Here is a 53,154-nt window from a genome sequence, read left to right as displayed (position 1 = left end):
CGACGAGCGCAACTTCGCCGACGGCGACGTGGTGACCCAGACGCAATCGGCCATCGTCCTGGAGAACCTGATCAGCCAGTTTCTCTTCAGCCGCGCCGCCGATGGCAGCAACGACAAGGAAGCCGAAACGGCGAAATAGCGCTGTGGGGGCTTTGCAACGCCCCTCACGAAGGCATTCCAGGGGCGCCGAAAATGCAGGCTGTTCGCAAAAACAACAGCCGGGTGCACAACCCAGGGGAACCCACAACATGACACACCTTCACAGCCCCATCGGGGCGGTCAGCAAAGGCGCCACGCTGGCGCTGACGTTTTCAGTGATCGCGGGCTGCGCCACGGGCCCGGACGCCAACCCGCGCGATCCGCTCGAACCGTTCAACCGTGGCGTCTACCAGTTCAACGATGCCGTGGACACGGCGGTGCTCAAGCCCGTCGCCACCGCCTACCAGAAGGTCACGCCCAGCCCGGTGCGCACCGGCGTGGGCAACTTCTTCGGCAACCTGGGCGACCTCTGGTCCTCGGTGAATGCAGGCCTGCAACTGCGCCCGCGCGAGGCGACCGAAAACCTCATGCGTTTCAGCGTGAACACGGTGTTCGGCCTGGCCGGCTTGCTCGACATCGCCAGTGAAATGGGCATCCCCCGCACGCGCCTGGATTTTGGCCAGACGATGGGTCGCTGGGGCGCGCCGTCGGGCCCTTACCTGGTGCTGCCGCTCCTGGGGCCCTCGTCGGTGCGCGACGGCACGGGCGTGATCGTGGACGTGGTCGGCGACCCCGTGACGGGTGTGGACCATGTGCCCACGCGCAACTCCCTGATGGCGCTGCGCGTGGTCGACACCCGCGCCGGGCTGCTGCGCGCCGGCACCCTGCTGGACGACGCCGCACTGGACAAATACAGCTTCATGCGCGATTTCTACCTCAACCGCCGGCAAAACCAGATCGAAGACCTGATCGACAAGGGCATCGGGCTGGGCGACGGTGAGCAGTGAGGACGGCCACACGGATACGAATCGCAACGATTGAGGGGGAACCGCTTCACAATCCGGGCCCTCGGATGAACTACGCTGCGGTGTCTGCAGCAAGGCCGCCTGGCCTCGAAAGGAACCACATGATGAAACGCCGCTCCTGGCTCGCCGCCCTGTTGATGTCTGCCGCGGCGGGTGTTGTCTCGCTTCCCGCGCTCGCTCAGGACGAGGCGCCGGACGCCATGGTCAAGCGCCTGTCCGCCGAGGTGCTGGCCACCATCAAGGCCGACCCGGCCATCCAGGCGGGTGACGTGAATCGCATCATCGCGCTGGTGGACAGCAAGATCATGCCCAACGTGAATTTCTCGCGCATGACCGCTTCGGTGGTGGGCCGCTACTGGCGCCAGGCCACGCCCGAGCAGCAGAAGCAGCTGCAGGACGAGTTCAAGACCCTGCTGGTGCGCACCTATTCGGGTGCGTTGGGCGAGGTCCGGGACCAGACCCTGAGCTTCCGCCCGATGCGCTCCAAGCCCGAGGACACCGAGGTGGTGGTGCGTTCCGAGGTGCGCGGCAAGGGCGATCCGATCCAGCTCGACTACCGCATGGAGAAGACGCCCACCGGCTGGAAGATCTATGACCTGAACGTGCTGGGCGTCTGGCTGGTCGAAACCTACCGCACCCAGTTTGCCCAGGAAATCGGCAGCAAGGGCATCGACGGCCTGATCGCTTCGCTGGCGCAGCGCAACAAGAGCGGTGCGGCCCCCAAGGCCAGCTGACGCCATGCCTACCACGCTTGAATTGCCCGAGCGGCTGACTTTGGCCGAGGCGGACCAGACCCTGGCGCGCCTCGGCGGTGAGCTGGCCGGCCAGTCGGAGGCCACGGTGGTGGTCAACGCCCGCCCGTTGCAGGTGTTCGACTCCTCGGCGCTGTCGGTGCTGCTGGAGTTGCGCCGCCGCTTGTTGACCCAGGGCAAGGCCTTGCAGGTCAGCGGCTGGCCCCGGCGGCTGGAAGACCTCGCCTCGCTCTACGGCGTGCACGAACTGCTCGCGGCCTGAGGCGCGGCCAAGCGACCCCGCGCCAGCGCGGCGGGAGGGGCGCGCATAAAATACCCGGTTCACCGGCGGGCGCCAGATGTCCTGCCCCGTGGCCGGTGACCCATGGGTCCCGCCCGCGCATGCCAGCCGTCTCCTTCCAGCACGTTTCCAAGACCTACTCGACCCCGCGCGGTGACCTGCACGCGCTGCAATCGGTGTCCTTCGACATCGAACCCGGCGAGTTCTTCGGCCTGCTCGGCCCCAACGGTGCGGGCAAGACCACCCTCATCAGCGTGCTCGCGGGCCTGGCGCGCGCCACCTCGGGTCGCGTGCTGGTGCATGGCGCCGACGTGCAGGCCGACTACGCCACCGCCCGCCGCCAGCTCGGCGTGGTGCCGCAGGAACTGGTGTTCGACCCCTTCTTCAACGTGCGCGAGGCCTTGCGCATCCAGTCCGGCTACTTCGGCATCCAGCGCAACGACGCCTGGATCGACGAACTGCTCGAAGGCCTGGGCCTGGCCGACAAGGCCACGGCCAACATGCGCCAGCTCTCGGGCGGCATGAAGCGCCGCGTGCTGATCGCGCAGGCGCTGGTGCACAAGCCGCCGGTGATCGTGCTCGACGAGCCCACCGCTGGCGTGGACGTGGAGTTGCGCCAGACCCTTTGGCAGTTCGTCTCGGACCTCAACAAGCGCCTGGGCAGCACGGTGCTGCTGACCACGCACTACCTGGAAGAGGCCGAGGCCCTGTGCGGCCGCATCGCCATGCTCAAGCAGGGCAGGGTGGTGGCGCTCGAATCCACCTCCGCGCTGCTGGCGCGTGCGGCCTCCAACGTGCTGCGCTTCAAGACCGACGCGGCCCTGCCGATCGACCTCGCCGTGCAAGCCCGCATCACCGGCCGCGTGGTGCAGCTGCCGGCCAACGACGCGCTGGCGGTCGAGCGCATCCTGGCGCGCCTGCGCGAGGTGGGCGTCTCGCCCGAGGACATCGAGATCCGCAAGGCCGATCTGGAAGACGTGTTCCTGGACCTCACTGGTGCGCAACCGCGCGCCAGCTCGCCCGCGGAGGTCGCAGCATGACCGGCTGGCAAACCCTGTTCTACAAGGAAGTGCTGCGCTTCTGGAAGGTCGGCTTCCAGACCGTGGCCGCGCCCGTCATCACGGCCATCCTGTACCTCATGATCTTTGGCCACGTGCTCGAAGACCGGGTGCAGGTCTACGACTCGGTGAGCTACACCGCCTTCCTGCTGCCCGGCCTGGTGATGATGAGCGTGCTGCAGAACGCCTTTGCCAACAGCTCGTCCTCGCTGATCCAGAGCAAGATCATGGGCAACCTGGTGTTCCTGCTGCTCACGCCGCTGTCGCACCGCGCCTGGTTCGTGGCCTACGTGGGCTCGTCCATCGTGCGCGGCCTGGCCGTGGGCCTGGGCGTGATGCTGGTCACCTGGTGGTTCGCGCAGCCCTCGATGGTGGCGCCGCTGTGGATCCTGGCCTTCGGCTTCATGGGCGCGGCGCTGCTGGGCACGCTGGGGCTGATCGCCGGGCTCTGGGCCGAGAAATTCGACCAGATGGCCGCGTTCCAGAACTTCATCATCATGCCCATGACCTTCCTGTCGGGCGTGTTCTACTCCATCCATTCCCTGCCCGCTTTCTGGCAGCGCGTGAGCCACCTCAACCCGTTCTTCTACATGATCGACGGCTTCCGCTATGGCTTCTTCGGGGTGAGCGACGTGTCGCCCTGGATCAGCCTGGCCCTGGTAGGCAGCGCGCTGGCCGTGGTGAGCGCGATCGCGCTGCACCTGCTCAAGACCGGCTACAAGATCCGGCACTGACGAAACCCCATGACCGCTGAAGAACTGCAATCCCTCATCGCCGCCGGCCTGCCCTGCGAGCATCTCGAAGTCACTGGTGACGGCCGCCATTGGGCGGCGGTGATCGTCTCGCCCGCGTTCGAGGGCCAGCGGCTGATCAAGCGCCACCAGGCCGTCTACGGCACGCTGGGCGGACGCATCCAGACCGACGAGGTGCATGCCCTGTCGATGAAGACCTTCACGCCCGCCGAATGGGCCACACAACCCCGTAACTGACGCGCCCCATGGACAAACTGCGAATCAACGGCGGCCGCACCCTGCAGGGTGAGGTGACCATCTCCGGCGCCAAGAACGCCGCGCTGCCCGAACTGTGCGCCGCGCTGCTCACCTCCGAGCCGGTGACGCTGAACAACCTGCCGCGTCTGCAGGATGTGGTCACCATGCGCAAGCTGCTCGACAACATGGGTGTGCAGACGCAGACCCGGGCCGATCGCAGCGGCATCACGCTGCAGGCGGCCGATCCGATCCAGGCCGAGGCGCCGTACGAGCTGGTCAAGACCATGCGCGCATCGGTGCTGGTGCTCGGGCCGCTGCTGGCGCGCTTCGGCCACGCGCGCGTGTCGCTGCCGGGCGGCTGCGCCATCGGCTCGCGGCCGGTGGACCAGCACATCAAGGGCATGCAGGCCATGGGCGCAGAGATCGTGGTCGAGCACGGCTACATGGTTGCCAGGCTGCCCACGGGCAAGACGCGCCTGCACGGCGCGCGCATCGCCACCGACATGGTGACCGTCACCGGCACCGAAAACTTCCTCATGGCGGCGGCGCTCGCCGAGGGCGAGACGGTGCTGGAGAACGCCGCGCAGGAGCCCGAGATCGGCGACCTGGCCGAGATGCTGATCGCCATGGGCGCGAAGATCGAAGGCCACGGCACCAGCCGCATTCATGTGCAAGGCGTGGACCGTTTGCACGGCTGCACGCACCAGGTCGTGGCCGACCGCATCGAGACCGGCACCTTCCTGTGCGCCGTGGCTGCGGCGGGCGGTGACGTGGTGCTGCGCCACGGCCGCGCCGACCACCTCGACGCCGTGATTGACAAACTGCATGAGGCGGGTGCCCAGATCGATGCCGGCAAGGACGCGCGTGGCGACTTCATCCGCGTGCGCGCCTCCGGCCGTCTGAAGGCGCAGAGCTTCCGCACCACCGAGTACCCGGGCTTCCCGACCGACATGCAGGCCCAGTTCATGACGCTCAACTGCATCGCCGACGGCGCGAGCAAGGTGACCGAGACCATCTTCGAAAACCGATTCATGCACGTCAACGAGCTGGTGCGGCTGGGCGCGCGCATCCAGACGGACGGCAAGGTGGCGATCATCGAGGGCATTCCTCGCCTGTCGGGCGCCACCGTGATGGCCACCGACCTGCGCGCTTCGGCCAGCCTGGTGATCGCCGGCCTCGTGGCCGACGGTGAAACCATCGTCGACCGCATCTACCACCTGGACCGCGGTTACGACCAGATGGAAGCCAAACTGCGCGGCATCGGCGCGGACATCGAACGCATCAAATGATCACTCTCGCCCTCTCCAAAGGCCGCATCTTCGACGAGACCCTGCCGCTGCTCAAGGCCGCGGGCATCGAGGTGCTGGAAGACCCCGAGAAGTCGCGCAAGCTCATCCTGCCGACCAGCAACCCCGAGGTGCGCGTGGTGCTGGTGCGTGCGACCGATGTGCCCACCTATGTGGAATATGGCGGTGCCGACATCGGCGTGACCGGCAAGGACACGCTGATCGAACACGGTGGACAGGGCCTGTACCAGCCGCTGGACCTCCACATCTCGCGCTGCCGCGTGAGCGTGGCGGTGCGCGCCGACTTCGACTACGCCTCGGCCGTGCGCCAGGGCTCGCGCCTGAAGGTCGCCACCAAATACACCGCCATCGCGCGCGAGTTCTTCGCGGGCAAGGGCGTGCACGTGGACCTGATCAAGCTCTACGGCAGCATGGAGCTGGCGCCGCTGACCGGCCTGGCCGACGCCATCGTCGACCTGGTCTCCACCGGCAACACGCTCAAGGCCAACCACCTGGTCGAGGTCGAACGCATCATGGACATCAGCGCTCGCCTGGTGGTCAACCAGGCCTCGCTCAAGCTCAAGCAGGCGGCCATCCGCCCCATCATCGACGCCTTCGCGCAAGCCATCGAAAAGGACCCCGTCTCCTCATGAGCCTCTCCGCCCGCCCAGCCCGCCTGTCCACCACCGCCGCGGATTTCGAGGCGCAGTTCGCGGCCCGCCTGCATTGGTCGGCCGAGACCGACGGGGCGATCGAGCAGCGCGTGGCCGACATCCTGGCCGATGTGCGCGAGCGCGGCGATGCGGCGGTGCTGGAATACACGGCGCGCTTCGACGGCCTGACGGCGGACGGCATGGCCGATCTGGAGTTGACGCAAGCCGACTTCAAGGCCGCGTTCGATGGCCTGCCTGCGGCCCAGCGCGAGGCCCTGCAGGCCGCCACGCGCCGCGTGCGCAGCTACCACGAAGCGCAGAAGAAGGCCGGCGGCGAAAGCTGGAGCTACCGAGACGAAGACGGCACCTTGCTGGGCCAGAAAGTGACGCCGCTGGACCGCGTGGGCATCTACGTGCCCGGCGGCAAGGCGGCCTACCCGTCCAGCCTGATCATGAACGCCGTGCCCGCGCACGTGGCCGGCGTGCAGGAAATCATCATGGTGGTGCCCACGCCGGTGCGCGGCAGTGTGGCCACCGGCGGCAGTGGTTCGGGCACCTCGGCGCGCGGCGAGCGCAACGACCTGGTGCTCGCGGCGGCCTGCGTGGCCGGCGTCACCCGCGCCTTCACCATCGGCGGCGCGCAGGCCGTGGCCGCGCTGGCCTACGGCACCGCCACCGTGCCCAAGGTCGACAAGATCACCGGCCCCGGCAACGCCTACGTGGCCAGCGCCAAGAAGCGCGTGTTCGGCACCGTGGGCATCGACATGATCGCCGGCCCGAGCGAAATCCTGGTGCTGGCCGACGGCAGCACGCCAGCCGAATGGGTGGCGATGGACCTCTTCAGCCAGGCCGAGCACGACGAGTTGGCCCAGAGCATCCTGCTGTGCCCGGACGCTGCCTACATCGACGCGGTGCAGCGCGAGATCGACCGCCTGCTGCCGGGCATGCCGCGCGCGGCCATCATTGCCAAGAGCCTGAACGACCGGGGAGCGCTGATCCACACCCGCGACATGGAAGAGGCCTGCGCAATCAGCAACCGCATCGCGCCCGAGCACCTGGAGGTGTCCAGCAGCGAGCCGCACCGCTGGGAGCCGCTGCTGCGGCACGCGGGTGCCATCTTCCTCGGCGCGTACACCAGCGAAAGCCTGGGCGACTACTGCGCCGGCCCCAACCACGTGCTGCCCACCAGCGGCACCGCGCGTTTTTCCTCGCCTTTGGGCGTGTACGACTTCCAGAAACGCAGCAGCCTGATCGAGGTGAGCCAGGCTGGCGCGCAGAGCTTGGGCGCCATCGCGGCCGAAATGGCCTATGGCGAGGGCCTGCAGGCGCATGCGCGCGCGGCCGAAATGCGGCTCAAGGACGTGCCGCCGATGCGGGGTGCCTCATGAGCCAGAACCCTTTGAACACGATCCGCCAGGACGTGCAGTCCATGCACGCCTACGCCATCCAGGACTCGACCGGCATGGTCAAGCTCGATGCGATGGAGAACCCGTTCGCCCTGCCGCCCGCCCTGCAGGCGGAGCTGGGCGCGCGCCTGGGCGCGGTGGCCATCCACCGATACCCCGGCACCCGCATCGACGAGCTCAAGCAGGCGCTGGCCCGCCATATCGACCTGCCTGCGGGCTGCGGCCTGATGCTGGGCAATGGCTCGGATGAACTGATTTCGCTGCTGGCCATGGGCTGCGACCTGCCGGGCGCCACCATCCTGGCCCCCCTGCCGGGTTTCGTCATGTACGCCATGAGCGCCCAGCTGCAGGGGTTGAAATTCGTCGGCGTGCCGCTCACGGCCGATTTCGAGCTGGACGAGCCGGCCATGCTGGCCGCGATGCGCGAGCACAAGCCGGCCATCACCTACATCGCCTACCCCAACAACCCCACCGCCAATCTCTGGAACGCGGACACCATCCGCCGCCTGATCGCCGAGGCGGCCGGTTTCGGTGGCCTGGTGGTGATGGACGAGGCCTACCAGCCGTTCTCCAGCCACAGCTGGCTGGACGAGATCCGCGCCCAGCCGGCGGCCCATGCGCACGTGCTGCTTATGCGCACCCTCTCCAAGTTCGGCCTGGCCGGCGTGCGCATCGGCTACATGGTGGGTGCGCAGGCGCTGGTGCACGAGATCGACAAACTGCGCCCGCCGTACAACGTGAGTGTGCTCAACGCCGAGTGCGCCCTGTTCGCGCTGGAGCACGCCGAAGTATTCGCCGACCAGGCCTCGCAGATCCGCGAACAGCGCACTTTGCTGATCGACGCGCTGGCGGCCATGCCGGGCGTCACACCCTTCCCGAGCGAGGCCAACATGGTGCTGGTGCGTGTGCCCGATGCACAACGCTGCTTCGATGCGCTCAAGGTCCAGGGAATTCTGGTGAAGAATGTTTCTAGAATGCATCCTTTGCTGACCCATTGTCTGCGCCTGACGGTGGGTACACCGTCGGAAAACGCCCAGCTGATCCGAGCCCTCCAGACCGCCCTATGACCCAGACGCCTCCCGCCCCCGCCGTGTCCGACCGCGTGGCCCAAGTGCAACGCAACACCTCGGAGACGCAGATCGGCGTGCGCATCAACCTCGACGGCACGGGACAGGCCAGCCTGTCCACCGGCATCGGTTTCTTCGATCACATGCTGGACCAGATCGCCCGCCACGGGTTGATCGACCTTGATGTGCAGGCCAAGGGCGACCTGCATATCGACGGCCACCACACGGTGGAAGACGTGGGTATCACGCTGGGCCAGGCCTTTGCGCAGGCCGTGGGCGACAAGAAAGGCATCCGCCGCTACGGTCACGCCTACGTGCCGCTGGACGAGGCCCTGTCGCGCGTCGTGATCGATTTCTCGGGCCGCCCGGGCCTGCACATGCGCGTGCCGTTCAAGAGCGGCATGGTCGGCGGCTTCGACACGCAGCTCGCCTTCGAGTTCTTCCAGGGCTTTGTCAACCACGCCGGCGTGACCCTGCACATCGACAACCTGCACGGCGAAAACGCCCACCACCAGGCCGAAACCGTGTTCAAGGCTTTCGCCCGCGCACTGCGCATGGCCCTGGAGCGCGACCCGCGCATGGGCGACGTGATTCCCTCGACCAAGGGCTCGCTCTGAGTTCTTCACCCCGATGAAACGCAAGACGGTCGCCGTGGTGGACTACGGCAGCGGGAACCTGCGCTCGGTATCGCAGGCGGTGCAACACGTGGCGCGCGCGCAGGACGTGGAGGTGCGCGTCACCGCCCAGGCCCAGGAGGTGCTGGACGCCGACCGCGTGGTGCTGCCTGGCCAGGGCCACATGGGCGATTGCATGCGTGAGCTTGCCGCCTCCGGCCTGCTGGACGCCGTGCTGCACGCCGCCGCCCACAAACCGCTGTTCGGCGTCTGCGTCGGCATGCAGATGTTGCTGGACCGCAGCGAGGAAGGGCCGACCGATGGCCTGGGCCTGATCCCCGGCGAAGTCGTGCGTTTCCAGCTGGAAGGGCGTTTGCAGGCCGATGGCAGCCGCTTCAAGGTGCCCCAGATGGGGTGGAACCCCGTGTTCCACGAACTGGGCCGGGGCCCGGCCCACCCGCTGTGGTCGGGCATCGCGGACGGCGCCTATTTCTATTTCGTGCACAGCTTCTACGCCCGGCCTGCCCAGGCGGTGCACAGTGTGGGTGAAGCGGACTACGGCGGGCGCTTTGCGGCGGCCATTGCCCGCGATAATATTTTTGCCACCCAGTTTCACCCGGAAAAAAGCGCCGATCAGGGGCTGGCGCTCTACCGCAATTTCCTGTCCTGGAATCCCTGAGTCCATCCGCCCTTCACCCACACCATCATGCTGCTGATTCCTGCCATTGATCTGAAAGACGGCCAGTGCGTTCGCCTCAAACAGGGCGACATGGACCAATCCACGGTGTTCGGCGAAGACCCGGCGGCCATCGCCCGCAGCTGGGTCAACAAGGGTGCGCGCCGCGTGCACCTGGTGGACCTCAACGGTGCCTTTGCCGGCAAGCCCAAGAACGAGCAGGCGATCCGCGCCATCCTCAAGGAGGTGGGTTCGGAAGTGGACGTGCAGCTGGGTGGAGGCATCCGCGACCTCGACACCATCGAGCGTTACCTGGACGCCGGCCTGCGCTACGTGATCATCGGCACGGCGGCGGTGAAGAACCCGGGCTTCCTGCAAGACGCCTGCACGGCGTTCGGCGGCCACATCATCGTGGGCCTGGACGCCAAGGACGGCAAGGTCGCCACCGATGGCTGGAGCAAGCTCACCGGCCACGAGGTGGTGGACCTGGGCAAGAAGTTCGAGGACTACGGCGTCGAAGGCATCATCTACACCGACATCGGCCGCGACGGCATGCTCTCGGGCATCAACATCGAGGCCACCGTCAAGCTGGCACAGGCGCTGTCGATTCCCGTGATCGCCTCGGGCGGCCTGTCCAATCTGGAAGACATCCGCGCGCTGTGTGCCGTGGAAGACGAAGGCGTCGAAGGCGTGATCTGTGGCCGCTCGATCTACAGCGGCGACCTTGACTTCGAGGCCGCGCAGCAGCTGGCTGACGACCTGAACGGATAACGCAGCCCATGCTTGCCAAGCGCATCATTCCCTGCCTGGACGTCACCGGCGGCCGCGTCGTCAAGGGCGTCAACTTCGTGGAATTGCGCGATGCGGGCGACCCGGTGGAAATCGCCGCCCGCTACAACGAGCAGGGTGCCGACGAACTCACTTTCCTGGACATCACCGCCACCTCCGATGGCCGGGACCTGATCCTGCACATCATTGAGGCCGTCGCTTCGCAGGTCTTCATTCCGCTCACGGTGGGTGGTGGCGTGCGCACGGTGGAAGACGTCCGCCGCCTGCTCAATGCCGGCGCCGACAAGACCAGCTTCAACTCGGCTGCGATCGCCAACCCGCAGGTGATCCGCGACGCGTCGGACAAGTACGGTGCGCAGTGCATCGTGGTCGCGATCGACGCCAAGCGCCGCCAGGGCGACGACCTGGCCCAGCGCGGCGAAGGCTGGGACGTCTACAGCCACGGTGGGCGCAAGAACACCGGCCTGGACGCCGTGGCCTGGGCCTCTCAAATGGCCGACTTCGGTGCCGGCGAGATCCTGCTCACCAGCATGGACCGCGATGGCACCAAGTCCGGCTTCGATCTGGCGCTGACCCGTGCGGTGGCCGACGCGGTGAGCGTGCCGGTGATCGCTTCGGGGGGCGTGGGCAACCTCGACCACCTGGCCGATGGCGTGCAACAGGGTGGGGCGGACGCCGTGCTGGCCGCCAGCATCTTCCACTACGGCGAGTTCACCGTGGCGCAGGCCAAGGCGCGCATGGCCGAACGCGGCATCCCGGTTCGGCGCTGAGCCTCCTTTTCAGAGGTGGTCGCCGCCTCGCGGGGGGAATTGCCGCTCCAGCCGGTCTTCCAGCTCGCCGACGCTCGCGCTCAGGCCGTTGCCTGTCTGCTCGATCACCTGAGTCAAGGCGACCTGGACCTGGTCCAGTTTCGCGCGCACCTGGTCCGACAGCGCCTGCTCGCGCGACACGCTGGCTTGTGATTCGGTCTGCAGGTACTGCCGCAGCTCGGTAAAGCGCGAAGCTTCGGCCTTGTCGGCCAGCAGGCGCTGGTCGGCCGCCTCGCGGGTGATGCGGCGCACCTCCATCAGGTGCAGCGTCTGGTAGTACACCAGCGCGGCCAGAAACACCACGAGCACCAGGGCCAGCATGCCCAGCAACACCAGGCCCATGGGCGCTTGCACCTGGGTGAAACCGAAATTGAGCGCGGTGGGTTGCAGGATCTGTTCGAAGTTCAGGGCCACGAAGCCCGCGATGAACAGGATGAAGAGGACCAGGAGCAGGGTGCGGAGTTTCATGGTGTTCCTTGTCATGGTTGGGCACGGGGCGGTGTGCCTCGGACCGGTGTCTGGACCATCCTAACGGCATTCCGGCCGCCAGGGGCGTCAAGCCCGGGCCCCATGGTAGATTCCTGCCATGAACTGGCTCGATGAAGTGAAGTGGGACGCGCAAGGCCTGGTGCCTGTGATCGCGCAGGAAGCCGCCTCGGGCGACGTGTTGATGTTCGCCTGGATGAACCGCGAGGCGCTGCAGAAGACGGCCGAACTGGGCCGTGCGGTCTATTACAGCCGCTCACGCGAACGGCTGTGGTTCAAGGGGGAGGAGTCGGGCCACGTGCAGACCGTGCACGACATCCGCATGGACTGCGACAACGACGTGGTGCTGCTCAAGGTCACGCAGCTGGGGCACGAACCCGGCATTGCCTGCCACACCGGCCGCCACAGCTGCTTCTTCCAGCGCTTCGAGGGCGGCCAGTGGCACGCCGTCGAGCCCGTGCTCAAAGACCCCGAATCGATCTACAAGTGAACCGACATGTCCACCACCGATGACCTGGCGCGCCTGGCCGCCGTGATCGAAAGCCGCAAACCGGCCAACGGGGGCGATCCCGAAAAAAGCTACGTGGCCCGCCTGTTGCACAAGGGGCCCGACACCTTCCTGAAAAAGATCGGCGAAGAGGCCACCGAGGCGGTGATGGCGGCCAAGGACGCCGACCATGGCGGCGACCCCCAGAAGCTGGTCAACGAAATCGCCGACCTTTGGTTCCACAGCATGATCGCGCTGGCGCACTACCACCTGAGCCCGGCCGACGTGGTGGCCGAACTGGTGCGCCGCGAGGGCCTGAGCGGCCTGGAGGAAAAGGCGATGCGCAAAGTGCTGCAGCGAGAGGCTGCAGCCGGTCCGGAAGCTGGCTGAAAGGAGCTTGTGATGAGCGACATCATTGACGTCAAGGCGGTCGACAGCGAGAAGGCCCAGTCTCTCAAGACGGTGGGCTGGGTCAGCTACCTCTTGCACCTGATCGTGGCCGTGGCGGCGGTGTTGCCCGGCGCGCAGGCCAGCCCGGTGTTGCTCATCATCGCTTTGATCGTCGACCTCGTGAAAAAAAGCGATGCCGAGGGCACCTGGCAAGCGAGCCATTTCTCCTGGCGCATCCGCACCGTGATCTGGGCCGCCGTGCTGTACCTGGTGACCCTGCCGCTGTGGCTGCTGTTCCTGGCGCCCGGCTGGATTGCCTGGTGCCTGATCTCCATCTGGTTCCTCTACCGCATCGTCAAGGGCATGGTGCGCATGAACGCCAGCCAGGCCATGCCCGACTAACACCTCCGATCCCATGAGCGCTCACGACCCGAATTGCATCTTTTGCAAGATCATTGCCGGCCAGATCCCGTCGAAAAAGGTCTACGAAGACGAAGACATTTACGTCTTTCACGACATCCACCCCTGGGCGCCGGTGCATTTCCTCATGGTGCCGAAGGCGCACATCCCCTCCATGGCCCAGTTGGGCCCTGAGCACGAGCGGCTGATGGGCCGCATCATGACCCTGGCCCCACGCCTGGCGCTGGAGCAGGGTTGCAATCCATACCCCGAAGGCGGATTTCGCATCGTGTGCAACAACGGTGGGGAAGGCGGGCAGGAGGTGCACCACCTTCACGTGCACGTGATGGGTGGTCCCCGGCCCTGGTTGCGTGGATAAGTGCCGTCCGGCGGGCCCTGGTATTGCGCCGCGAGGGCGGCTGAACTCCCACCGGGGCTTAGAATCCCACGCATAGCGGCTCTCGCTTCCCTATTTCCCTATCTGGAGTAACTCATGGGTTCGTTTTCCATCTGGCACTGGTTGATCGTGCTGCTGATCGTGGTGATGGTGTTCGGCACCAAGAAGCTCAAGAACATCGGGTCCGATCTGGGCGGTGCGGTCAAGGGCTTCAAGGACGGCATCAAGGAGGGCGGCCAGACTCCCGCCGACAACGCGGCGGCAGCCCCCGCAGGGCAGGTGACGCAGGACACCCGCACCGACAAGAACACGATCGACGTCGAAGCCAAGCACAAAAGCTGATGCTCCTGCTGCCCGCGGTGGGTTTGAATACCCTAGGCAGCACCGTTTCCGGGCGGACCTCCCGCCCAACATTGCCCGCAGGATGGCCGACACATGATTGATCTGGGCATTTCCAAGCTCGCCCTCATCGGGGCGGTGGCGTTGATCGTCATCGGCCCCGAAAAGCTGCCTCGCGTCGCCCGCACGGTGGGCGCCCTGCTGGGCAAGGCGCAGCGCTACGTGTCCGACGTCAAGGCCGAGGTCAGCCGCTCCATGGAGCTCGAAGAGCTCAAGAAGATGAAGGACTCGGTGACCGAGGCGGCGCGCGACGTGGAGGCCTCGGTGCAGAGCGGTGCCAACGATTTCGAGAGATCGTGGTCGGACGCGACCGCTGGCCTGGATGGCACGTCCACCACCTATGGTTCCAACGGCTCACTCGAAACCCCACCGGTTTACAAACACCCCAAGAAGAACTGGCGCCTGAAGCAGAAGGCGATGCCCCAGTGGTTCAAGGCCCGCACCGGCGTGCGCACCCGCACCCAGTCGGGTGCGGCCCGCGTGGCCCGGTTCCGGCCCCGCTCCTCTTCCGCTCCCCGTTGATGTCCGATCCCAAAGATTCCACCGACGAACTCGCCGGTTCCGAGCAGCCGTTTGTCCAGCACCTGATGGAGCTGCGCGACCGGCTTCTGTACGGCATCATCGGCTTGGCCATTTGCATGGCCCTGTTGGCCGTCTGGCCCGGCCCCAGCGGTCTGATCGACCTGATCGCGGTGCCGATCCGGGCCCACATGCCGCCCGACGCCAAGCTGATCGCCGTGGGCGTGTTCTCGCCCTTCTTCGTGCCGATCAAGGTGCTGGCCATGGCGGCGCTGCTGCTGTCCCTGCCCTGGTGGATGTACCAGGTGTGGGCCTTCGTGGCGCCCGGCCTGTACAGCCACGAGAAGCGCTTCGCCGTGCCCCTGATCGTGCTGGGCAGCTTGCTGGCTTACATCGGCATCGCGTTCGTGCAGTTCTTCGTGCTGGACAAGATGTTCGGCTTCATCCAGAAGTTCACGCCGGCGAGCGTGGCCGCCACGCCCGATATCGCCTCATACGTGGAGGCCATTCTGTCGCTGTACCTCGCCTTTGGCCTGGCTTTCCAGGTGCCCATCGTCGTGGTGCTGCTGGTCAAGATGAACATGGTGACGGTGCAGAAGCTCAAGGAGTTCCGGGGCTACTTCATCGTCGTGGCCTTCGTCATCGCGGCCGTCGTGACGCCGCCGGACGTGATCTCCCAGCTGGCGCTGGCCGTGCCCATGTGCCTGCTCTACGAGCTGGGCATCTGGGGCGCGCAGTGGTTCATCAAGGCGTCGGCCAAGACCGACGAAGAAGCCAAGGAAGAAGAAAAGCCGGCGGCTTGATCGATCCCGCGCTTCAGCGTGGGGTGGCCTGCTGACGCGGCAGGTTGCGCCGGCCCGGTGTGACCTCGATCTTCGTCTTGCCCTCGCGCCGCACCACATCGAGCGACGCGGGCGTGCCCGGCGACAGGTTGGCCACGGCCGACAGCAACTGCGCGACGTTGTTCACCGAGCGGCCGGCCACGGCGGTGATCACATCGCCTGGACGAATGCCGGCCTGGGCGGCGGGCCCGTTCTGCAGCACGCCGCTGATGATGACGCCCGTGCCCGGCTGCATGCCGAAGTTCTCGGCGAGTTCGGGGCTCAGGTCCTGGGGCTCCACGCCGATCCAGCCGCGCGTGACCTGTCCGTCCTTCACGATGGCTTCCATCACGCTGCGCGCGGTGGAGGTGGGGATGGCAAAGCCGATGCCCATCGAGCCGCCGGAGCGTGAGTAGATCGCGGTGTTGATGCCCATCAGCTGACCGCTCACGTCCACCAGTGCGCCGCCCGAATTGCCCGGGTTGATGGCGGCATCGGTCTGGATGAAGTTCTCGAAGGTGTTGATGCCCAGCTGGGTGCGGCCAAGCGCGCTGACGATGCCGCTGGTGACGGTCTGGCCCACGCCAAACGGGTTGCCGATGGCCAGCACCTGGTCGCCGATTTCCAGCGCATCGGAGTTGCCCAGGGTGATCACGGGCAAGTCGGTCAGGTTGATCTTCAGGATCGCCAGATCGGTTTCCGGGTCGGTGCCGATCACCTCCGCCACGGCCTTGCGGCCGTCGTTGAGGATGACCTCGATCTCGTCGGCTTCTTCGATGACGTGGTTGTTGGTGAGCACGTAGCCGGCAGGACTGACGATCACGCCCGATCCCAGGCCACTTTGCTGCTGCGAGGGGGCCTGGTCGCCAAAGAAAAACCGGAACCAGGGATCCGCGCTTTGCGGGTTGTGGGCTGGCGCCTTGCTGGTGTTGATGCTCACCACGGCCGGCGATGCGGTGCGGGCGGCGGCGCGAAAGCTCCCGGTGCCCTCGACCGTCGCTACCGGCGTGCCCGATGGGGCTTCGAACACGGGCACCACGGCGGTCTGGCGGCCCAGCCATTGGGGCTGCAAGGTGCCCACCACGAACAACGCCGCCACGAGCACAGTGACGGTTTGGGCGAACAGGAGCCAGAGTCGTTTCATGGGGATGTCGAGCGGGTTGAGAAGGGGCGCGGCCTCGGCCGCGTCCGCCGATATTGTCCCGCATATGGGCGTGAACGGTGACGGCTTCAAGACGCGGGCGACCCGGTCGATGGGGGAGGGGGTGTCAGAATGGAGGGCTACGCCTTGCCTCACGCCGACTGCCCATGCCCGATCCGCGCACCGATCACCCTGCCGTTCCCCGCGCCGCCCTGACCAATGCCCTGGACACGCTGTTGCAGCCAACCCAGTTCAAGGACTATGGGCCGAATGGGTTGCAGGTTGAGGGCCGGGCCGAGGTGCACAAGCTGGTGAGCGGGGTGACCGCCAGCCGGGCGCTGATCGAGGCCGCCGTGAAGGAGGGCGCCGATGCCATCCTGGTGCACCACGGCCTGTTCTGGCGCGGGCAGGACGGTCGCGTGACCGGCTGGATGAAGCAGCGTCTGGCGCTGCTGCTCGCGCACGACATCAATTTGCTGGCCTACCACCTGCCGCTGGATGCGCACCCCGAGCTGGGCAACAACGCGCAGCTTGCTCGCCAACTGGGGGTGGCCGTGTACGCCGACGCGCGCGGCCGCTTCGGCGAGCAGGCCCTGGGCTTCATGGGCGAGCGCCGCAGCGAGTCGGCCGCCGCGCTGGCCGATCATGTGGCCCGGTGTCTGGGCCGCGCAGTGACCTTGGTCGCCGAGCCCGATCGTCAGGTGCGCCATGTGGCGCTGTGCACGGGCGGCGCGCAGGGCTACTTCGAGGCGGCCATCGCGGCCGGTGCGGACGTGTTCATCACCGGCGAGATTTCCGAGCCGCAGGCGCACTATGCCCGCGAATGTGGCGTCGCCTACATCGCCTGCGGCCACCACGCGTCCGAGCGCTATGGCGCGCCTGCCGTCGGTGCCCATGTGGCCGCGCAGCTGGGGCTGGCGCACGTGTTCATCGACATCGACAACCCCGCCTGAGGCGCCACATGCCGCCGTTCCCACCCCCTCCGCTGATTCTGAGCATGGGCGATCCCGCGGGCATCGGGCCCGAGATCATCGCCAAGGCGTTTCGTGAACGGCCGGTGCTGCAGCGCCAGGTGGTGGTGGCCGGCGACGTGGCGACGATGCACCAGGCCTTGCGCGCCACGGCGGCGGAGCGGGGCTCGGCCGCCGAAGCGCTGATGCTGGCCGAAATCGAGGCGTTGTCGGACCTTGGCGCGGTGCCTCCGGGCTGCATGGCGGTGGTGCAGGCGTGTTCGCTGGCCCGACCGGTGCCCATGGGGCGCGTGAATGCCGAGGCCGGGCTGGCGGCAGCCGACTGCATTCGGTGGGCCGCACAGGCGACCCTGTCGGGACGAGCCCGAGCCCTGGTGACCGCGCCCATCCACAAGGAAGCGCTGGCGGCGGCCGGTGTCGACCACCCGGGTCACACCGAGTTGCTGCAGGCGCTCGCGGCGACGCACGCCGGCGTGCCGATCTCTGCGCTGCCGGTTCGCATGATGCTCAGCTGCCCCGGGTTGAGCACCGTGCTGGTGAGCATTCATGTGTCCTTGCAGCAGGCGCTGCAAGCCGTGACGCAGGCCCAGGTGCTGCAGACCATCCGCATCACCGACGCGCATTTCCGGCGAACCGGGCTGGCCGCGCCACGCATCGCGGTGGCCGGGCTGAACCCGCACGCTGGGGAGGGGGGATTGTTCGGTCGGGAAGAAATCGAGACCATTGCGCCGGCGGTGGCACAGGCGCAACAGGAAGGTATGCAGGCCAGCGGGCCGCACGCACCCGACACGGTGTTCATGCGCGCCCGCCAGGGGGCTTTTGACGTGGTGGTGGCGATGTACCACGACCAGGGACTCATTCCCGTCAAGCTGCTGGGTCTGGAGCACGGCGTGAACACCACGCTGGGCCTGCCTTTCGTGCGCACCAGCCCCGACCACGGCACGGCGTTCGACATCGCCGGCACCGGCCAGGCCAGTGCCACCAGCCTGCTGGCGGCCATCGACGCGGCCCTGACAGCCACGGGCGTCTGAGGCATGAAAAACGCCGCAGTCCCGTGAGGGGTGCGGCGTGGTCGGAAGCGGCTGACGCTTACTTGCGCAGGCTGTCGCGGATCTCGCGCAGCAGGGCGATGTCTTCGGGCGTTGCGGGCGGCTCGGCCGGGGCGGCGGGCGCTTCGCGCTTGAGGCGGTTGATCTGCTTGACCATGATGAAGATGATGAACGCCATGATGGTGAAGTTCAGCGCCACCGTGATGAAGTTGCCGTAGGCCAGGGTCGGCACGCCGGCCGCTTTCAGGCCGGCCAGCGTCGCGGGCGTGCCCTCGGGCACTTTGCCGAGCGCGAGGTACAGGTTGGTGAAATCCAGGCTGCCGAAGATGGCGCCCACAATGGGCATGATCACATCGTCGACCATGGAGGTGACGATCTTGCCGAAGGCCCCGCCGATGATCACGCCCACGGCGAGGTCGATCACGTTGCCCTTGACGGCAAATTCCTTGAACTCTTGCAACATGCCCATGAGGTCCTCCGGTTGGCGAGTGATTGAAATGGATGGCGGAAAGTCGAGAGGCATTCTCACACAGTCGTGCGTGGCGTCCGCTGGTATCGAGCCCTCCCGGGCAATAGCCAAGTCCCACACCCCGACAAGCGGTAAAGCCCCTTGACTGCTCCAGTACAATGCCGGGTTGTCCCTAGTGTCCCGTCTCGACCCCATTGAAAGATCCCCATGAGTGAAGCAACCGCCGGTGCGACTGTCGATCGCAGCCGCAGAACCTGGCTGATCACCTCCTGCGCCATGGGTGGTGCTGGTGCAGCCGCCGTCGCCGTTCCCTTCGTGAGCACCTTCCAGCCATCCGAACGGGCCAAGGCCGCGGGCGCCGCCGTGGAAGTGGACATCTCCGGCATCCAGCCGGGGGAAAAGATCGTTGTCGAATGGCGCGGCAAGCCGGTGTGGATCCTGCGCCGCACGCCCGAGCAGCTCGCCGCGCTCGAGGCCATCGAAGGGCAACTGGCCGATCCGAACTCGGACCGCACGGCCTACCCGACGCCGGCCTACGCCAAGAACCGCCACCGTTCCATCAAGCCCGAATTCCTCGTGACCGTGGGCATTTGCACCCACCTCGGTTGTTCCCCCGGCGACAAGCTCACCCCCGGCCCGCAGCCTTCGCTGCCGGACGACTGGAAGGGCGGCTTCCTGTGCGCCTGCCACGGCTCTACCTTCGACGTGGCCGGCCGCGTGTTCAAGAACAAGCCGGCGCCCGACAACCTGGAAGTGCCGCCGCACTACTACCTGTCCGACACCACCTTGCTGGTGGGTGAAGAGAAGCAGGCCTGAGCGGCACTGACAGACAACGGATCACAGAGGCATCCCCATGGCTGAATTCAAAGAAATTTCCCCCGACGCGCCGATCGGTCAGAAAGCGCTGAACTGGATCGACAACCGGTTCCCGGCATCCAAGCTGTACAAGGAACACCTCTCCGAGTACTACGCGCCCAAGAACTTCAACTTCTGGTACTTCTTCGGCTCGCTGGCCCTGCTGGTGCTCGTGATCCAGATCGTCACCGGCATCTTCCTGGTGATGCACTACAAGCCCGACGCCAACCTGGCTTTCGCGTCGGTCGAGTACATCATGCGCGATGTGCCCTGGGGCTGGCTGATCCGCTACATGCACTCCACCGGCGCCTCGGCGTTCTTCGTGGTGGTGTACCTGCACATGTTCCGCGGCCTCATCTACGGCAGCTACCGCAAGCCGCGCGAGCTGGTCTGGGTGTTCGGCTGCGCGATCTTCCTGTGCCTGATGGCCGAGGCTTTCATGGGCTACCTGCTGCCCTGGGGCCAGATGTCCTACTGGGGCGCCCAGGTGATCGTCAACCTGTTCTCCGCCATTCCCTTCGTCGGTCCCGACCTGGCGCTGCTGATCCGCGGCGACTTCGTGGTGGGCGACGCCACGCTGAACCGCTTCTTCAGCTTCCACGTGATCGCTGTGCCGTTGGTGCTGCTGGGTCTGGTGGTCGCTCACCTGATCGCCCTGCACGAAGTGGGCTCCAACAACCCCGACGGTGTGGAGATCAAGGCCACCAAGGACGCATCGGGCAAGCCGCTGGACGGCATCCCGTTCCACCCGTACTACACCGTGCACGACATCCTGGGCGTCTCGGTCTTCCTGATGGTGTTCTCGGCGATCATCTTCTTCGCCCCCGAGTTTGGCGGCTACTTCCTCGAGTACAACAACTTCATCCCGGCCGACCCGCTTGTGACGCCCCTGCACATCGCGCCGGTCTGGTACTTCACGCCGTTCTACTCGATGCTGCGTGCCATCACCACCGAAATGATGTACGCCCTGGTGGCCATCGTCGTCATCGCGGCGGTCCTGGGTGCGCTCAAGGCCAAGGTGTCCGGCGCGATCAAGGGTGGCATCGTGATCGCCGCACTGGTGCTGGTGGCGCTGATGCTGTCCATCGATGCCAAGTTCTGGGGCGTGGTCGCCATGGGCGGCGCCGTCATCATCCTGTTCTTCCTGCCCTGGCTTGATCACAGCCCGGTCAAGTCCATCCGCTACCGCCCGAACTGGAACATCTGGCTGTACACGGTGTTCGTGATCAACTTCCTGATCCTCGGTTATCTCGGGGTGCAACCGCCGTCGCCCATTGGCGAGCGGGTGTCCCAGTTGGGTACGCTGTTCTACTTCGGCTTCTTCCTGCTGATGCCCTGGTGGAGCCGCATCGGCGAATTCAAGCCGGTGCCCCAGCGCGTCACGTTCCAGCCCCACTGAACCCACAGAGCCAATCCGGAGAGTCAAGCAAATGAAAAAAATCCTCTTGGGCTTCATGCTGGCCCTGGGCTTGTCGGGCGCGGCGCTGGCCGCCGGTGGAAACTTCCCGCTGGACAAGGCGCCTCAGCGCACCAACGACATGGCCGCCCTGCAGAATGGCGCCAAACTGTTCGTCAACTACTGCCTGAGCTGCCACTCGGCGGCGTTCATGCGCTACAACCGCCTGCGCGACATCGGCCTGAACGACAAGCAGATCGCTGAGAACCTGACCTTCACGACCGACAAGATCGGTGACACGATGAAGGCCGCCATCGATCCGAAGCAGGCCAAGCAGTTCTTCGGCGTGAACCCGCCCGACCTCAGCCTGATCGCCCGTTCGCGCTCCAGCAGCGCGGGCACCGGTGCCGACTACGTCTACACCCTGCTGCGCACCTACTACCGCGACGACACCAAGCCGACCGGCTGGAACAACCTGGTGTTCCCGAACATCGGCATGCCCCACCCGCTGTGGGAGCTGCAAGGCGAGCGCCGTCCGGTGCACGAGAAGGTGATGAGCCACGGCCACGAGGTGGACCGCGTCAAAGGCTGGGAGCAGGTCAAACCCGGCACCCTGAGCGATGCGCGCTACGAAGAAAACGTTGGCGACCTGGTGGCCTATCTGCAGTGGATGGCCGAGCCTTCCCAGAACTCCCGCGTGCGCATCGGCGTGTGGGTGATGCTGTTCCTGGCGGCTTTCACCATCGTGGCCTGGCGCTTGAATGCGGCCTTCTGGAAAGACGTCAAATAATCCGATCCGGCTGGGGCGGTCTCATGGGAGGCCGGCCCGACCGTTCCACAGTGGTTTGCAATGCCCGACGGGCATGTTCGCAAGCCACTGTTTTTTGCTTTAAGGAGACTCCCACATGATGGTCTTGTATTCGGGCACCACCTGCCCTTACTCCCACCGCTGCCGTTTCGTGCTGTTTGAAAAAGGCATGGATTTCGAGATCCGGGACGTCGACCTGTACAACAAGCCTGAAGACATCAGCGTGATGAACCCGTATGGCCAAGTGCCTATCCTGGTCGAACGCGATCTCATCCTGTACGAATCGAACATCATCAACGAGTACATCGACGAACGCTTCCCGCATCCCCAGCTGATGCCCGGCGACCCGGTGGACCGCGCGCGCGTGCGCCTGTTCCTGCTGAACTTCGAGAAAGAGTTGTTCACGCACGTGTCCATGCTCGAATCGCGCAGCACCAAGGGCAACGAGAAAGCGCTGGAGAAGGCCCGTTCGCACATCCGCGATCGCCTGACCCAGCTCGCACCGGTGTTCCTGAAGAACAAGTTCATGCTGGGTGACAATTTCTCCATGCTGGACGTGGCCATCGCCCCCTGCTGTGGCGCCTGGATTTCTACGGCATCGAACTCAGCAAGAACGCCGCTCCCCTGCTCAAGTACGCCGAGCGCATCTTCTCGCGCCCGGCCTACATCGAGGCGCTCACGCCATCCGAAAAGGTGATGCGCAAATAAACGGCACGCGGTCCCGCAGGGGACCAGGCCAGAAACTTCATGAGCGCCTTCGAACCGGAAATCCCCTCCACGCGGCCGTACCTGATCCGTGCCCTGCACGAATGGTGTGCCGACAATGGGTTCTCGCCCTACATCGCCGTCCAGGTCGATGCGTCGGTGCGGGTGCCCATGGAGTTCGTGAAGAACGGTGAGATCGTGCTCAACGTGAGCATGGAAGCCACCAGCTCGCTCAAGCTGGGCAATGAATTCATCGAGTTCAAGGCCCGGTTCGGCGGGGTGGCGCGCGAGATCATTGTGCCGATCAGCCATGTGATCGCCATTTATGCGCGCGAGAACGGCCAAGGCATGGCCTTTCCAGCGCCGCCCGCGGCGGCCGTATCCTCCGGGCCCGCCGTGGACGCCGCTGTGGTGCCCGATGCACCTTCGGGCGTGGAAGAGGCCTCCGACGGTCCTGCCCGTGGTCCGCTGCGGTCCGTTCCCAGCGATGGCGCGCCCGCGTCGGGTGATCTGCCCGATCCACCGGCAGGCCCTGGTCGGCCGGGCGGCAGGCCCCAGCTCAAGCGCGTCAAGTAGAATTTTTCGTTCAACCCGCCGCTTTAGCTCAGTTGGTAGAGCAATCGCCTTGTAAGCGATAGGTCGTCTGTTCGAGTCAGACAAGCGGCACCAGGCACCGCCCGCGCAGGCTCAGGGCGCGCTCATCGTCCCGGCGTTTGGACTTTGATGCGGATTGCGTTAACCTGCGCACCCCTTTGGGTCAAAGCCAGTTGCAGCGAAGGCAGCAAATGGCGCAGTTTGGTCGATGCGGCGGAACTGGCAACCAGCAGGCACCACTCCTGATCTTGCAAGGGGCCGGCCAGCACATGCGGACGCAAGCTGGCGGGGATCAGGTGTTGCACCTGATCCAGGCACCAACGGGACTCCCGGATGCGCTCCTGCAGCGCGGCGAGCGTGGGCGCAGCTCCCACGGCCTGCTCCAGGCTGAGCATGGTGTTGTGGGATCGGGGGGCGGTAGACATGCGATGAAGGTGGCCTAGTTGAATCTGGGTGGCCTGGAAAGGTAGAGCAGTGCACATCATTATCACGGACGCCTGGCTGGCCAAGAGTCGCGCCATGCACCTCAGTGGACTCAAGCTCGTCGGTGTCGGCGTGCTCGCGTCGGTGCTGCTGATGCTGGGGGCGATCACCACGTACCACTGGGTGTTTCTGGAGGGGGTGCGCCAGGGCTGGCCCGGGTTTGCGCCGGTGGCGCGTCTGGTGCACCAGGACGAAGCGAATACCCAGAACGCCTACATGCGCGCCAACCTCGACGCCATGGCCCGCAAGCTGGGCGAAATGCAGGCGCGCATGGTGCAGATCGACTCGCTGGGTGAACGGGTCGCAGGCCTGGCGGGCCTGAGCCCGGCGGAGTTCAAGCCCAAGCCAGGTGCCGGCGGCGCGCTGGTGGGGGCCGTGACCTGAGCATGGACGAATTGATGGGTGCGCTGGAGCGGATCGACCAGACGAGCGGTTCGCGGGTGGACTGGTTGACGGTGGTGGAGTCGCGCCTGTTCGACCAGAAGATCCAGCGCACGATGGTGCCGACCGAGCAACCGGTGGCGGGCGTGCAGGTGGGGTCGCCGTTTGGCTTTCGCATCGACCCCATCACCGGGCGCTCCGCCCTGCACACGGGCCTGGATTTCCCGTCCGATCCGGGCACCCCCATCCTGGCCGCCGCGGGCGGGATGGTGGTGGTGCAGGAATACCACCCTGCCTACGGCAACATGGTGGAAGTGGACCATGGCAACGACCTCATCACCCGCTATGCCCACGCCTCGAAGGTGCTGGTCAAGAAGGGCGATATCGTGAAGCGGGGCCAGAAGATCGCGGAAGTGGGCTCCACGGGACGCTCCACCGGGCCGCATCTGCACTTCGAAGTCTGGGTCTCGGGCGTGCCCCAGGATCCGCAGCGTTTCCTGGCCGCGGGCGAAAACATGGCCGTGGCCAAGGCCACAGGGCCCGGCCCCCGCAGGCCCTGAGCGCGGGGCAGGTGCGGCGGGTAAAATGCGCGCTTTGCTCTTGAAAGCCCTGCGTCCGTCGGCACATCACGGGTAGTTTCCCGTCGTTTGCTCTCCCGGGTTCGCGAGAGCCCTCCTACCTCCAATTGCCTGCCCGGAATCCACAGGGTGTCCGGCGCAGGCCCGCACGTATGGCCACAAACTTCCTCACCAAAATCTTTGGTAGCCGCAATGACCGTCTTCTGAAGACCTATCGCAAGACGGTGGAGCGCATCAATGGACTGGAGTCGAAGTTCGAGCAGCTCAGCGACGACGAGCTGAAGGCTCAGACAGAGGCGTTCAAGCAACGCATCGCCCAGGGCGAAGCCTTGGAGGCCTTGTTGCCCGAGGCGTTTGCCGTGGTGCGCGAGGCCAGCAAGCGCGTCATGAAGATGCGCCACTTCGACGTGCAACTGATGGGGGGCCTGGCGCTGCACCACGGCAAGGTGGCCGAGATGCGCACCGGCGAAGGCAAGACGCTGACCGCCACGCTGCCGGTCTACCTCAACGCACTGACCGGCAAGGGTGTTCACGTCGTCACCGTCAACGACTACCTGGCCAGCCGCGATGCCCAGTGGATGGGCCGGCTGTACAACTTCCTCGGCCTGACCGTGGGCATCAACCTGCCTCAGGCGCCGCGCGAGGACAAGCAGGCCGCCTACCGCGCCGACATCACCTACGGCACCAACAACGAATACGGCTTCGACTACCTGCGCGACAACATGGTCTACGAGGCCGCCGACCGCGTGCAACGGGGCCTGAACTACGCGATCGTGGACGAGGTGGATTCCATCCTGATCGACGAGGCCCGCACACCCCTGATCATCAGTGGCCAGGCCGAAGACCAGACCCAGGTCTACCTGGCGATCAAGCAGCTGGTGCCCCACCTGGTGCGACAGGAGGGCGAGGCCGATCCGCGCACGGGCGAAGGGGTGATCAAACCCGGCGACTTCACCGTGGACGAGAAGGCACATTCCATTCACATGACCGAGCAGGGCCATGAGAATGCCGAGCGCCTGCTGAGTCAGGCCGGCCTGTTGCCCGAAGGGGCTTCGCTGTACGACCCCGCCAACATCGCGCTGCTGCACCACCTGGTGACCTCGCTGAAGGCGCACCACCTCTACCACCGCGATCAGCACTATGTGAACCAGAACGGCGAGATCGTCATCGTCGACGAGTTCACGGGCCGCCTGATGTCGGGCCGCCGCTGGAGCGACGGCCTGCACCAGGCCGTGGAAGCAAAGGAAGGCGTGGCCATCCAGCCGGAGAACCAGACGCTGGCGTCCATCACCTTCCAGAACTATTTCCGTCTCTACAGCAAACTCTCGGGCATGACCGGTACGGCCGACACCGAGGCCTACGAATTCCAGGAGATCTATGGCCTGGAGACGGTGGTGATCCCGCCCAACCGGCCGAGCAAGCGCAACGACCAGCTGGACCGGGTCTACAAGACCACCAAGGAAAAGTACGTCGCGGCGATCGAGGACATCCGCGAGTGCCACGAGCGCGGCCAGCCGGTGCTGGTGGGCACTTCGTCGATCGAGAACTCCGAGATCATCGCCAGCCTGCTGCAGGCCGAAAAGCTGCCGCACGAGGTGCTCAACGCCAAGCAGCACGCCCGTGAGGCCGACATCATCATCCAGGCCGGCCGGCCTGGCGCGATCACCATCGCCACCAACATGGCCGGTCGTGGTACCGACATCGTGCTCGGCGGCAACCTCGAGAAGATGGTCGATGCGGTGCAGAACGACGAGTCACTCGACGACGCGACCAAGGCGGCCCGCATCGAGACGATCCGCCAGCAATGGCAACAGGACCACGAGAAGGTCAAGGCGCTGGGCGGTCTGCGCATCATCGCGACCGAGCGCCACGAATCGCGCCGCATCGACAACCAGCTGCGCGGCCGTTCGGGCCGCCAGGGCGACCCTGGCTCCTCGCGTTTCTATCTGAGCCTGGACGACTCGCTCATGCGCATCTTCGCGGGCGACCGCGTGCGCGCGATCATGGACCGCCTGAAGATGCCCGAGGGCGAGGCGATCGAAGCCGGCATCGTCACACGCAGCATCGAGAGCGCGCAGCGCAAGGTCGAGGCGCGCAACTTCGACATCCGCAAGCAGCTGCTGGAGTACGACGACGTTTCCAACGACCAGCGCAAGGTGATCTACCAGCAGCGCAACGACATTCTGGACGCCACCTCGCTGCGCGCGCAGATCGACGCCTTGCGTGAAGGCTGCTTCACCGACCTGGTGCACCAGTATGTGCCCGAGGGCAGTGTGGAAGAGCAATGGGACCTGCCCACGCTCGAGCGTGTGCTGCGCGAGGAGTGGGCCGTGGAAGCGCCCGTGTCCAGCTGGGTGGCCGATGCGGAAGCCATCGATGTCGAGGAAATCGTCGAGCGCGTGCAGGCGGCGGCCAAGACGGTCTTCGAGGGCAAGGTAGCGCTGGTGGGCGAGGAGAACTTCACCCAGTTCGAGCGCGTCGTGCTCCTTCAGACCATCGACAGCCAATGGCGCGAACACCTCTCGGCGCTGGACTACCTGCGCCAGGGCATCCACCTGCGCGGCTATGCGCAGAAGCAGCCGAAACAGGAGTACAAGCGCGAGGCTTTCATGCTGTTCGGCCAACTGCTCGACAGCGTCAAGAACGACGTCACCCGCGTGCTCATGAACGTGCGCGTGCAATCGGCCGAACAGATGGCCGAGGCGGCCGAGCGGCTGGAAGAGCGCGCCGAGCAGATTGCCAACGTGACCTACACCGCCCCGACCGAAACGGGCGAGGCCGAGACCATCGCCGATGCGGCCATTGCCGCGGCCGCGCGCCCTGCGGGCGACGTGCCGCGCGTGGGGCGCAACGATCCCTGCCCCTGTGGCAGTGGCAAGAAATACAAACACTGCCACGGCAAGCTGGACTGACGGTGGCGTGAGGGCGGCCCCCCAGGGTGCCCGCCGTCGCGCGGCCGTTGGACATCACGGTACATCCACGGAGTTCACATGCCTGTTCAACTCAACGCCCCCTTGGCCACCGATCTGCTGCCCGTCGCGGGTGTGCGCATCGGTGTGGCGCAGGCGGGCATCCGCAAGGCCAACCGCAAGGACCTCACGGTGTTTCTGCTCGATGAAGGCTGCGCCGTGGGCGCGGTGTTCACGCAGAACCGCTACGCGGCCGCACCGGTCCAGGTGTGCCGGGACCACCTGGCTTCCGGGCAGTCGATCCGCGCGCTGGTGATCAACACCGGAAACGCGAACGCCGGCACCGGTGAACCGGGCCTGGCCAACGCACGCCAGACCTGCACCGCGCTGGCGCGCTCGCTCGGTCTGCACCACGAACAGGTGCTGCCGTTCTCGACGGGCGTGATCATGGAGCCGCTGCCGCTGGACCGTCTGCTGGCCGGCCTGCCGCTGGCGCTGGCCGACGCGGCACAGCCTCAGACCGAGGGCGGCGCGCAATGGCTCTCCGCGGCTCAGGGCATCATGACCACCGACACCTTGCCCAAGGCCTTCAGCCAGCGCTTCGAGCTGGACGGGCGGACCCTCAGCGCCACCGGCATTGCCAAGGGCGCGGGCATGATCCGGCCCAATATGGCCACCATGCTGGGTTTCCTGGCCACTGACGCCGCCGTCGCGCCCGCGCTGATGAATGCGCTGGCGCGCCGCCTGGCCGATGCTTCCTTCAACCGCGTCACCGTGGACGGCGACACCAGCACCAACGACTCCTTTGTCGTGGTGGCCACCGGGCGGGCGGGCAACACCCCCATCACCGATCTGGAGAGCCCCGCAGGGCGTGCGCTGCTGGCGGCACTTACCCCGGTGGCGCGGCAGTTGGCGCATGCCATCGTGCGCGACGGCGAAGGCGCCACCAAGTTCATCACCGTGCAGGTGGACGGTGGCCGCGACGCCTCGGAATGTCTGCTGGCCGCGTACGCGGTCGCTCACTCCCCCCTGGTGAAGACGGCGTTTTTCGCCAGCGACCCGAACCTGGGCCGCATTCTGGCAGCGGTGGGCTACGCGGGCATTCACGACCTGGATGTCAACGGCATCGATCTGCACCTTGGTGACGTGCATGTGGTCAGCGCCGGTGGGCGCCACCCGGCCTACAAGGAAGAAGACGGCCAGCGTGTCATGAAGCAAGCCGAGATCCTGGTGCGAATCGGGCTGGGCCGGGGCACGGCGAGCGAGACCGTGTGGACCTGCGACTTCAGCCACGAGTACGTGACCATCAACGCCGACTACCGGTCATGAACGAGCACTTCGAACGCCTGCTGCAGCGCGCCGAGCAGCTCATCACCCGGATCGAGGCGGTGCTGCCGCAGCCCATGTCGGCGCCCGACTGGGCCGCCGCCGTGGCCTGGCGTTACCGCAAGCGCAGCAGCGGCCATGGCGTGCTGGAGCCGGTGCGACACGTGGGTGCGATGCGCCTGGACGATCTGCAGGAGATCGACGGGCAGAAGGAAAAAATCCAGCGCAACACCCTGCAGTTTGTGCAGGGCCTGCCTGCCAACAACGTGTTGTTGACCGGTGCGCGCGGTACCGGCAAGTCCTCGCTGGTGCGCGCCTGCCTCAACGAATACGCGCCGCAAGGCCTGCGGCTGATCGAGGTGGACAAGTCCGACCTGGTGGATTTGCCCGACATCGTCGAAGTGGTGGCTGAGCGGCCCGAGCGTTTCATCGTGTTCTGCGACGACCTCAGTTTCGAGGATGGCGAGCCAGGCTACAAGGCGCTCAAGTCCATCCTGGATGGCTCGGTTTCGGCCGCGAGCCCCAACGTGCTGATCTACGCCACCAGCAACCGCCGCCACCTGCTGCCCGAGTACATGAAGGAAAACCTCACCTACACGCACACGGCGGATGGCGAGGTGCACCCGGGCGAGGTGGTGGAGGAAAAGATTTCCCTGTCGGAGCGCTTCGGCCTCTGGGTGAGCTTCTACCCGTTCAGCCAGGACGAGTACCTCACCATCGTCGCGCAGTGGCTCAGCTCGATGGGTGTGCCTGCTGCCGACATTGCGGCGGCGCGGCCCTTGGCACTGGTCTGGGCACTGGAGCGCGGTTCGCGCAGCGGTCGGGTGGCCTACCAGTTCGCGCGCGACTATGCGGGCACCCACGCCATCCAGGCATGAGCGCGCCGGTGCTGGTGGTCGATGCCGACCAGGACGCGCCGCGTCCTGCCGATCGGCCCGTGGTGGACGTGGCCGTTGGCGTGCTGATCGCGCCGGATGGTGCTTTCCTGCTGACATCCCGTCCACTGGGCAAGGTGTATGCCGGGTACTGGGAGTTTCCGGGCGGCAAGCTGGAGGCGGGTGAAACCGTGGAGCAGGCGCTGCGGCGCGAACTCCAGGAAGAGATCGGCCTGACCATCGGCACCGCGCACATCTGGAAAGTGTCGATGGTGGACTACCCGCATGGACTGGTGCGGCTGCATTTCTGCAAGGTGCGCGACTGGACCGGTGAGCTGCAGATGCGCGAAGGCCAGCAGTTTGGCTGGCAAACCCTGCCGGTGTCGTGTGCCCCTGTGCTGGCCGGTACCGTGCCCGTGCTGGAATGGCTGGCGGCCGAACAGACGGTTTGAGGTCGTTCTGCTGAACCGCTGGAGGCGGTTTCAGCTTTGTTCGAAGCCGGGGTCGCTCTGACCTTCCTTTTCCGGCAGGCCGAATTCCTCGTTCGCCCAGGCACCCAGGTCCATCTGCTTGCAGCGCTCGCTGCAGAACGGTCGGTACGCGTTGCTCGGCGCGTAGATGCTGGGCCCGCCGCAATTCGGGCAGCGGACGGTTCTGACGGGTGTGTGGGTGGCTTTGTCGCTCACGGCCGACCTCAGGCGCACAGGGTCAGTTCAAACGCGGCGTCCTCCTGCGCTGGATGCAGGCGGTCGTCTTCGCCGTGGCGCATCAGGCGCACCGACAGCATCAGCCGGTTGCCGCTGATTTCGGGGATGAGTCCCGTGGACGGGTCGATGCGCAAGCGCAGCAGCTGGAAGCTGCGGCCCTGCGGCAGGGTCAGCTGGAACTGGCCACCCGGCGCGACCACCTTCTGGGCCGAACCCGATTCGCGCAGCATCTTGAGCAATTGCACGATGGACTCGGCCAAGGGTGCCAGCGGTACCGACCAGCGATGCAGATCGGCCCGGCGTTCCTCCGCGCTCCGGTGCTGCCAGTGGTAGTAGCCGGGCAGATCAAACTCGCAGGTGCCGCCTGGAATGCCGATGCGGCTGCGGATGCTCATCAGCCAGTCGTTCTCAGTCAGGGCCTGGCCGGTCTTGCCGGTCATTTCGCTCAGTTGCGTGAAGCAGTCTTCCAGCTTCTGGATGACCTCTTCCAGGGCCTGCTCCGCGATCATCGGATTGCCGCGAAAACCGATGAGTTGCTGCTTGTGCCGGTCCAGGTCCTTGAGCACATCCGACTTCATGTCGGCCCGGGCCGCCACGTCCATGATCTCGAAGATGGTCTGGATCGCATAGTGGTGGTCCAGCGGGTGGCTGCGGGGCACCAGTTCCACCATGCGACGAAACAGCTGTTCAAGCCGCAGGTAGGTGCGAATGCGTTCGTTGAAGGGGTAGTCGTACAGGATCACGGCAGCGGGGCGGTCGCGGGACGGAGCGGCGGGTGGGGGTTCATCATAGCCCGAACCGCTTGGCCAGGGCCTCAGCGGCGCGCTCCAGCAGGGCCAGGTCGTCGGCGTCGTTGAAGACCACGAGGTCGGCCGCGGCCAGGCGCAAGGCACGCGGGCTCTGGTTGCGCATCACGGCTTCGGTGGTGGTGGCGTCCCATCCACTGCGAGCGTTCACGCGGCGGATCTGCGTGGTGGGCGAGCAGTCGACCACCAGCACGCGGTCCAGCTGAGGCCGCCAGCGTGGGGACTCGACGAGCAGAGGCACATCGAACACCAGACAGGCAGAGGCCGATGCCTGGGCCTGGCGCTGGATTTCCGCGCCCACCAGCGGATGGATGATGTGCTCCAACGTGTGGCGGGCTTCGGGGTGTGCGAACACGTGATCGCGCATGCGCTGCCGGTCGAGGGCGCCATCTGGAGCCAGGAATGCCGGGCCAAAGGTGTGTGCGATGGCGGGCATCGCGGCGCCGCCGGCTTCGGTGCTGCGGCGGGAGATGGCGTCGGCATCGATCACTCCGGCGCCACGGGCCTGCAGCAGGCGCGCCAGCGTGCTCTTGCCACTGCCAATGCCACCGGTGAGTCCCAGCCGCACGGGCGGCCTGTGAGGCGTCTGGCTCACAGGCCGATGGCGGCCAGAATGGCCGAAGGGCCAAAGACCATCGAGGTCAAGCCGGCCAATGCCAGGAAGGGGCCGAAAGGCACATAGCCTCCCTCGCGCAGGTTGCCTTTGAGTTTGATGGCGATGCCCACCACGGCACCGATCACCGAGGCCATCAAGATCACCGGGATCAACGCTTGCCAGCCGAACCACGCGCCGAAGGCGGCGAAGAGCTTGAAGTCACCGTAGCCCATGCCTTCCTTGCCCGTGATCAGCTTGAAGGCCCAGTACACCAGCCAGAGCGACAGGTAGCCAGCCACGGCCCCCCAGAGAGCGTCCGGGAGCGCGGTGTCTGTCAGTCGCAGACCTGCTGCGCACAGGCCGGCCCACAGCAAGGGAAGGGTGATGTCGTCGGGCAGCAGCGTGGTGTCCCAGTCGATGCACGCGAGTGCCAGCACCGCCGCGGAGAAGCCGCACCAAGCCAGGGCCTCCCAGCCCAGCCCCCATTGCCACCCACACCAGGCGAACAAGACCGCGGCCGTCAACTCCACCGCCGGATAGCGTGCGCTGATCGGCGCGTTGCACTGGCTGCATTGGCCGCGCAATGCGAGGTAGCTGAACACCGGGATGTTCTCGAACCAGCGAATCTGATGTCCGCAATGCGGGCAGCGCGAGCGCGGCACCATCAGGTTGAATGTTTCAGCTTCTGGTGAGGCCGCTGCCGGATTCTCTTCCGTGTTCTGGAGATCCGCGCATTCGGCCGCCCAGCGCAGTTCCATCATCTTGGGCAGGCGGTGAATCACCACATTGAGAAAGCTGCCCACCAACAAGCCGAGCAAGCCCAGCAGCGCCGCGCCCGGCACGCCCGCTTCCGCCAGCATCAAACCACCTGGCCCAGCTTGAAGATGGGAAGGTACATCGACACCACGATACCGCCAATGACGGTCCCCAGCACGACGATGATGATGGGCTCCATCAGGCTGGAGATGCCCGCCACCATGTCGTCGACCTCGGCTTCATAGAAGTCGGCGGCCTTGCCCAGCATGTGGTCGATGGAGCCCGACTCCTCACCGATGGCGCACATCTGCAGCACCATGGATGGGAAGATGTTGGCATTGGTCATGGCGTTGGTCAGGCTGGTGCCGGTCGACACCTCCTGCTGGATCCGTTCGGTGGCGATGGCGTAGACCGAGTTGCCCGATGCACCGCCCACCGAGTCCAGCGCTTCCACCAGGGGCACGCCCGCCGCGAACATCGTCGCCAGCGTGCGCGTCCAGCGGGCGATGACCGATTTTTCGATCAATGGGCCAAAGATCGGCAGCTTGAGCAGCAGGCGGTCCATGAACCGCTGCACCTTCTCATTGCGCCGCCAAGCCTGCATGAAAAAGTAGAAGCCGCCACCGAGGACGCCAAAGATCAACCACCAGTACTCGGTGAAGAACTCGCTTATCGCGATCACGAACAGGGTCGGCGCGGGCAGATCGGCGCCGAAGGAGGAGAACACCTCCTTGAACGAGGGGATCACGAAGATCATGATGATGGTCACCACCACGAAGGCCACGATGATCACGGCGATCGGGTACATCAGCGCCGACTTGATCTTGGACTTGAGCGCCTCGGTCTTCTCCATGTAAGTGGCCAGGCGGTCCAGCAACTCCTCCAGAATACCGGCGGCTTCACCGGCTTCCACGAGGTTGCAGTACAGGCTGTCAAAGTACAGCGGGTGTTTGCGAAACGCCGAACTCAGCGAGGTGCCGGTTTCCACATCGGTGCGGATATCGTTGAGCAGCTTGGTGACGCTGGGGTTGGCGTTGCCCCGGCCGACGATGTCGAACGCCTGGAGCAGGGGCACACCGGCTTTCATCATGGTGGCCAGCTGGCGCGTGAAGATGGCAATGTCCTTGGGCTTGATGCGCTTGCCCGAACTCATGCGGCGCTTCTTGACCTTGCCGGGCACGATGCCCTGGCGCCGCAGCGCAGCCAACACCTGGTTTTCTCCCGCGGCCCGTGTTTCTCCACGCACGGTCTTGCCGTTGCGGTCTTTGCCCTCCCACTCGAAGACGGCGTCCTTGACGTTCTTGGATACTGCGGTTGCCATGGTGTCCCTCTATCCCTCTGAGCCTTGTGTCTGGAACTGCATCACTCGTTGGTCACGCTGAGCACTTCTTCCAGCGAAGTCATGCCCAGCTTCACCTTGAGCAGACCCGATTCGCGCAGCGTGCGAACGCCCTCCTTGCCGGCCTGCTGGGCAATGTCGAGCGCGCTGCCACCACGCAGGATGATGCGTTGGATTTCTTCCGAAATGGGCATCACCTGGTAGATGCCGACGCGGCCCTTGTAGCCGTTGTTGCAGGCCGAGCACCCCACGGGCTTGTAGGGCGTCCAGGTGCCATCAAGGTCTTCCGGCTTGAATCCGGCGTCCACCAGGGCCTTGCGCGGTACGTCCAGCGGCGCCTTGCAGGTGGCGCACAGGCGGCGGGCCAGCCGCTGGGCGGTGATCAGGATCACGCTGGAGGCGATGTTGAACGTGGGAATGCCCATGTTCATCATCCGCGTCAGTGTGGTCGGCGCGTCGTTCGTGTGCAGGGTGGACAGCACCATGTGACCGGTTTGTGCGGCCTTGATCGAGATGTCCGCCGTTTCGAGATCGCGAATCTCACCCACCATGATCACGTCGGGATCCTGGCGCAGAAATGCCTTGAGGGCCGCCGCGAAGGTCAGGCCCGCCTTCTCGTTGACGTTGACCTGATTGACACCCGGCAGGTTGATTTCCGACGGATCTTCCGCCGTGGAAATGTTGATGCCTGGCTTGTTCAGGATGTTCAGGCAGGTGTACAGCGACACAGTTTTCCCCGACCCCGTGGGGCCGGTGACCAACACCATGCCGTATGGCCGGCTGATCGCGTTCAACAGCCGCTCTTTTTCCTCGGGTTCGTAGCCCAGGGCATCGATGCCGACCTTGGCGCTGCTCGGGTCCAGAATACGGATCACGATCTTCTCGCCGAACAAGGTGGGCAGGGTGCTGACCCGAAAGTCGATCACGCGGTCCGGTCCGATCTTGAGTTTCATGCGCCCGTCCTGGGGCACACGCTTCTCCGAGATGTCCATGCGGGAGATCACCTTGATCCGCGACGCCAGCTTGTCCTTGATCACGATCGGCGGCGACGCAATTTCACGCAGTTCGCCGTCCACCCGAAAACGGACCCGGTAGTTGTGCTCGTAAGGCTCAAAGTGCAAGTCGGATGCCCGCATGTTGAATGCGTCGATCAGCATCTTGTGCAGGAACTTGACCACGGGCGCGTCGTCGACTTCCGACGCCTTGTCGGTCACGTCGCTCACGCTCGTCTCGGTGGCCGCCTCGTCGAACTCGAACTCGCCACCGATGATGTTGTCCATCGTGTCGTTGACGCTGGTGGTCTGGGTCTCCACCAGTTTGCTGAGCTTGTCGTACTCGGCAATCACCCAGTCCACGCCCATCTGGGTCGCGAACTTGATCTTCTCGGCGGCCTGTTGGTCGGCTGGATCGGCCGTGGCCACCATCAAGCGGTTGTTGCGTTTGCTCAGGACGACGATGCGGTAGTCGCTGCAGATCTTGGGATCGAGCAGGCCGGCGGGCAGGCGTTGCACGTCGATCGCGTCCAGATCGAGCAGTGGCGCGGCAAAAGCCACCGACATGGTGTGGGCCAGATCCGAAGCGGACACAGCCCCTGAGCCGGTCAGTTCTGCGATGAAGCTGGAGCGGCCGCTTTGTGCTTTGCGATAAAGATCTTCAGCCGCCTTCTGGCCAAGCTTCCCCGCAGACACGAGCGCGCGGCCCAGGCCTGGCAAGGCCATGGACGGGGTCTCCTGGGGGACGGTTTCGACGGACGCCATAGATTTCTATTTATCGTAAATCAAGGACTTGCCCGCCATTATTGAGGCAACTTGTGTCGGAAATGCGGATTCCCCCGCTGGCCGTTGTATCGAGGACGCGAAATCCGACCGGCCGGTCGTTGGCTCGGTCTGAACGGCAATGTCTGAAAGGGGGAAACTGGTCGGGGTGAGAGGATTCGAACCTCCGGCCTCTACGTCCCGAACGTGCTGGCAGCGTGATGTGCGGCTATTTAGGTGTTCCTCCGCCAGTATAGCGTCTAAGTGAATCAATGACTTAGCGCTCTTGACCTGCAGACTTCGCCCGGTTTCGCGTGCCTTCACGAAGGTACCGTAGCCACTGTTTACCCACTGGATTTGCACCGACGCTGAGTTGTTGGCGGGTCGCGGAGCGCTGTGCTGAAGGATAGGGATGAGGCCAGCAGTCGCAGCCGCTGCGGCGGCTAAGCGAACGACAACCAGGCACGTCGCCTGACGCGCATGTCGCGCTTGTGTGGTCGCTGGCTCCGTGGGGCGTGGCCACAGAATCGACCTTGTCGGCGAGGTGCGCGATGGCATGTTCGAAAACAGGCCCTGATGGGCCGAGATTTCGCAACAGGTGTGGACCTTGCCGAAATCATGGTGCTGGATGCGACCTATACGGTAAATCAGCAACTCATCGTCGAGCAAGATGGACCGCCACGCTCCGTTCACCCCCCTGGCCAAAGAGGATGTCGCCGACATCTTCGGCGTAACCACCCGCACCATCGAAAACTGGATTGAGGACGAAGGCATGCCAGCACCGGCATGTATCGGCAACAGGGTGTTCTGGCATCCCGACGTGTTCTACGCATGGCTTGACCACCGCCTACGCATCCCGAAGTCCGACACGCGCAGCGCGCGCCCTGTCGATGCCAAGCCCAAGCGGCGGATCGCCACCGGGGCTGCGCACGATCAGTTGCGCCACCAGAACGCCAAACGACTTGCAGCCATCGAAGCGGGGACGCCTCTTTGAGCCTACGCAGGGCTGCTGCCGGCTCATAAATTCACTCTGGTATAGCCAGAAAATTTGCTTTGGTATTCCCCTGCATTGCTGAGCGAAGGGGGTGCCAGAGCTCGGATGTAGCGAGGCTGCACCCGCAGCCAGCGGCCCGTCCTCAGGTCCCTGCAAGACATCTTTGGGCGGCCGAAATCTTCAGGCAGAAGGCAGTCCGTTCGGGTTGCAGTGGGTTGACCTCGCTTGTACTCCCTTACACTGGCTTTTTCGACTGCTATTCAGCCTTATTGCCATGAACACCGCGACCGACAGCGTCATGACCGTGAAGGAAGTCGCTGACTACCTCCGCGTGAACCAGCGCACCGTCTACCGGCTGGCCGTGGATCGGAAGCTTCCCGGGTTCAAGGTCGGGACGACTTGGCGCTTCAAGCGCATGGACATCGACCGTTGGATCGACGCTCAAGCGGGTGCGGGCCAGCCCGAGCATGAGGCAGAGGGTCGTCAGACCGGCGGAAAGAAGAAGGGCTCATGAAGCTGGTGAAAAACAGCGGCTCTGACCGCGTGATCGACCTGCTGCTGCCGCACTTGATGCCTGGCAGCCGGCTGGGCTGCGTCACGCCGTCGTTCTCGCTGCACGCATTCGCCGAGCTTCGCGAGGCCTTGAGTAGGCTGGGGCAGGTGCAACTCGTCTTGCCTGCCGACAACAGCCCGCTGGAGCTTCTTGGCGGCGAGGGCGACCGCGCCCAGCGCAATCGCCTGCAGGCTCGATGGTTGGCCAGCCAGTGCGCGCAGTGGCTGGCGCAAAAGGCCGAGGTGCGTCGCGCCCATGGTCGAGTTCCTCAAGGTGCCGCTGTCCTGACGGGTACCAGCGATGAGCCCGCACAGGTGGTTCTGGGCTCGTTCGCTCTCAGTTCTGAGGGCCTTGGCTTGGCCCCGGGTAATCCGCTGAGCCTGATTCAGGCCTCGGAGTCGCCCGAAGAGGCTCGGAACCTGGCGCGCTGGTTCGACCAGCAATGGAGTGCGCTCAGGCAGCAGCCTGATGGCGCGCAGAGCCTGATCGAAGACCTGAAAAGCATGGCGGCGCATCGTGCGCCCTTCGAGGTGTACGCGCTGATCCTGCATCACCTGCTGGGCAACCGTGATGAGGCCCTGGACGAGGATCGTATCGTCAAGGCGGCCACCGGCATCCGCAACACCGTCATCTGGAAGAAGCTCTTCAAGTTCCAGCGCGATGGCGTCGTGGGCGCTATCGACAAGTTGGCTCGCTTCGGCGGCTGCATCATCGCCGACTCTGTGGGCCTGGGCAAAACCTTCGAGGCCCTGGCCATCATCAAGTACCACGAGCTTCGCAATGACCGCGTGCTGGTCCTGGCACCCAAGCGCCTACGCGATAACTGGACACTCTACAAAGTCAACGACCGTCGCAATGTTTTGGCCGCCGACCGGCTGAACTACGACGTCCTGAACCACACCGACCTGTCGCGCGACGCGGGCCAGTCCGGCGACATCGACTTGGCCCACGTGAACTGGGGCAACTACGACCTGGTCGTGATCGACGAGTCACACAACTTCCGCAACAAGAAGTCCCCCAAGCAAGGCTCCGAAACCCGTTACCACCGGCTGATGCGCAAGATCATCCGCGAGGGGGTCAAGACCCGAGTGCTGATGCTCTCAGCCACCCCGGTCAACAACCGGCTGTCCGATCTGCGCAACCAGATCGCCTTTGCGACCGAGGGCGATGACACGGCGCTGCAGGACCATGGCATCGACAGCATCGAGCAGACCACCCGCAAGGCGCAGATTCAGTTCAACCGCTGGCTGGACTTGCCCGAAGAAGAGCGCAACCCCGGCCGTCTGGTCGAGATGCTGGGCTTCGACTACTTCACGCTGCTGGATCACCTGACCATCGCCCGCTCACGCCGCCACGTCGAGCGCTACTACGGCACCGAGGAAACCGGGCGCTTCCCGGAGCGACGCCCGCCCATCAACATCAAGGCCGATGTCGACACCGCCGGGCAATTTCGGGCCATTCGTGACATCAACAACGAGATTCGGCGCCTGAACCTAGCTTGCTATGCGCCCATGCGCTACGTCCTGCCCCACAAGGCGGAGGCCTACGACGCCAAGTACAGCACCGAAATCCGTGGCGGCGAGAGCGTCTTCCGGCAAGCCGACCGAGAAGAGAGCCTGATCCATCTGCTGCGCGTCAATGTGTTGAAGCGGATGGAGAGCGCGGTGTCGTCGTTCGCGCTGACCATCGAGCGGCAGCTCAAGGACGTGGAGGCCACGCTGGCCCGCATTGACGACCATGCCACAGATGCCAGTGAGGTCGAGGAGCTGGACATCGCCTGTTGTCTTCCATTGAAAACTGACCCAGTTAGAGCTGCAATTTCCATTTAAAGCTGACCCACGTAAGAACCCTATCCTGCTGCTTTTGACAGCAGGAGATTTCAGGAGTGATAGACGTGGCGACACTGAGTGTCATAAGACGCTGGGCATTGCGCGAGCAGATGTCCATTCGCGAGATCTCCAGGCGCACAGGCCTGGCTCGCAACACCGTTAAGAAGTACCTGCGGGCGGGCGATGAAGAACCCCGCTACGCCAGGCGTGCGAGCTCCAGCAAGCTCGATCCCTACGCCGACAAACTCTCAACCTGGCTATCGATCGAGGCAACAAAGTCGCGCAAACAGCGGCGCACTTTGCTGCAGCTCCACACATCCCAAGTCTGAAAAGGAGAAAACGAAGCACTTATCCACACCGTGAGCTACTTTGCTCACAAAGCGGGTGGGTCAGTATTCGATGGAAATCTCGGGTCAAAGATCGGTGGAATTCAACAACGCTTGGCCAGCCCGGTGGGCGTCAGGTGGGTGTAGCGCAGCAGCATGCGAGGGTCGCGGTGACTGCTGAACGCCTGCAGGTCCAGCAGCGAGAAGCCACCCGGCGTCTGGCTGCCGGCCTCCGCGACGCGAGAGATGGCTTCGTGCCGCAAATCGTGAATGCGCAGGCGCTCACTGCCAACCGTCTCGATGCCGGACACCTCGCACATACGCAGCCAAGCCTTGCGCAGGTAGTCCGCAGGGATCGGGAACACGTACTCGCCTGTTTGCGGCAGTTCCCGAAGCAGCTCCACGAGGTCGGCCCGCAGAGGTAGCGTGCGAGACCGGCCATTCTTGGTTTCGGGCAGGAATGCGGTCTGGTTGTCCAGGCTCAGTTGATTCCATTTGAGCTTGAGCGTTTCGCTCCGGCGCGCGCCGGTCATCAGTTGAAACTGGATGAAGGTCCCGAACATCGGCACGTGCCTGGCGCCATCCGAGACGATCTGCCGGGCCTCCCTCAGCGCCTTCAGCCTTTGGTACTTAGTGCCAGAATCCTGCTCTGAAAAGAGTTGATCGCCCAGGGCTCGCTCGGACCACAAGCGGTCCTCTTCCCAGGCGGCCTCCATGAGTCGCACCTCTTCGTCCTCGCGCAGACGGCGATCACGCTCGTTGAAATACTTGGGGCGCTCCAGGCCGGACATGGGGTCCATATGAACGTGAATGCGCCATGCGGACATCGCGGCATTGCACACGGCCCGGAACACGTCGAGCTCCCGGTCAACGGTGGCGGGCTCGACGCATTGCAGGCGTTCGTCCATGTACTCGCGAAAGTCCTCTGGCCCAAGGGCGGCAAAGCTCTTCTTGATGAAGACCGCTGCCTCGGAGGGCTGCGACATGCGCCGACCTGTGGGCTTCGAGACGCGGAGGTTGCGATCCTGCGGGTTGGGATGCGCCGCGTGGAGGGCGGCCAGGTCCTGCCTCTCGTAGCCGGCGTCCTCAAGCCACATGTTGATTTGGTACCCGATGACCGAGAAGCCCTTCTTGCGTGGCGCTTCTTCCTTGAGGTATCGGATGAGCAGGTCGGCGAAGCTGGTCTGGTGCGCTTCGGTGTAGTCGACGAAGAGTCCGGTGTACTGATCGGCCTCGATGCGCTTTTGAATCGCCTCGGCTTCGGCGGCGGAGTTGGCGGTGAAGCCCTTTCGCTTGCCGTTGACGTAGTAGCGCACCATGTAGGCCTCATCCAGGAGGGACACGAGTGGCTTGAGCTGCTGGTCATGCAGGTCCGCGCAGTAGCGTTGCGCGGCTTCGGCGTGGTTGTGGGCGAAGAGACGGGTCAGGTCGTCGCGGTTCTTGACTTTGACCTGGATGCGGGAGCGGTTCTCGATGTGAGCCATGGTTGGAGTTCCAAAGGTTGTAGGAACTCCGTATAGGCAAACCAAGGCAGCATGATTCGCTCATTTTCGTGAGCATCAACCTGCCATCGCCACTGTTTAACCACTTGTGGCGCTTTTTGCAGACCAAGCGACCTGAGAAGGTGTTGATTTGCAAGGCAATTTTTGGTCGGGGTGAGAGGATTCGAACCTCCGGCCTCTACGTCCCGAACGTAGCGCTCTACCAGGCTAAGCTACACCCCGATGGACCGAAAGTGGTCGATCGTCTGAAGGCCGTTGGCCTTCCGTGGCTGCTCAAGATCGACGCTCAAGCAGGCCAGCCGCCAATTGTAGCAAAGCCGCGCTGTAGGCATTGACCGGCAGTTGCTTGGCGGCCTCGATCGCCCGTTGGGCCTCCGCGTGCGCACTGACCCGAGCCGCATCCAGGGCACCCGTTTGAAGAATGATGTCCCTGATGGCATCGAGGTGAGCCACGTCGCCCTGTTCGATGGCCTGACGCAGCAGCGCCTTCTGCGCCTCGGAGCCGGAACGCAGGGCGCAAATGATGGGCAGGGTGACCTTGCCTTCGCGCAGGTCATCCCCCAGGTTCTTGCCCAGTTCATCGGCACTGCCCTCGTAGTCGAGCACGTCATCGATCACCTGGAAGGCGGTGCCCAGGGCCTGCCCGTACTCCGCGCACAGGGCCTCGGTATGGGCATCCGCGCCCGCCAGGATGGGCGCCAAGCGGGCGCTGGCTTCGAACAGCTTGGCCGTTTTGGAGCGGATCACGCGCAGGTACGCGGCCTCGTCGATGGTGGCGTCGTGCATGTTCATGAGTTGAAGCACTTCGCCTTCGGCGATCACGTTGGTGGCGTCGGACAACACCTGCATCACGCGCATGTCGTTGATGTCCACCATCATCTGAAAGGCGCGGGAGTAAAGAAAGTCACCCACCAGCACACTGGCGGCATTGCCAAACCGCTCGTTGGCTGTCTCGCGCCCCCGGCGCAAGGTGGACTCGTCCACCACGTCGTCGTGCAGCAGGGTCGCGGTGTGAATGAACTCCACCACGGCCGCCAAAGTGTGGCGCTGGGGGTTCTGGCTGTTGATCGCGCCGCTGACCAGCAGCAGCAAGGCCGGGCGCAAGCGCTTGCCGCCCGCCGAGATGATGTACTGAGCAACTTCCCGGACCAGCGGTACCTCGGTGGTCAGGCGTTCGCTGATGACTTGGTCCACCCGCTGCATGTCGGGCTGGATCAGCTCCAAGGGGCTGGCGGGGGAATTGATGGGGGTGGTCAAGGTGGAAACGCGGGATCGGTAGGGGGTGTCGGGCCGGGTTGGGATTATAGGAACGGTGCCCCAGGCCCTCTGAAAACGGCCGCGCCAGGGAGCCACGAGGGCGGTGGCATGCCAGCCGCTTGCCGGTTTTCCGGGCACATGCTAAAATCTAAGGCTCGGTGGAATTGGGTCCGCCGGGCTTCCATTCGTGGAATTTTTAAAGAGGTTCATATGTACGCGGTCATAAAAACCGGTGGCAAACAGTATCGTGTTGCTGCTGGCGAAAAAATTAAAGTAGAACAGATTGCTGCGGATGTGGGCCAAGAGATCGTGTTTGACCAGGTACTCGCTGTCGGCAACGGCACCGATATCAAGGTTGGCACTCCCTTGGTTTCCGGCGCAACGGTCACGGTCACGGTGTTGGCCCACGGCAGGCACGACAAGGTCAGCATCTTCAAGATGCGCCGTCGCAAGCACTACCAGAAGCGCCAAGGGCACCGTCAGAATTTCACCGAACTGCAGATTGCTTCGATCGCAGCCTGAGGAGTAAGTCAACATGGCACAGAAAAAAGGCGGCGGCTCAACGCGAAACGGGCGCGATTCCAAGCCCAAGATGCTCGGCGTGAAGGCGTTTGGAGGCGAGCTGGTCAGTGCTGGCTCGATCATCGTGCGTCAGCGCGGTACCAAGTTCCACCCCGGCATGAACGTGGGCGTGGGCAAGGACCACACCATTTTTGCAACGGTCGATGGCCACGTGAGCTTCGCCATCAAAGGCGCGCTGAACCGTCAGGTTGTCAGCATCACCCCCGTCTGAGCGGGCGTGCTCCGGTGCTGCAAGATTGAGAAATCGGTGCAGTGCGATGAGGCACATGTGATACGTTGAATGCAAAAGGCCCGCCCGTGCGGGCTTTTTGTTTGGCCCTTCTCTAGCAGTTCCTTCCTGGAAAGCATGTCATGAAATTTGTGGACGAAGCCACGATCGATGTCGCTGCGGGCGATGGCGGCAATGGCTGCGCATCTTTCCGGCATGAAAAATACAAAGAGTTCGGGGGGCCGGATGGAGGCGACGGTGGCCGTGGTGGCCATGTATACGCCGTGGCGGACGCCAGCCTGAACACCTTGGTGGATTTCCGGTTCACCCGCCGCTTCGAAGCGCATCGCGGCGAACACGGCAAGGGTTCGGACATGTTTGGCGTCAAGGGCGACGACATCGTGCTCAAGATGCCGGTGGGCACCATCATTGCGGATGCGGAGACCGGCGAAGTGCTGTTCGAGTTGCTGCAGCCCGGTGAACAGGTGACGATCGCCAAGGGGGGCGATGGTGGCTTCGGCAACATGCACTACAAGAGTTCGACCAACCGGGCGCCGCGCCAGAAGACGCCCGGCTGGCCGGGGGAAAAGCGCAGTCTGAAGCTGGAGCTCAAGGTGCTGGCCGACGTCGGCCTGCTGGGCATGCCCAACGCGGGCAAGTCGACCTTGATCGCGGCCATTTCCAACGCACGCCCCAAGATCGCCGACTACCCGTTCACCACCCTGCATCCCAACCTGGGCGTGGTCCGCGTCGGGCCGGAGAAGAGCTTCGTGGTGGCCGATGTACCCGGGCTGATCGAAGGGGCGTCGGAGGGCGCTGGCCTGGGGCACCAGTTCCTGCGGCACCTGCAACGCACGCGCCTGCTGCTGCACATGCTGGATGTGGCGCCCTTCGATGAAGGGGTCGATCCTGTCGCGCAGGCCAAGGCCATCGTGGCGGAGTTGAAGAAATTCGACCAGAAACTGTACGAGAAACCTCGCTGGCTTGTGCTCAACAAGCTGGACATGGTGCCCACCGAGGAGCGGGAGGCCCGGGTCAAGGACATCGTGAAGCGCCTGAAATACAAGGGGCCCGTCTTCGAAATTTCAGCGCTCACCCGCGAAGGTTGCGAACTGCTGGTGCAGAAGATCTACCAGCACATCGCACAGGTGCATCAGTCGATGCAGGCGCCGGTGGATGTGGATCCCCGCTTCGTGAATGGTCCTGACACTCACTGACTCCGAGCCCACTTGCCCATGGACATCGCCTCAACCTCTTCGCCTGTTGATTCAATGAATGTGCATGGCATGGCCCCGGCGGCCGTGTTCAAGACCGCTCGCCGCATCGTGGTCAAGGTAGGTTCCAGCCTGGTGACCAACGAGGGCCGCGGCCTTGACGAGGAAGCCATCGGGCAATGGAGTCAGCAATTGGCTGCCTTGGTGCAGCAGGGGCGTGAGGTCATCATGGTCAGCAGCGGCGCGGTGGCCGAAGGCATGAAACGCCTGGGCTGGACCGTGCGGCCCAAGGAGATCAACGAACTTCAAGCTGCTGCGGCCGTGGGGCAGATGGGCCTGGTGCAGATGTACGAGAGCAAGCTGCGCGGTTGTGGCGTCGGCAGCGCGCAAGTGCTGTTGACGCACGCCGACCTCGCGGACCGTGAACGTTATCTCAATGCCCGCTCGACCCTGTTGACATTGCTCCAGCTGGGCGTGGTGCCGGTGATCAACGAGAACGACACCGTCGTCAACGACGAAATCAAGTTTGGCGACAACGACACACTGGGCGCGCTCGTGGCCAATCTGGTGGAGGCCGACGTGCTCGTGATCCTGACCGACCAGAAGGGCTTGTACACGGCCGATCCCCGGCGCGATCCTTCCGCTCAGTTTGTTCACGTGGCCCGCGCTGGCGATGCACGCCTGGAAGCCATGGCGGGCGGCGCGGGCAGTGGCATTGGCAAGGGCGGCATGATCACCAAGATACTGGCCGCCAAACGCGCCGCCGGTTCCGGGGCCTCCACGGTCATCGCCTGGGGCCGCGAGCCCGACGTGCTGTTGCGACTGACGGCGGGTGAAGCCATCGGCACCTGCCTCGTGGCCCAGACGCCCAAGCACCAGGCGCGCAAGCGCTGGATTTCCGATCATTTGCAGTTGCGTGGCGCCGTCGTGGTGGACGATGGCGCGGTCGGCAAGATCGTGGGTGAAGGCAAGAGTCTGCTGCCTATCGGCATGACGGGCGTCGACGGCGAGTTCTCCCGAGGGGATGTGATCGCGGTGCGCGATGCGCGCGGGGCCGAAGTGGCGCGCGGATTGGCCAACTACGCGAGCAGCGAGGCCCGGCTCATCTGCCGCAAGTCATCGCAGGACTTCGAGCGTTTGCTGGGTTACGTGGCTGAACCCGAAATGATCCACCGCGACAACCTCGTCCTGGCGCGCGGCTAAGGCCAGCGCCCCCGGCCCGCTCAGCGCGTTTCCGGGCGGCCGTGTTTGAGGGTGTGCAGGATTTTCTGCGGGCTGCCGTTGATGGTGCGGCCTTCGCAGATGCCCGCCCGTGCCAGCAACATGGCAGGGCGGGTGGGTCCGGAGAACGACAGCTCTTGCCATGCTTCCTTGGCGTTGACGTTCCAGCTGGACGCGTTGTTGTTCCAGCGCCCGTAGGTCTTGACTTCGGCCGTCTGGCAACGAAGGCCCTGGTACAGCACATTGAGCGCCCCGCTGGAGCTGCGGGCGACCAGCACGTACCGCACCACACCGTCCTCGCCCACGCTCAAGGTCTTGGGGTCGATGCCATAGTTCAATGCCGTACCGGCTGAGACGTCGAAGGCCAGCAATTGGTCCGTGCTGAAAGTGGGCGGCGGCTTCACCGCCGCTTCCTGCCATGCAGGGGCGTCGGGGTCGTCTCGCAATTGGGCCTGCAACGCAGGGCTGAAACCCAGAAACGAAATCAGGGCCGCTGCGACGGACAGGCATCGCAGCAACCGGTGGCGGGCAGAAGTCATTTGTGTTCGATGTGGGCAGAGCGGGAGCCGCTCTGCGGGTCGGGATCAAAACTGGCGCCCGGGGGCAACTCCAGACCCGGCGGTGGGGCCGACAGGGACGAGGATTCGGGACTTTCGTCGTGGCGGTGGCGGGAGCCACCGCGCAGGTAGCGGTTGCGGGTGTCGTTCTTGGGCAGGTAGCGCGAGAGTTCGGTGAGCGCCATTTCGTAGACGCCTCGTTTGAACTCCACGACCACGTCGAGCGGCACCCAGTAGTCGTGCCAGCGCCAGGCGTCGAACTCCGGATGGCTGGTCGCGCGCAGGTTCAGATTCCAGTCCTGCGCCACGAGGCGCAGCAGGTACCAGATCTGTTTCTGTCCCTTGTAGTGGCCGCGTGCATCGCGGCGGATGAAGCGGTCCGGCACTTCGTAGCGCAACCAGTCGCGCGTGCGGGCGACGATGTTCACGTGCTCGGGCATGAGCCCGACTTCCTCGTGCAACTCGCGGTACATCGCCTGCTCAGGTGTCTCGCCTCTGTCGATGCCACCTTGCGGAAACTGCCAGGAGTGTGAGCGGATGCGCTTGCCCCAGAACACCTGGTTTCGCTGGTTGAGCAGAATGATGCCGACATTGGGCCTGAAGCCTTCTCTGTCAAGCATAATCAATCCCAAATTTTTAAACTGTGTTCATTATGCATCGCGGCATGCAAGTTGCGAAGTGATCACACACCTGTTGCATCTCCGGGCGCAGGTGGGCCGTCCAGATTGCCGGATGCGCCGTTCTCCGGTTCCCCTTCCGATGTACCGCAAACTGCCTTCTGGCAGAACCCAGCTCGCCCATGAAAGCCTCCCAGTTCCTGATTTCCACCCTCAAGGAAGCCCCGGCCGACGCGGAAGTCGTCAGCCACCAACTGATGACGCGCGCCGGCATGATCAAGAAGCTCGGCGCTGGCATCTACAGCTACATGCCCATGGGCTTGCGCGTGATCCACAAGGTGGAGGCCATCGTGCGCGAAGAAATGAACCGGGCAGGTTCGGTGGAGCTCACCATGCCGGTGATCCAGCCGGCGGAGTTCTGGCAGGAAACCGGGCGCTTTGACAAGATGGGGGCCGAGCTGCTGCGCATCAAGGACCGGCACGACCGCGATTTCGTGGTGCAACCCACCAGTGAGGAAGTGGTCACTGACATTGCACGCCAGGATTTCCGGAGCTACAAGCAGCTGCCCAAAAACCTGTACCAGATCCAGACCAAGTTCCGTGATGAGCGGCGCCCGCGTTTCGGCCTCATGCGGGGCCGCGAATTCATCATGAAAGACGCCTACAGCTTCGACCGGGACGAGTCGACAGCCAAGCTGAGCTACCAGGTGATGGCCGCGGCCTACCGGCGCATCTTCGACCGGTTCGGCCTGCGCTACCGTGCCGTGGCGGCCGACAGCGGTGCCATCGGCGGCGATCTGAGCGAGGAATTCCAGGTGATCGCCGCGACCGGGGAAGACGCGATCGTCTACTGCCCGGCGAGCGACTACGCCGCCAACATGGAAAAGGCCGAGGCGCTGGCGCCGGCTGGACCACGCCCCGCGGCAGCCAACCCCATGGTCAAGACGCCCACGCCCGGCAAGGCCACCTGCGCCGACGTGGCCACGCTGCTGGGCGTGCCTCTGGCCACCACGGTGAAATCGCTGGTGTTGGCCACCGACGAACTCGACGAAGCGGGCGAGGTCGCCAAGAGCCGGGTCTGGCTGTTGCTGCTGCGCGGCGACCACGACATGAACGAAGTCAAGGTGGCCAAGGTGCCGGGGCTCAACGCCGGCTTCCGGTTCGCCACCGGCGCCGAGATCGATGCGCACTTCGGCTGCAAGCCAGGTTACCTGGGCCCGATCGGCCTGAAGAAGCCGGTGAATCTCGTGGTCGACCGCGAGGTGGCCGTGTTGGCGGACTGGATCTGCGGGGCCAACGAGCCGGACTTCCACATGACCGGTGTGAACTGGGGCCGCGACCTGCCCGAGCCGACCCTGGTGGCGGACCTGCGCAACGTGGTCGAAGGCGATGCCTCGCCCGACGGCCTGGGCGTGCTGGCGATCGAGCGCGGTATCGAGGTCGGCCACGTGTTCTACCTGGGCACGAAGTACAGCAAGGCCATGAACGCCACCTTCCTGGGCGAGGACGGCAAGCCCGCGCATTTCGAGATGGGCTGCTACGGCATCGGCATCACGCGCCTGCCGGCCGCGGCGATCGAGCAGAACCACGACGAGCGCGGCATCATCTGGCCCGACGCGCTGGCGCCGTTCACGGTGGTGGTCTGCCCCATCGGCATGGACCGCAGCCCGGAGGTGAAGGCCGCCGCCGAACAGCTGTACAGCGAGCTGCTGGCGGCTGGCGTGGATGTGATCCTGGACGACCGGGGCGAGCGCCCCGGCGCCATGTTCGCGGACTGGGAGCTCATCGGTGTGCCGCACCGCGTCACCATCGGCGACAGGGGTCTCAAGGCCGGGCAGGTCGAATACCAGCACCGCCGCGATGCCGCCGCCACCCAGGTGGCGTTGGGCGAGGTGGTGGCGCTCCTGAAGGGCAAGCTGGGCGCATGAAGCCGCTGGTCTGGTCGCGCCGCGACTGCCTGCTGGCTGCCGGCGCGCTGGGCCTGGGCTCTCTGTCCCCGGTCGCGCACGCCGGTGGCCAACTGGAAGAGCCCCTGGCCGATTCGGTGCGCGGTGCCTTGAGCGCTGCGATCGCCAACAGCGCGCCGCCCGTGCCCGAGTTCACCGACCTGGAAAAACGCCTGGCCTATCTGCGCTGGCTGGGCGCTTCCAGCGACCGGCTGCAGCGCCGCAAGCCGGACTTCCAGACCCGCATCGAGTTCCTGCAGACCCTCTGGTACGAAACCCGGCGCGCGGGGCTGGACACCACCCTGGTGCTGGGGCTGGTGCAGGTCGAGAGCGCGTTCCGCAAGTTCGCCATCTCACGCGTGGGCGCTCGGGGCTACATGCAGATCATGCCGTTCTGGTCGCGCCTGATCGGCGACGGCGATGCCAGCCGGCTCTTCAACATGCAGACCAACCTGCGGTTTGGCTGCGTGATCCTGCGCCACTACCTGGACCGCGAACGTGGCGACACCTTCCTGGCGCTCGGCCGCTACAACGGCAGCCGGGGCCGCGCCGAGTACCCGAACGCGGTCTACGCCGCGGCCAGGAACTGGGCCCACCCGGACGCCTGAGCGCGCCAGGCCGTTTACTGAAGGAAGCCGATGCGGCCTTTGCCCGCGCCCGCGCGAGGCAGATCTTCGGGCTCGATGCGGTAGCGGTTGTCCAGCCGCGCATTGCCAAAGCCGGTGACGAGCGCGCGGCGCATCTCCCGCGGCGCGAGCGTCGCCAGCAGATCCAGCACGTCGTTGGCCGGCTCGGGGCCAAAACGCTGGCCCCAGTCGTGCTCCCCCAGAATGCCCCGGTAGAGGTGGGCCGCGATCTTGCGCGCGGCCTCGGGCGAGGGCGGCGCGATCTCGTACACGTTCATGCGGTTCATGATGGGCTCGGGGATGCCGCGCTCGTGGTTCGCCGTGGTGACCCAGATCACCTGGCTGGCGTCGATCGGCACTTCCGCGAACTCGTCGACGAAGCTCTGCGCCGTGTCGTGTTCCAGCAGGCTGTAGAGCGCACCCAGCGGGTCGTACTGCGCGTCCGCAGCCGCCTTGTCGATCTCGTCCACCACAATCACGGGGTTCGCGTACTGCCCATCCACCAGGGCCTCGAACACCTTGCCGGGCTTGGCGCCTTTCCATTGCGAGGACGAGCCCGAGAGAAGCCAGCCGGCCGTCATGGAGCTCATGGGCACCAGGCTCATGCTCGTGCCGAGCAGGTCGGCGAGCTGGCGCGCGAAATGGGTCTTTCCGACCCCGGGCGGGCCCAGCAGCAGGATGGGTGTGACTTCCAGGCTGTCGCGGCTGTCCTGGCTCAGCGCCACGTGGCGCTTCACATCGTCGAGCACCTCACCAAAATTGGGCAGCAGGTCGTAGAGCGGTGCCATGTCGGGCACGCCCGAGGGCTTGACCGCGAAGCGCTGGGGGCCGCGCTCCAGCATGCGTTGCCAGGTGTTGCGAAGGCTTTCGTAGTCACGTTCGTTGCCGCTGGCCTGCAGGTGGGCCAGCTTGCGCTCGACGTCGTCGGCGCTGAACACGCTGCGCATCTGGGCGATGGGCAGACCGAGGGAGGGTGAAGCGACCAGGCTGCGAGAGCTCATGCGATTCTCCTTGAGGTTCGGTGGCGATTTCATTCAAGCACACAACATGCCCGACCTCAATGCAGAAATGCCCGGCAAAGTCACCGCATTCCGAAAGATGGGCACGAGGTGTGCGAAATCGCGCACCAGAAACAACAAGGCCACCCGAAGGTGGCCCTGGCTGGCGCACGAGAGGAGCACGGGATCAGGCGTCGCCGTTGATGACCTGTTGCAGTTCGCCGGACTGGTACATCTCCATCATGATGTCCGAGCCGCCGATGAATTCGCCCTTGACGTAGAGCTGCGGGATGGTGGGCCAGTTGCTGTATTCCTTGATGCCCTGGCGGATGCCGTCGTCCTCGAGCACGTTGACGGTGGTCAGCGTTTTCGTCTCGACGCCACAGGCCTTGAGGATCTGGATCGCACGGCCGGAGAAGCCGCACATGGGGAAGCTCGCGTTGCCCTTCATGAACAACACGATGTCGTGGGATTTGACCAGCTGGTCGATTCGGGTTTGCGCGTCGCTCATGGCTGAAAGTCCTTCTGCGGAAGGGTCTGGAGAGACCCGGAAACGGCTCACATTATCGCCGCTGCGGCCACTGGCCGCCGCTGCAGCGCTCAATGCCCGGGAGGTCGGCGCGGCTGCCGACCTGTGTGAAGCCGGCCGCCTGGAGCAGGCTGCGCACCGCGCCGGCCTGGTCGTGCCCATGCTCGAGCAGCAGCCAGCCCCCCGGGTTCAGGGCGGCGGGCGCGGTGGACACCAAGGCCCGGATGTCGTCCAGGCCGTCGGGGCCGGCGGTCAGCGCCGAGCCGGGCTCGTGGCCGAGCGCCGCCAGATGGGCGTCGCCTTCGGCGATGTAGGGCGGGTTGCTGGCGATCAGGTCGAAGTGCTGTGCCGGCACCGCGGTGAGCCAGTGCCCGAGGTGGAAATCCACCGCCAGGCCCAGCCGATCGGCGTTCGCACGGGCGACGGCCAGCGCATCGGGGCTGGCGTCCGTGGCCGAGACCACGGCGCCCGGGCGCTGGGCCTTGAGGGCCAGTGCGATGGCGCCGCTGCCGGTGCCCAGGTCGAGCACGCGGGCGGCTGCCGGCAGCGCATCCAGCACATCCAGTGCCCAGCTCACCAGGGTTTCGGTGTCGGGCCGTGGCACGAGCACGCGCGGGTCCACCTGGAGCGTGAGGCCGAAGAATTCCTGGTCGCCGCGCAGGTAGGCCATGGGCTCGCCGTGCCGGCGGCGTTGCACCAGGGCCGCGAGGCGGGCGGCCGCCTCGGCGTCCATCGCGTCGCCGTCGTGCGCCAGCAGCCAGGCGCGGTCGTGGGGGCTGCGCTGCAGGGCCAGCAGCAGCAGCATCTGCGCGTCGATCCGGTCCAGGCCGTCGCGTTGCAGGTGCGTCAGGGCTTCGCGAAGCGTGGTGGTCATGCGCCGTTGCGTTGTTCGAGCTCGGCCAGCAGCTCGGTGCCGCGCGCGACCTGCAGGGCGTGGATCACCTCGTCCAGATCACCTTCCATCACCTGCAGCACCTTGTACAGCGTGAGGTTGATGCGGTGGTCGGTCAGGCGGCCCTGCGGGAAGTTGTAGGTGCGGATGCGGTCGCTGCGGTCGCCGCTGCCGATCAGGCCCTTGCGCGTGGCGGCCTCGGCAGCTGCGCGCTCGCTGCGGTCTTTTTCCTGCAGGCGCGCCGTGAGCACCTGCAGCGCCTTGGCCTTGTTGCTGTGCTGCGATCGGCCGTCCTGGCATTCGGCGGTGATGCCGGTGGGCAGGTGGGTCACGCGCACGGCGGAGTCGGTCTTGTTGATGTGCTGGCCGCCCGCGCCACTGGCGCGGAAGGTGTCGATGCGCAACTCGCTCGGGTTGAGCTGCACCGCCTGGGTCTCGTCGGGCTCGGGCATCACGGCCACGGTGGCCGCGCTGGTGTGGATGCGGCCCTGGGTTTCGGTGGCGGGCACGCGCTGCACCCGGTGGCCGCCGGATTCGAAGCGCAGCCGCCCGTAGGCCCCGGGGCCCGCGATGCGCAGCACCACTTCCTTGTAGCCGCCGAGCTCGCTGGGCGACTCACTCACCGTCTCCACCTGCCAGCGCTGCTTTTCGGCGTAGCGCGTGTACAAGCGGGCCAGGTCACCGGCAAACAGCGCCGACTCGTCGCCGCCGGTGCCGGCGCGGATCTCGACGAAGGCGTTGCGCTCGTCGTCTGGGTCTTTGGGCAGCAGGAGTTGCTGCAAATCGGTGTCCAGTTGCGCCAGGTCGGCCTCGGCACTCTGGATTTCCTCCTGCGCCATCTCGGCCATGTCGGGGTCGTCGAGCATTTCCCGCGCCGTCGCCAGGTCGGTCTCGCGTTGGAGATAGCGGTTGAACACCTCGACCACCGTGGAGGCCTCGGCGTGTTCGCGGCTCAGCGCGCGGAAGCGGTCCATCTGGTCGACGACGTCGGGCGCGGACAGCAGCGCATCGAGCTCGTGCAGTCGGGCTCGCTGGCGCAGCAGGGTGTCTCGGACGAAGGGTTTCATGGTGGAGCACGGAGGCTCGGCACGCCGGCACGGGCGCGGGCCCGCAACGCCGTGCGCGGGCCGGGTCAGCTAGTTTTGCGCGTTGCGCGGGGGTTTGAGCGGTTCGTCGCGCAGGAACAGCCGCGAAACGGTCTGCGCGGTGGCGGCACGTGTGGCGCTGTCGCCGGTGTGCAGTTCGGCCAGGGTGCCGTGCAGCATCTTCTGCGTCAGGCCGCGCGAGAGCGCTTCCAGCACGGCCTCCACCGGCTCGCCCTTGGCCAGCAGGCGGCGGGCGCGGGCCATTTCCACGGCGCGCCATTCGTCGGCCTGGGCGTTGATCTGCTGGATCAGCGGCACCACGCCGTGGGCCGGGTCGCGCTGCTCCATCCAGTGCATGAAGCTGAGCACACCCGCGTCGATGATGGCCTCGGCCTGCGCCACGGCAGCCAGGCGGTGGTCCTTGCCGGTCTGCACCACGG

At 65.3% G+C, this 53,154-nt stretch carries 59 protein-coding genes, 2 tRNA genes and 4 pseudogenes (2 of these 65 only partly in view); 45 read left to right on the top strand and 20 right to left on the bottom strand.

The annotated features are described in order from the left end of the window. The 15 genes from mlaD to hisF all read left to right on the top strand — a co-directional run. A protein-coding gene (gene mlaD / locus ABSY19_RS08755) for an outer membrane lipid asymmetry maintenance protein MlaD (RefSeq protein WP_382161431.1) crosses the window boundary here: on the top strand, window positions 1-139 show its 3' portion. The gene continues 350 nt to the left of window position 1, outside the view; the window shows 139 of its 489 coding nt (coding positions 351-489); the start codon falls outside the window, past its left edge; the stop codon is at window positions 137-139. A gap of 109 nt (window positions 140-248) precedes the next feature. Further along, window positions 249-986 carry a VacJ family lipoprotein gene (locus ABSY19_RS08750; RefSeq protein WP_382161428.1) on the top strand — a complete coding sequence of 246 codons (738 nt, stop codon included), beginning with the start codon at window positions 249-251 and terminating at the stop codon, window positions 984-986. A gap of 122 nt (window positions 987-1,108) precedes the next feature. Next, entirely contained in the window at window positions 1,109-1,738 is a 630-nt protein-coding gene (locus tag ABSY19_RS08745; RefSeq protein WP_382161426.1) for a phospholipid-binding protein MlaC, read from the top strand. Between the two features lie 4 nt (window positions 1,739-1,742). Then, window positions 1,743-2,018 (top strand): STAS domain-containing protein, encoded by a 276-nt coding sequence (locus tag ABSY19_RS08740; RefSeq protein ID WP_382161423.1) that lies wholly within the window; start codon window positions 1,743-1,745, stop codon window positions 2,016-2,018. Between the two features lie 119 nt (window positions 2,019-2,137). After that, on the top strand, window positions 2,138-3,076 hold the full coding sequence (locus ABSY19_RS08735) for an ABC transporter ATP-binding protein (protein ID WP_382161421.1): 939 nt from the start codon (window positions 2,138-2,140) through the stop codon (window positions 3,074-3,076). Further along, on the top strand, window positions 3,073-3,828 hold the full coding sequence (locus tag ABSY19_RS08730) for an ABC transporter permease (RefSeq protein WP_382161418.1): 756 nt from the start codon (window positions 3,073-3,075) through the stop codon (window positions 3,826-3,828). Before ABSY19_RS08735 ends, ABSY19_RS08730 begins: the two co-directional genes overlap by 4 nt. Window positions 3,829-3,837: 9 nt before the next feature. Then, a complete protein-coding gene (locus ABSY19_RS08725; protein WP_291118478.1) occupies window positions 3,838-4,083 on the top strand; it encodes a BolA family protein in 246 nt (81 codons plus the stop codon). 8 nt (window positions 4,084-4,091) lie between these two features. Continuing rightward, on the top strand, window positions 4,092-5,372 hold the full coding sequence (gene murA, locus ABSY19_RS08720; protein WP_382161415.1) for a UDP-N-acetylglucosamine 1-carboxyvinyltransferase: 1,281 nt from the start codon (window positions 4,092-4,094) through the stop codon (window positions 5,370-5,372). After that, window positions 5,369-6,022: an ATP phosphoribosyltransferase gene (hisG, locus tag ABSY19_RS08715; protein ID WP_291118472.1), complete on the top strand. Its 654-nt coding sequence runs from the start codon at window positions 5,369-5,371 to the stop codon at window positions 6,020-6,022. The genes murA and hisG overlap by 4 nt, the downstream gene beginning before the upstream one ends. Further along, the gene (gene hisD, locus ABSY19_RS08710; RefSeq protein ID WP_382161412.1) at window positions 6,019-7,410 is read left to right on the top strand and encodes a histidinol dehydrogenase; all 1,392 of its coding nucleotides are present in this window, start codon (window positions 6,019-6,021) and stop codon (window positions 7,408-7,410) included. Before hisG ends, hisD begins: the two co-directional genes overlap by 4 nt. Then, window positions 7,407-8,495: a histidinol-phosphate transaminase gene (gene hisC / locus ABSY19_RS08705; protein ID WP_382161408.1), complete on the top strand. Its 1,089-nt coding sequence runs from the start codon at window positions 7,407-7,409 to the stop codon at window positions 8,493-8,495. Before hisD ends, hisC begins: the two co-directional genes overlap by 4 nt. Further along, window positions 8,492-9,112, top strand: a complete 621-nt coding sequence (gene hisB / locus ABSY19_RS08700; protein WP_382161405.1) for an imidazoleglycerol-phosphate dehydratase HisB — start codon at window positions 8,492-8,494, stop codon at window positions 9,110-9,112. The genes hisC and hisB overlap by 4 nt, the downstream gene beginning before the upstream one ends. A 13-nt stretch (window positions 9,113-9,125) precedes the next feature. Beyond that, window positions 9,126-9,788, top strand: a complete 663-nt coding sequence (gene hisH, locus ABSY19_RS08695; RefSeq protein ID WP_382161402.1) for an imidazole glycerol phosphate synthase subunit HisH — start codon at window positions 9,126-9,128, stop codon at window positions 9,786-9,788. Between the two features lie 27 nt (window positions 9,789-9,815). Beyond that, window positions 9,816-10,556 carry a 1-(5-phosphoribosyl)-5-[(5-phosphoribosylamino)methylideneamino]imidazole-4-carboxamide isomerase gene (hisA, locus tag ABSY19_RS08690; RefSeq protein ID WP_291121393.1) on the top strand — a complete coding sequence of 247 codons (741 nt, stop codon included), beginning with the start codon at window positions 9,816-9,818 and terminating at the stop codon, window positions 10,554-10,556. A gap of 8 nt (window positions 10,557-10,564) precedes the next feature. Beyond that, window positions 10,565-11,344, top strand: coding sequence for an imidazole glycerol phosphate synthase subunit HisF (hisF, locus tag ABSY19_RS08685; RefSeq protein ID WP_382161399.1), 780 nt, complete (start codon window positions 10,565-10,567; stop codon window positions 11,342-11,344). Window positions 11,345-11,353: 9 nt separating this feature from the next. Here hisF and ABSY19_RS08680 read toward each other — a convergent pair whose 3' ends face one another. After that, entirely contained in the window at window positions 11,354-11,851 is a 498-nt protein-coding gene (locus ABSY19_RS08680) for a LapA family protein (protein WP_382161397.1), read from the bottom strand. A 109-nt stretch (window positions 11,852-11,960) separates the two neighbouring features. Between ABSY19_RS08680 and hisI the strand changes: the two genes are divergently transcribed. The 7 genes from hisI to tatC all read left to right on the top strand — a co-directional run bounded on the left by hisI (window position 11,961) and on the right by tatC (window position 15,263). Continuing rightward, window positions 11,961-12,359 (top strand): phosphoribosyl-AMP cyclohydrolase, encoded by a 399-nt coding sequence (gene hisI, locus ABSY19_RS08675; protein ID WP_382163743.1) that lies wholly within the window; start codon window positions 11,961-11,963, stop codon window positions 12,357-12,359. Between the two features lie 6 nt (window positions 12,360-12,365). Continuing rightward, on the top strand, window positions 12,366-12,746 hold the full coding sequence (locus ABSY19_RS08670) for a phosphoribosyl-ATP diphosphatase (RefSeq protein WP_382161395.1): 381 nt from the start codon (window positions 12,366-12,368) through the stop codon (window positions 12,744-12,746). 12 nt (window positions 12,747-12,758) lie between these two features. Beyond that, the gene (locus ABSY19_RS08665) at window positions 12,759-13,148 is read left to right on the top strand and encodes a hypothetical protein (protein WP_291121402.1); all 390 of its coding nucleotides are present in this window, start codon (window positions 12,759-12,761) and stop codon (window positions 13,146-13,148) included. 13 nt (window positions 13,149-13,161) lie between these two features. Continuing rightward, on the top strand, window positions 13,162-13,524 hold the full coding sequence (locus ABSY19_RS08660; protein ID WP_382161392.1) for a histidine triad nucleotide-binding protein: 363 nt from the start codon (window positions 13,162-13,164) through the stop codon (window positions 13,522-13,524). 114 nt (window positions 13,525-13,638) lie between these two features. Further along, complete coding sequence (gene tatA, locus ABSY19_RS08655) at window positions 13,639-13,884, top strand: Sec-independent protein translocase subunit TatA (RefSeq protein ID WP_291121406.1); 246 nt, start codon at window positions 13,639-13,641, stop codon at window positions 13,882-13,884. A 93-nt stretch (window positions 13,885-13,977) separates the two neighbouring features. Beyond that, complete coding sequence (gene tatB, locus ABSY19_RS08650; protein ID WP_382161389.1) at window positions 13,978-14,463, top strand: Sec-independent protein translocase protein TatB; 486 nt, start codon at window positions 13,978-13,980, stop codon at window positions 14,461-14,463. Continuing rightward, entirely contained in the window at window positions 14,463-15,263 is an 801-nt protein-coding gene (gene tatC / locus ABSY19_RS08645; protein WP_382161387.1) for a twin-arginine translocase subunit TatC, read from the top strand. The genes tatB and tatC overlap by 1 nt, the downstream gene beginning before the upstream one ends. A gap of 13 nt (window positions 15,264-15,276) precedes the next feature. Here tatC and ABSY19_RS08640 read toward each other — a convergent pair whose 3' ends face one another. Further along, window positions 15,277-16,425 (bottom strand): Do family serine endopeptidase, encoded by a 1,149-nt coding sequence (locus ABSY19_RS08640; RefSeq protein ID WP_382161384.1) that lies wholly within the window; start codon window positions 16,423-16,425, stop codon window positions 15,277-15,279. 164 nt (window positions 16,426-16,589) lie between these two features. Here ABSY19_RS08640 and ABSY19_RS08635 point away from each other — a divergent pair, with 164 nt between their 5' ends. After that, window positions 16,590-17,375: a Nif3-like dinuclear metal center hexameric protein gene (locus tag ABSY19_RS08635; protein WP_382161381.1), complete on the top strand. Its 786-nt coding sequence runs from the start codon at window positions 16,590-16,592 to the stop codon at window positions 17,373-17,375. A 44-nt stretch (window positions 17,376-17,419) separates the two neighbouring features. Next, entirely contained in the window at window positions 17,420-18,424 is a 1,005-nt protein-coding gene (pdxA, locus tag ABSY19_RS08630; protein ID WP_382161379.1) for a 4-hydroxythreonine-4-phosphate dehydrogenase PdxA, read from the top strand. Window positions 18,425-18,482: 58 nt separating this feature from the next. Here pdxA and mscL read toward each other — a convergent pair whose 3' ends face one another. After that, window positions 18,483-18,911: a large conductance mechanosensitive channel protein MscL gene (mscL, locus tag ABSY19_RS08625; RefSeq protein WP_382161377.1), complete on the bottom strand. Its 429-nt coding sequence runs from the start codon at window positions 18,909-18,911 to the stop codon at window positions 18,483-18,485. A 207-nt stretch (window positions 18,912-19,118) separates the two neighbouring features. Between mscL and petA the strand changes: the two genes are divergently transcribed. The 6 genes and pseudogenes from petA to ABSY19_RS08595 all read left to right on the top strand — a co-directional run bounded on the left by petA (window position 19,119) and on the right by ABSY19_RS08595 (window position 23,344). Beyond that, window positions 19,119-19,727: a ubiquinol-cytochrome c reductase iron-sulfur subunit gene (gene petA / locus ABSY19_RS08620; protein ID WP_382161374.1), complete on the top strand. Its 609-nt coding sequence runs from the start codon at window positions 19,119-19,121 to the stop codon at window positions 19,725-19,727. A gap of 37 nt (window positions 19,728-19,764) precedes the next feature. Beyond that, window positions 19,765-21,165: a cytochrome bc complex cytochrome b subunit gene (locus tag ABSY19_RS08615; protein ID WP_291121420.1), complete on the top strand. Its 1,401-nt coding sequence runs from the start codon at window positions 19,765-19,767 to the stop codon at window positions 21,163-21,165. Window positions 21,166-21,196: 31 nt separating this feature from the next. Further along, on the top strand, window positions 21,197-21,952 hold the full coding sequence (locus tag ABSY19_RS08610) for a cytochrome c1 (protein ID WP_382161371.1): 756 nt from the start codon (window positions 21,197-21,199) through the stop codon (window positions 21,950-21,952). Window positions 21,953-22,067: 115 nt separating this feature from the next. Then, window positions 22,068-22,678, top strand: a pseudogene (locus ABSY19_RS08605) (glutathione S-transferase N-terminal domain-containing protein). A gap of 39 nt (window positions 22,679-22,717) precedes the next feature. Next, window positions 22,718-23,251, top strand: coding sequence for a ClpXP protease specificity-enhancing factor (locus tag ABSY19_RS08600; RefSeq protein ID WP_382161369.1), 534 nt, complete (start codon window positions 22,718-22,720; stop codon window positions 23,249-23,251). A 17-nt stretch (window positions 23,252-23,268) separates the two neighbouring features. Continuing rightward, window positions 23,269-23,344, top strand: a tRNA-Thr gene (locus ABSY19_RS08595). A gap of 29 nt (window positions 23,345-23,373) precedes the next feature. Here the strand turns inward: ABSY19_RS08595 and ABSY19_RS08590 are convergent. Next, on the bottom strand, window positions 23,374-23,664 hold the full coding sequence (locus tag ABSY19_RS08590; RefSeq protein WP_291121429.1) for a DciA family protein: 291 nt from the start codon (window positions 23,662-23,664) through the stop codon (window positions 23,374-23,376). A 79-nt stretch (window positions 23,665-23,743) separates the two neighbouring features. Between ABSY19_RS08590 and ABSY19_RS08585 the strand changes: the two are divergent. The 5 genes and pseudogenes from ABSY19_RS08585 (at window position 23,744) to ABSY19_RS08565 (ending at window position 30,273) form a co-directional block, all read left to right on the top strand. Continuing rightward, window positions 23,744-24,693: pseudogene (locus ABSY19_RS08585) on the top strand (M23 family metallopeptidase). 170 nt (window positions 24,694-24,863) lie between these two features. Next, complete coding sequence (secA, locus tag ABSY19_RS08580; protein ID WP_382161367.1) at window positions 24,864-27,623, top strand: preprotein translocase subunit SecA; 2,760 nt, start codon at window positions 24,864-24,866, stop codon at window positions 27,621-27,623. Between the two features lie 78 nt (window positions 27,624-27,701). Continuing rightward, window positions 27,702-28,949, top strand: coding sequence for a bifunctional glutamate N-acetyltransferase/amino-acid acetyltransferase ArgJ (gene argJ / locus ABSY19_RS08575; protein WP_382161363.1), 1,248 nt, complete (start codon window positions 27,702-27,704; stop codon window positions 28,947-28,949). After that, the gene (locus ABSY19_RS08570) at window positions 28,946-29,824 is read left to right on the top strand and encodes an ATP-binding protein (RefSeq protein ID WP_382161360.1); all 879 of its coding nucleotides are present in this window, start codon (window positions 28,946-28,948) and stop codon (window positions 29,822-29,824) included. Before argJ ends, ABSY19_RS08570 begins: the two co-directional genes overlap by 4 nt. Then, window positions 29,821-30,273 carry an NUDIX domain-containing protein gene (locus tag ABSY19_RS08565; RefSeq protein WP_382161358.1) on the top strand — a complete coding sequence of 151 codons (453 nt, stop codon included), beginning with the start codon at window positions 29,821-29,823 and terminating at the stop codon, window positions 30,271-30,273. The genes ABSY19_RS08570 and ABSY19_RS08565 overlap by 4 nt, the downstream gene beginning before the upstream one ends. Before the next feature lie 30 nt (window positions 30,274-30,303). Here the strand turns inward: ABSY19_RS08565 and ABSY19_RS08560 are convergent, their stop codons facing one another. From ABSY19_RS08560 to pilB, 6 genes are read right to left on the bottom strand one after another with little or no spacing between them, the layout of a single operon-like run. Beyond that, on the bottom strand, window positions 30,304-30,507 hold the full coding sequence (locus ABSY19_RS08560) for a DNA gyrase inhibitor YacG (protein ID WP_382161355.1): 204 nt from the start codon (window positions 30,505-30,507) through the stop codon (window positions 30,304-30,306). Window positions 30,508-30,515: 8 nt separating this feature from the next. Beyond that, window positions 30,516-31,271, bottom strand: coding sequence for a cell division protein ZapD (gene zapD, locus ABSY19_RS08555; RefSeq protein WP_291121446.1), 756 nt, complete (start codon window positions 31,269-31,271; stop codon window positions 30,516-30,518). Window positions 31,272-31,314: 43 nt separating this feature from the next. Beyond that, a complete protein-coding gene (coaE, locus tag ABSY19_RS08550) occupies window positions 31,315-31,902 on the bottom strand; it encodes a dephospho-CoA kinase (protein WP_382161353.1) in 588 nt (195 codons plus the stop codon). Window positions 31,903-31,925: 23 nt separating this feature from the next. Further along, the gene (locus ABSY19_RS08545; RefSeq protein ID WP_382161350.1) at window positions 31,926-32,789 is read right to left on the bottom strand and encodes a prepilin peptidase; all 864 of its coding nucleotides are present in this window, start codon (window positions 32,787-32,789) and stop codon (window positions 31,926-31,928) included. Next, a complete protein-coding gene (locus tag ABSY19_RS08540) occupies window positions 32,789-34,006 on the bottom strand; it encodes a type II secretion system F family protein (protein ID WP_291121454.1) in 1,218 nt (405 codons plus the stop codon). The genes ABSY19_RS08545 and ABSY19_RS08540 overlap by 1 nt, the downstream gene beginning before the upstream one ends. A 41-nt stretch (window positions 34,007-34,047) precedes the next feature. After that, window positions 34,048-35,781, bottom strand: a complete 1,734-nt coding sequence (gene pilB, locus ABSY19_RS08535) for a type IV-A pilus assembly ATPase PilB (RefSeq protein WP_382161347.1) — start codon at window positions 35,779-35,781, stop codon at window positions 34,048-34,050. A gap of 667 nt (window positions 35,782-36,448) precedes the next feature. On the opposite strand from pilB, the gene ABSY19_RS08530 reads away from it, so the two are divergent. From ABSY19_RS08530 to ABSY19_RS08515, 4 genes and pseudogenes are all read left to right on the top strand, one after another. After that, window positions 36,449-36,772, top strand: a complete 324-nt coding sequence (locus tag ABSY19_RS08530; RefSeq protein WP_382161344.1) for a helix-turn-helix transcriptional regulator — start codon at window positions 36,449-36,451, stop codon at window positions 36,770-36,772. Window positions 36,773-37,046: 274 nt separating this feature from the next. Then, window positions 37,047-37,286 carry a helix-turn-helix domain-containing protein gene (locus tag ABSY19_RS08525; RefSeq protein WP_382161341.1) on the top strand — a complete coding sequence of 80 codons (240 nt, stop codon included), beginning with the start codon at window positions 37,047-37,049 and terminating at the stop codon, window positions 37,284-37,286. Next, a pseudogene (locus ABSY19_RS08520) lies at window positions 37,283-39,103 on the top strand (DEAD/DEAH box helicase family protein); the annotation flags it as partial. The gene ABSY19_RS08525 and the pseudogene ABSY19_RS08520, both read left to right, overlap by 4 nt. 107 nt (window positions 39,104-39,210) lie before the next feature. Further along, window positions 39,211-39,468: pseudogene (locus tag ABSY19_RS08515) on the top strand (IS21 family transposase); the annotation flags it as partial. A 116-nt stretch (window positions 39,469-39,584) separates the two neighbouring features. Here the strand turns inward: ABSY19_RS08515 and ABSY19_RS08510 are convergent. The 3 genes from ABSY19_RS08510 to ABSY19_RS08500 all read right to left on the bottom strand — a co-directional run bounded on the left by ABSY19_RS08510 (window position 39,585) and on the right by ABSY19_RS08500 (window position 42,185). After that, on the bottom strand, window positions 39,585-40,964 hold the full coding sequence (locus ABSY19_RS08510; RefSeq protein WP_382161338.1) for a site-specific integrase: 1,380 nt from the start codon (window positions 40,962-40,964) through the stop codon (window positions 39,585-39,587). A gap of 163 nt (window positions 40,965-41,127) precedes the next feature. Then, window positions 41,128-41,204: transfer RNA gene (locus ABSY19_RS08505), tRNA-Pro, on the bottom strand. 51 nt (window positions 41,205-41,255) lie between these two features. Continuing rightward, complete coding sequence (locus ABSY19_RS08500) at window positions 41,256-42,185, bottom strand: polyprenyl synthetase family protein (RefSeq protein WP_382163741.1); 930 nt, start codon at window positions 42,183-42,185, stop codon at window positions 41,256-41,258. Between the two features lie 264 nt (window positions 42,186-42,449). On the opposite strand from ABSY19_RS08500, the gene rplU reads away from it, so the two are divergent. From rplU to proB, 4 genes are all read left to right on the top strand, one after another. Beyond that, window positions 42,450-42,761, top strand: coding sequence for a 50S ribosomal protein L21 (gene rplU / locus ABSY19_RS08495; RefSeq protein ID WP_382161335.1), 312 nt, complete (start codon window positions 42,450-42,452; stop codon window positions 42,759-42,761). Between the two features lie 13 nt (window positions 42,762-42,774). After that, on the top strand, window positions 42,775-43,032 hold the full coding sequence (gene rpmA / locus ABSY19_RS08490) for a 50S ribosomal protein L27 (protein WP_297397423.1): 258 nt from the start codon (window positions 42,775-42,777) through the stop codon (window positions 43,030-43,032). 140 nt (window positions 43,033-43,172) lie between these two features. Then, window positions 43,173-44,246, top strand: coding sequence for an Obg family GTPase CgtA (gene cgtA, locus ABSY19_RS08485; protein WP_382161332.1), 1,074 nt, complete (start codon window positions 43,173-43,175; stop codon window positions 44,244-44,246). A 69-nt stretch (window positions 44,247-44,315) separates the two neighbouring features. Further along, window positions 44,316-45,446: a glutamate 5-kinase gene (gene proB / locus ABSY19_RS08480; protein ID WP_382161329.1), complete on the top strand. Its 1,131-nt coding sequence runs from the start codon at window positions 44,316-44,318 to the stop codon at window positions 45,444-45,446. 20 nt (window positions 45,447-45,466) lie between these two features. Here the strand turns inward: proB and ABSY19_RS08475 are convergent, their stop codons facing one another. Together ABSY19_RS08475 and ABSY19_RS08470 are read right to left on the bottom strand one after the other, a co-directional pair. Continuing rightward, window positions 45,467-46,003: a CNP1-like family protein gene (locus ABSY19_RS08475; protein ID WP_382161326.1), complete on the bottom strand. Its 537-nt coding sequence runs from the start codon at window positions 46,001-46,003 to the stop codon at window positions 45,467-45,469. Further along, window positions 46,000-46,641: an RNA pyrophosphohydrolase gene (locus ABSY19_RS08470; RefSeq protein WP_382161324.1), complete on the bottom strand. Its 642-nt coding sequence runs from the start codon at window positions 46,639-46,641 to the stop codon at window positions 46,000-46,002. The genes ABSY19_RS08475 and ABSY19_RS08470 overlap by 4 nt, the downstream gene beginning before the upstream one ends. Window positions 46,642-46,820: 179 nt before the next feature. On the opposite strand from ABSY19_RS08470, the gene ABSY19_RS08465 reads away from it, so the two are divergent. Next, window positions 46,821-48,566 (top strand): proline--tRNA ligase, encoded by a 1,746-nt coding sequence (locus tag ABSY19_RS08465; protein ID WP_382161321.1) that lies wholly within the window; start codon window positions 46,821-46,823, stop codon window positions 48,564-48,566. After that, window positions 48,563-49,192 (top strand): lytic transglycosylase domain-containing protein, encoded by a 630-nt coding sequence (locus tag ABSY19_RS08460; protein ID WP_382161318.1) that lies wholly within the window; start codon window positions 48,563-48,565, stop codon window positions 49,190-49,192. The genes ABSY19_RS08465 and ABSY19_RS08460 overlap by 4 nt, the downstream gene beginning before the upstream one ends. Window positions 49,193-49,206: 14 nt before the next feature. On the opposite strand, the gene ABSY19_RS08455 is transcribed toward ABSY19_RS08460, so the two are convergent. From ABSY19_RS08455 to hemA, 5 genes are all read right to left on the bottom strand, one after another. After that, window positions 49,207-50,211 (bottom strand): AAA family ATPase, encoded by a 1,005-nt coding sequence (locus ABSY19_RS08455; protein WP_382161316.1) that lies wholly within the window; start codon window positions 50,209-50,211, stop codon window positions 49,207-49,209. A gap of 184 nt (window positions 50,212-50,395) precedes the next feature. Continuing rightward, entirely contained in the window at window positions 50,396-50,719 is a 324-nt protein-coding gene (grxD, locus tag ABSY19_RS08450; protein ID WP_382161313.1) for a Grx4 family monothiol glutaredoxin, read from the bottom strand. A 52-nt stretch (window positions 50,720-50,771) separates the two neighbouring features. Then, the gene (prmC, locus tag ABSY19_RS08445; protein ID WP_382161310.1) at window positions 50,772-51,611 is read right to left on the bottom strand and encodes a peptide chain release factor N(5)-glutamine methyltransferase; all 840 of its coding nucleotides are present in this window, start codon (window positions 51,609-51,611) and stop codon (window positions 50,772-50,774) included. Next, on the bottom strand, window positions 51,608-52,696 hold the full coding sequence (gene prfA, locus ABSY19_RS08440; protein WP_382161307.1) for a peptide chain release factor 1: 1,089 nt from the start codon (window positions 52,694-52,696) through the stop codon (window positions 51,608-51,610). The genes prmC and prfA overlap by 4 nt, the downstream gene beginning before the upstream one ends. A 69-nt stretch (window positions 52,697-52,765) precedes the next feature. Next, on the bottom strand, window positions 52,766-53,154 hold the 3' end of the coding sequence (gene hemA / locus ABSY19_RS08435; protein ID WP_382161304.1) for a glutamyl-tRNA reductase. Its footprint extends 910 nt past the window's final position; the window shows 389 of its 1,299 coding nt (coding positions 911-1,299); the start codon falls outside the window, past its right edge — the gene reads right to left on this strand; its stop codon occupies window positions 52,766-52,768.

Source organism: Hydrogenophaga sp. ANAO-22, from assembly GCF_042466645.1.
GTDB lineage: Bacteria > Pseudomonadota > Gammaproteobacteria > Burkholderiales > Burkholderiaceae_C > Hydrogenophaga.
The sequence above is the reverse complement of the archived record's forward strand: the minus strand, read 5'-3'. Positions and strand labels throughout refer to the sequence as shown.

What these genes read in the sequence shown, in the direction of transcription:
- ABSY19_RS08750 (WP_382161428.1), top strand. Translation starts at nt 249, where the DNA reads ATGACACACCTTCACAGCCCCATCGGGGCGGTCAGCAAAGGCGCCACG.
- ABSY19_RS08745 (WP_382161426.1), top strand. Translation starts at nt 1,109, where the DNA reads ATGAAACGCCGCTCCTGGCTCGCCGCCCTGTTGATGTCTGCCGCGGCG.
- ABSY19_RS08740 (WP_382161423.1), top strand. Translation starts at nt 1,743, where the DNA reads ATGCCTACCACGCTTGAATTGCCCGAGCGGCTGACTTTGGCCGAGGCG.
- ABSY19_RS08735 (WP_382161421.1), top strand. Translation starts at nt 2,138, where the DNA reads ATGCCAGCCGTCTCCTTCCAGCACGTTTCCAAGACCTACTCGACCCCG.
- ABSY19_RS08730 (WP_382161418.1), top strand. Translation starts at nt 3,073, where the DNA reads ATGACCGGCTGGCAAACCCTGTTCTACAAGGAAGTGCTGCGCTTCTGG.
- ABSY19_RS08725 (WP_291118478.1), top strand. Translation starts at nt 3,838, where the DNA reads ATGACCGCTGAAGAACTGCAATCCCTCATCGCCGCCGGCCTGCCCTGC.
- murA (WP_382161415.1), top strand. Translation starts at nt 4,092, where the DNA reads ATGGACAAACTGCGAATCAACGGCGGCCGCACCCTGCAGGGTGAGGTG.
- hisG (WP_291118472.1), top strand. Translation starts at nt 5,369, where the DNA reads ATGATCACTCTCGCCCTCTCCAAAGGCCGCATCTTCGACGAGACCCTG.
- hisD (WP_382161412.1), top strand. Translation starts at nt 6,019, where the DNA reads ATGAGCCTCTCCGCCCGCCCAGCCCGCCTGTCCACCACCGCCGCGGAT.
- hisC (WP_382161408.1), top strand. Translation starts at nt 7,407, where the DNA reads ATGAGCCAGAACCCTTTGAACACGATCCGCCAGGACGTGCAGTCCATG.
- hisB (WP_382161405.1), top strand. Translation starts at nt 8,492, where the DNA reads ATGACCCAGACGCCTCCCGCCCCCGCCGTGTCCGACCGCGTGGCCCAA.
- hisH (WP_382161402.1), top strand. Translation starts at nt 9,126, where the DNA reads ATGAAACGCAAGACGGTCGCCGTGGTGGACTACGGCAGCGGGAACCTG.
- hisA (WP_291121393.1), top strand. Translation starts at nt 9,816, where the DNA reads ATGCTGCTGATTCCTGCCATTGATCTGAAAGACGGCCAGTGCGTTCGC.
- hisF (WP_382161399.1), top strand. Translation starts at nt 10,565, where the DNA reads ATGCTTGCCAAGCGCATCATTCCCTGCCTGGACGTCACCGGCGGCCGC.
- ABSY19_RS08680 (WP_382161397.1), bottom strand. Translation starts at nt 11,851, where the DNA reads ATGAAACTCCGCACCCTGCTCCTGGTCCTCTTCATCCTGTTCATCGCG.
- ABSY19_RS08670 (WP_382161395.1), top strand. Translation starts at nt 12,366, where the DNA reads ATGTCCACCACCGATGACCTGGCGCGCCTGGCCGCCGTGATCGAAAGC.
- ABSY19_RS08665 (WP_291121402.1), top strand. Translation starts at nt 12,759, where the DNA reads ATGAGCGACATCATTGACGTCAAGGCGGTCGACAGCGAGAAGGCCCAG.
- ABSY19_RS08660 (WP_382161392.1), top strand. Translation starts at nt 13,162, where the DNA reads ATGAGCGCTCACGACCCGAATTGCATCTTTTGCAAGATCATTGCCGGC.
- tatA (WP_291121406.1), top strand. Translation starts at nt 13,639, where the DNA reads ATGGGTTCGTTTTCCATCTGGCACTGGTTGATCGTGCTGCTGATCGTG.
- tatB (WP_382161389.1), top strand. Translation starts at nt 13,978, where the DNA reads ATGATTGATCTGGGCATTTCCAAGCTCGCCCTCATCGGGGCGGTGGCG.
- tatC (WP_382161387.1), top strand. Translation starts at nt 14,463, where the DNA reads ATGTCCGATCCCAAAGATTCCACCGACGAACTCGCCGGTTCCGAGCAG.
- ABSY19_RS08640 (WP_382161384.1), bottom strand. Translation starts at nt 16,425, where the DNA reads ATGAAACGACTCTGGCTCCTGTTCGCCCAAACCGTCACTGTGCTCGTG.
- ABSY19_RS08635 (WP_382161381.1), top strand. Translation starts at nt 16,590, where the DNA reads ATGCCCGATCCGCGCACCGATCACCCTGCCGTTCCCCGCGCCGCCCTG.
- pdxA (WP_382161379.1), top strand. Translation starts at nt 17,420, where the DNA reads ATGGGCGATCCCGCGGGCATCGGGCCCGAGATCATCGCCAAGGCGTTT.
- mscL (WP_382161377.1), bottom strand. Translation starts at nt 18,911, where the DNA reads ATGGGCATGTTGCAAGAGTTCAAGGAATTTGCCGTCAAGGGCAACGTG.
- petA (WP_382161374.1), top strand. Translation starts at nt 19,119, where the DNA reads ATGAGTGAAGCAACCGCCGGTGCGACTGTCGATCGCAGCCGCAGAACC.
- ABSY19_RS08615 (WP_291121420.1), top strand. Translation starts at nt 19,765, where the DNA reads ATGGCTGAATTCAAAGAAATTTCCCCCGACGCGCCGATCGGTCAGAAA.
- ABSY19_RS08610 (WP_382161371.1), top strand. Translation starts at nt 21,197, where the DNA reads ATGAAAAAAATCCTCTTGGGCTTCATGCTGGCCCTGGGCTTGTCGGGC.
- ABSY19_RS08600 (WP_382161369.1), top strand. Translation starts at nt 22,718, where the DNA reads ATGAGCGCCTTCGAACCGGAAATCCCCTCCACGCGGCCGTACCTGATC.
- ABSY19_RS08590 (WP_291121429.1), bottom strand. Translation starts at nt 23,664, where the DNA reads ATGCTCAGCCTGGAGCAGGCCGTGGGAGCTGCGCCCACGCTCGCCGCG.
- secA (WP_382161367.1), top strand. Translation starts at nt 24,864, where the DNA reads ATGGCCACAAACTTCCTCACCAAAATCTTTGGTAGCCGCAATGACCGT.
- argJ (WP_382161363.1), top strand. Translation starts at nt 27,702, where the DNA reads ATGCCTGTTCAACTCAACGCCCCCTTGGCCACCGATCTGCTGCCCGTC.
- ABSY19_RS08570 (WP_382161360.1), top strand. Translation starts at nt 28,946, where the DNA reads ATGAACGAGCACTTCGAACGCCTGCTGCAGCGCGCCGAGCAGCTCATC.
- ABSY19_RS08565 (WP_382161358.1), top strand. Translation starts at nt 29,821, where the DNA reads ATGAGCGCGCCGGTGCTGGTGGTCGATGCCGACCAGGACGCGCCGCGT.
- ABSY19_RS08545 (WP_382161350.1), bottom strand. Translation starts at nt 32,789, where the DNA reads ATGCTGGCGGAAGCGGGCGTGCCGGGCGCGGCGCTGCTGGGCTTGCTC.
- ABSY19_RS08540 (WP_291121454.1), bottom strand. Translation starts at nt 34,006, where the DNA reads ATGGCAACCGCAGTATCCAAGAACGTCAAGGACGCCGTCTTCGAGTGG.
- pilB (WP_382161347.1), bottom strand. Translation starts at nt 35,781, where the DNA reads ATGGCGTCCGTCGAAACCGTCCCCCAGGAGACCCCGTCCATGGCCTTG.
- ABSY19_RS08530 (WP_382161344.1), top strand. Translation starts at nt 36,449, where the DNA reads ATGGACCGCCACGCTCCGTTCACCCCCCTGGCCAAAGAGGATGTCGCC.
- ABSY19_RS08525 (WP_382161341.1), top strand. Translation starts at nt 37,047, where the DNA reads ATGAACACCGCGACCGACAGCGTCATGACCGTGAAGGAAGTCGCTGAC.
- ABSY19_RS08510 (WP_382161338.1), bottom strand. Translation starts at nt 40,964, where the DNA reads ATGGCTCACATCGAGAACCGCTCCCGCATCCAGGTCAAAGTCAAGAAC.
- ABSY19_RS08500 (WP_382163741.1), bottom strand. Translation starts at nt 42,185, where the DNA reads ATGCAGCGGGTGGACCAAGTCATCAGCGAACGCCTGACCACCGAGGTA.
- rplU (WP_382161335.1), top strand. Translation starts at nt 42,450, where the DNA reads ATGTACGCGGTCATAAAAACCGGTGGCAAACAGTATCGTGTTGCTGCT.
- rpmA (WP_297397423.1), top strand. Translation starts at nt 42,775, where the DNA reads ATGGCACAGAAAAAAGGCGGCGGCTCAACGCGAAACGGGCGCGATTCC.
- cgtA (WP_382161332.1), top strand. Translation starts at nt 43,173, where the DNA reads ATGAAATTTGTGGACGAAGCCACGATCGATGTCGCTGCGGGCGATGGC.
- proB (WP_382161329.1), top strand. Translation starts at nt 44,316, where the DNA reads ATGGCCCCGGCGGCCGTGTTCAAGACCGCTCGCCGCATCGTGGTCAAG.
- ABSY19_RS08475 (WP_382161326.1), bottom strand. Translation starts at nt 46,003, where the DNA reads ATGACTTCTGCCCGCCACCGGTTGCTGCGATGCCTGTCCGTCGCAGCG.
- ABSY19_RS08470 (WP_382161324.1), bottom strand. Translation starts at nt 46,641, where the DNA reads ATGCTTGACAGAGAAGGCTTCAGGCCCAATGTCGGCATCATTCTGCTC.
- ABSY19_RS08465 (WP_382161321.1), top strand. Translation starts at nt 46,821, where the DNA reads ATGAAAGCCTCCCAGTTCCTGATTTCCACCCTCAAGGAAGCCCCGGCC.
- ABSY19_RS08460 (WP_382161318.1), top strand. Translation starts at nt 48,563, where the DNA reads ATGAAGCCGCTGGTCTGGTCGCGCCGCGACTGCCTGCTGGCTGCCGGC.
- ABSY19_RS08455 (WP_382161316.1), bottom strand. Translation starts at nt 50,211, where the DNA reads ATGAGCTCTCGCAGCCTGGTCGCTTCACCCTCCCTCGGTCTGCCCATC.
- grxD (WP_382161313.1), bottom strand. Translation starts at nt 50,719, where the DNA reads ATGAGCGACGCGCAAACCCGAATCGACCAGCTGGTCAAATCCCACGAC.
- prmC (WP_382161310.1), bottom strand. Translation starts at nt 51,611, where the DNA reads ATGACCACCACGCTTCGCGAAGCCCTGACGCACCTGCAACGCGACGGC.
- prfA (WP_382161307.1), bottom strand. Translation starts at nt 52,696, where the DNA reads ATGAAACCCTTCGTCCGAGACACCCTGCTGCGCCAGCGAGCCCGACTG.